The sequence below is a fragment of the Stenotrophomonas sp. genome (assembly GCF_032056425.1).
Lineage (GTDB): Bacteria > Pseudomonadota > Gammaproteobacteria > Xanthomonadales > Xanthomonadaceae > Stenotrophomonas.
On the sequence record NZ_DAMBCN010000028.1, the window covers coordinates 1 to 56,110 of the forward strand.

The 56,110-nt window shown below is 68.0% G+C and carries 51 protein-coding genes, 2 pseudogenes and 2 riboswitches (1 of these 55 cut by a window edge); of the genes and pseudogenes, 28 read left to right on the plus strand and 25 right to left on the minus strand.

Translation table 11 applies throughout. The annotated features are described in order from the left end of the window. Nucleotides 1-145: 145 nt before the first annotated feature. From RTY46_RS16405 to RTY46_RS16420, 4 genes are all read right to left on the minus strand, one after another. Complete coding sequence (locus RTY46_RS16405) at nt 146-703, minus strand: TlpA disulfide reductase family protein (RefSeq protein ID WP_312709718.1); 558 nt, start codon at nt 701-703, stop codon at nt 146-148. Then, entirely contained in the window at nt 700-3,066 is a 2,367-nt protein-coding gene (locus RTY46_RS16410) for a protein-disulfide reductase DsbD domain-containing protein (RefSeq protein WP_312709719.1), read from the minus strand. The genes RTY46_RS16405 and RTY46_RS16410 overlap by 4 nt, the downstream gene beginning before the upstream one ends. After that, a complete protein-coding gene (gene cutA, locus RTY46_RS16415) occupies nt 3,063-3,401 on the minus strand; it encodes a divalent-cation tolerance protein CutA (protein WP_312709720.1) in 339 nt (112 codons plus the stop codon). Before cutA ends, RTY46_RS16410 begins: the two co-directional genes overlap by 4 nt. A gap of 74 nt (nt 3,402-3,475) precedes the next feature. Further along, nucleotides 3,476-5,278, minus strand: coding sequence for an endonuclease (locus RTY46_RS16420; protein ID WP_312709721.1), 1,803 nt, complete (start codon nt 5,276-5,278; stop codon nt 3,476-3,478). A 321-nt stretch (nt 5,279-5,599) separates the two neighbouring features. On the opposite strand from RTY46_RS16420, the gene RTY46_RS16425 reads away from it, so the two are divergent. Further along, a complete protein-coding gene (locus RTY46_RS16425) occupies nt 5,600-5,887 on the plus strand; it encodes a co-chaperone GroES (protein ID WP_108770161.1) in 288 nt (95 codons plus the stop codon). A gap of 81 nt (nt 5,888-5,968) precedes the next feature. Further along, on the plus strand, nt 5,969-7,618 hold the full coding sequence (gene groL, locus RTY46_RS16430) for a chaperonin GroEL (protein ID WP_006473018.1): 1,650 nt from the start codon (nt 5,969-5,971) through the stop codon (nt 7,616-7,618). 118 nt (nt 7,619-7,736) lie between these two features. Here the strand turns inward: groL and RTY46_RS16435 are convergent, their stop codons facing one another. From RTY46_RS16435 to RTY46_RS16445, 3 genes and pseudogenes are all read right to left on the minus strand, one after another. Then, on the minus strand, nt 7,737-8,003 hold the full coding sequence (locus RTY46_RS16435; protein ID WP_312709722.1) for a hypothetical protein: 267 nt from the start codon (nt 8,001-8,003) through the stop codon (nt 7,737-7,739). A 181-nt stretch (nt 8,004-8,184) separates the two neighbouring features. Continuing rightward, nucleotides 8,185-8,364: pseudogene (locus tag RTY46_RS16440) on the minus strand (hypothetical protein); the annotation flags it as partial. Between the two features lie 12 nt (nt 8,365-8,376). Further along, entirely contained in the window at nt 8,377-9,294 is a 918-nt protein-coding gene (locus RTY46_RS16445; RefSeq protein ID WP_312709723.1) for an aspartyl protease family protein, read from the minus strand. A 103-nt stretch (nt 9,295-9,397) separates the two neighbouring features. Here RTY46_RS16445 and RTY46_RS16450 point away from each other — a divergent pair, with 103 nt between their 5' ends. The 11 genes from RTY46_RS16450 to RTY46_RS16500 all read left to right on the plus strand — a co-directional run bounded on the left by RTY46_RS16450 (nt 9,398) and on the right by RTY46_RS16500 (nt 16,763). Beyond that, complete coding sequence (locus RTY46_RS16450; protein ID WP_312709725.1) at nt 9,398-10,105, plus strand: response regulator transcription factor; 708 nt, start codon at nt 9,398-9,400, stop codon at nt 10,103-10,105. 47 nt (nt 10,106-10,152) lie between these two features. Then, on the plus strand, nt 10,153-11,445 hold the full coding sequence (locus tag RTY46_RS16455) for a HAMP domain-containing sensor histidine kinase (RefSeq protein ID WP_312709726.1): 1,293 nt from the start codon (nt 10,153-10,155) through the stop codon (nt 11,443-11,445). Between the two features lie 94 nt (nt 11,446-11,539). Beyond that, nucleotides 11,540-12,040 carry a MarR family transcriptional regulator gene (locus tag RTY46_RS16460; protein ID WP_312709727.1) on the plus strand — a complete coding sequence of 167 codons (501 nt, stop codon included), beginning with the start codon at nt 11,540-11,542 and terminating at the stop codon, nt 12,038-12,040. Continuing rightward, nucleotides 12,037-12,774 (plus strand): DNA alkylation repair protein, encoded by a 738-nt coding sequence (locus tag RTY46_RS16465; RefSeq protein WP_312709728.1) that lies wholly within the window; start codon nt 12,037-12,039, stop codon nt 12,772-12,774. The genes RTY46_RS16460 and RTY46_RS16465 overlap by 4 nt, the downstream gene beginning before the upstream one ends. 91 nt (nt 12,775-12,865) lie before the next feature. Then, nucleotides 12,866-13,204 carry a DUF6616 family protein gene (locus tag RTY46_RS16470; protein ID WP_312709730.1) on the plus strand — a complete coding sequence of 113 codons (339 nt, stop codon included), beginning with the start codon at nt 12,866-12,868 and terminating at the stop codon, nt 13,202-13,204. A gap of 106 nt (nt 13,205-13,310) precedes the next feature. Continuing rightward, on the plus strand, nt 13,311-13,571 hold the full coding sequence (locus RTY46_RS16475) for a hypothetical protein (protein WP_312709731.1): 261 nt from the start codon (nt 13,311-13,313) through the stop codon (nt 13,569-13,571). Between the two features lie 35 nt (nt 13,572-13,606). Next, nucleotides 13,607-13,819 (plus strand): hypothetical protein, encoded by a 213-nt coding sequence (locus RTY46_RS16480; protein WP_312709732.1) that lies wholly within the window; start codon nt 13,607-13,609, stop codon nt 13,817-13,819. Between the two features lie 12 nt (nt 13,820-13,831). Next, complete coding sequence (locus tag RTY46_RS16485) at nt 13,832-14,905, plus strand: 3-deoxy-7-phosphoheptulonate synthase (protein WP_312709733.1); 1,074 nt, start codon at nt 13,832-13,834, stop codon at nt 14,903-14,905. Between the two features lie 480 nt (nt 14,906-15,385). After that, the gene (locus tag RTY46_RS16490) at nt 15,386-15,823 is read left to right on the plus strand and encodes a hypothetical protein (RefSeq protein ID WP_312709735.1); all 438 of its coding nucleotides are present in this window, start codon (nt 15,386-15,388) and stop codon (nt 15,821-15,823) included. A gap of 28 nt (nt 15,824-15,851) precedes the next feature. Continuing rightward, the gene (locus tag RTY46_RS16495) at nt 15,852-16,388 is read left to right on the plus strand and encodes a type II TA system antitoxin MqsA family protein (RefSeq protein ID WP_312709737.1); all 537 of its coding nucleotides are present in this window, start codon (nt 15,852-15,854) and stop codon (nt 16,386-16,388) included. A gap of 63 nt (nt 16,389-16,451) precedes the next feature. Further along, the gene (locus RTY46_RS16500; RefSeq protein WP_312709738.1) at nt 16,452-16,763 is read left to right on the plus strand and encodes a DUF5076 domain-containing protein; all 312 of its coding nucleotides are present in this window, start codon (nt 16,452-16,454) and stop codon (nt 16,761-16,763) included. Nucleotides 16,764-16,841: 78 nt separating this feature from the next. Here the strand turns inward: RTY46_RS16500 and RTY46_RS16505 are convergent, their stop codons facing one another. The 4 genes from RTY46_RS16505 to RTY46_RS16520 form a co-directional block, all read right to left on the minus strand. Then, complete coding sequence (locus RTY46_RS16505; protein WP_312709740.1) at nt 16,842-19,907, minus strand: efflux RND transporter permease subunit; 3,066 nt, start codon at nt 19,905-19,907, stop codon at nt 16,842-16,844. Next, nucleotides 19,904-23,053 (minus strand): multidrug efflux RND transporter permease subunit, encoded by a 3,150-nt coding sequence (locus tag RTY46_RS16510; RefSeq protein ID WP_312709741.1) that lies wholly within the window; start codon nt 23,051-23,053, stop codon nt 19,904-19,906. The genes RTY46_RS16505 and RTY46_RS16510 overlap by 4 nt, the downstream gene beginning before the upstream one ends. Further along, a complete protein-coding gene (locus RTY46_RS16515) occupies nt 23,050-24,237 on the minus strand; it encodes an MdtA/MuxA family multidrug efflux RND transporter periplasmic adaptor subunit (protein WP_312709743.1) in 1,188 nt (395 codons plus the stop codon). Before RTY46_RS16515 ends, RTY46_RS16510 begins: the two co-directional genes overlap by 4 nt. A 412-nt stretch (nt 24,238-24,649) precedes the next feature. Beyond that, on the minus strand, nt 24,650-25,267 hold the full coding sequence (locus RTY46_RS16520; RefSeq protein WP_312709745.1) for a trimeric intracellular cation channel family protein: 618 nt from the start codon (nt 25,265-25,267) through the stop codon (nt 24,650-24,652). An 84-nt stretch (nt 25,268-25,351) separates the two neighbouring features. Beyond that, a riboswitch (glycine riboswitch) is annotated at nt 25,352-25,455 on the minus strand. A 13-nt stretch (nt 25,456-25,468) separates the two neighbouring features. Beyond that, a riboswitch (glycine riboswitch) is annotated at nt 25,469-25,558 on the minus strand. Nucleotides 25,559-25,599: 41 nt separating this feature from the next. Here RTY46_RS16520 and RTY46_RS16525 point away from each other — a divergent pair. Further along, nucleotides 25,600-25,866, plus strand: a complete 267-nt coding sequence (locus RTY46_RS16525; protein WP_199933438.1) for a GIY-YIG nuclease family protein — start codon at nt 25,600-25,602, stop codon at nt 25,864-25,866. A 64-nt stretch (nt 25,867-25,930) separates the two neighbouring features. Then, nucleotides 25,931-26,143: pseudogene (locus RTY46_RS16530) on the plus strand (nuclear transport factor 2 family protein); the annotation flags it as partial. 66 nt (nt 26,144-26,209) lie between these two features. On the opposite strand, the gene RTY46_RS16535 reads toward RTY46_RS16530, so the two are convergent. Both RTY46_RS16535 and RTY46_RS16540 read right to left on the minus strand, forming a co-directional pair. Next, complete coding sequence (locus RTY46_RS16535; RefSeq protein WP_312709747.1) at nt 26,210-26,995, minus strand: hypothetical protein; 786 nt, start codon at nt 26,993-26,995, stop codon at nt 26,210-26,212. Between the two features lie 68 nt (nt 26,996-27,063). Next, a complete protein-coding gene (locus RTY46_RS16540) occupies nt 27,064-28,344 on the minus strand; it encodes an NAD(P)/FAD-dependent oxidoreductase (protein WP_312709748.1) in 1,281 nt (426 codons plus the stop codon). A 111-nt stretch (nt 28,345-28,455) separates the two neighbouring features. Here RTY46_RS16540 and RTY46_RS16545 point away from each other — a divergent pair, with 111 nt between their 5' ends. Further along, the gene (locus RTY46_RS16545) at nt 28,456-29,235 is read left to right on the plus strand and encodes an NYN domain-containing protein (RefSeq protein WP_312709749.1); all 780 of its coding nucleotides are present in this window, start codon (nt 28,456-28,458) and stop codon (nt 29,233-29,235) included. An 80-nt stretch (nt 29,236-29,315) separates the two neighbouring features. Beyond that, complete coding sequence (locus RTY46_RS16550) at nt 29,316-29,936, plus strand: glutathione S-transferase (RefSeq protein WP_312709750.1); 621 nt, start codon at nt 29,316-29,318, stop codon at nt 29,934-29,936. Nucleotides 29,937-30,038: 102 nt separating this feature from the next. Here RTY46_RS16550 and RTY46_RS16555 read toward each other — a convergent pair whose 3' ends face one another. Then, a complete protein-coding gene (locus RTY46_RS16555) occupies nt 30,039-32,216 on the minus strand; it encodes a primosomal protein N' (RefSeq protein WP_312709786.1) in 2,178 nt (725 codons plus the stop codon). Between the two features lie 413 nt (nt 32,217-32,629). Here RTY46_RS16555 and RTY46_RS16560 point away from each other — a divergent pair, with 413 nt between their 5' ends. The 4 genes from RTY46_RS16560 (at nt 32,630) to sppA (ending at nt 37,825) form a co-directional block, all read left to right on the plus strand. After that, complete coding sequence (locus tag RTY46_RS16560) at nt 32,630-33,631, plus strand: hypothetical protein (protein WP_312709751.1); 1,002 nt, start codon at nt 32,630-32,632, stop codon at nt 33,629-33,631. Beyond that, nucleotides 33,624-34,193: a DUF3106 domain-containing protein gene (locus RTY46_RS16565; RefSeq protein WP_312709752.1), complete on the plus strand. Its 570-nt coding sequence runs from the start codon at nt 33,624-33,626 to the stop codon at nt 34,191-34,193. Before RTY46_RS16560 ends, RTY46_RS16565 begins: the two co-directional genes overlap by 8 nt. A 228-nt stretch (nt 34,194-34,421) precedes the next feature. Next, entirely contained in the window at nt 34,422-35,786 is a 1,365-nt protein-coding gene (locus RTY46_RS16570) for an MATE family efflux transporter (RefSeq protein WP_312709753.1), read from the plus strand. Nucleotides 35,787-35,902: 116 nt separating this feature from the next. After that, nucleotides 35,903-37,825, plus strand: a complete 1,923-nt coding sequence (gene sppA / locus RTY46_RS16575) for a signal peptide peptidase SppA (RefSeq protein WP_312709755.1) — start codon at nt 35,903-35,905, stop codon at nt 37,823-37,825. Nucleotides 37,826-37,925: 100 nt separating this feature from the next. Here sppA and RTY46_RS16580 read toward each other — a convergent pair whose 3' ends face one another. After that, on the minus strand, nt 37,926-38,132 hold the full coding sequence (locus RTY46_RS16580) for a hypothetical protein (RefSeq protein WP_312709756.1): 207 nt from the start codon (nt 38,130-38,132) through the stop codon (nt 37,926-37,928). Nucleotides 38,133-38,241: 109 nt separating this feature from the next. Between RTY46_RS16580 and RTY46_RS16585 the strand changes: the two genes are divergently transcribed. After that, a complete protein-coding gene (locus RTY46_RS16585) occupies nt 38,242-39,018 on the plus strand; it encodes an SDR family oxidoreductase (protein ID WP_312709757.1) in 777 nt (258 codons plus the stop codon). 70 nt (nt 39,019-39,088) lie between these two features. Here RTY46_RS16585 and RTY46_RS16590 read toward each other — a convergent pair whose 3' ends face one another. From RTY46_RS16590 to RTY46_RS16630, 9 genes are all read right to left on the minus strand, one after another. Next, nucleotides 39,089-39,820 carry a hypothetical protein gene (locus RTY46_RS16590; RefSeq protein WP_312709759.1) on the minus strand — a complete coding sequence of 244 codons (732 nt, stop codon included), beginning with the start codon at nt 39,818-39,820 and terminating at the stop codon, nt 39,089-39,091. A 105-nt stretch (nt 39,821-39,925) separates the two neighbouring features. After that, nucleotides 39,926-40,621: a DUF4124 domain-containing protein gene (locus RTY46_RS16595; RefSeq protein WP_312709760.1), complete on the minus strand. Its 696-nt coding sequence runs from the start codon at nt 40,619-40,621 to the stop codon at nt 39,926-39,928. A 43-nt stretch (nt 40,622-40,664) separates the two neighbouring features. Then, nucleotides 40,665-41,225, minus strand: coding sequence for a Sua5/YciO/YrdC/YwlC family protein (locus tag RTY46_RS16600; protein WP_312709762.1), 561 nt, complete (start codon nt 41,223-41,225; stop codon nt 40,665-40,667). A gap of 154 nt (nt 41,226-41,379) precedes the next feature. Beyond that, nucleotides 41,380-43,839 carry a DNA topoisomerase I gene (locus RTY46_RS16605; protein ID WP_312709763.1) on the minus strand — a complete coding sequence of 820 codons (2,460 nt, stop codon included), beginning with the start codon at nt 43,837-43,839 and terminating at the stop codon, nt 41,380-41,382. A gap of 215 nt (nt 43,840-44,054) precedes the next feature. Further along, entirely contained in the window at nt 44,055-44,984 is a 930-nt protein-coding gene (locus RTY46_RS16610; protein WP_312709764.1) for an RDD family protein, read from the minus strand. 47 nt (nt 44,985-45,031) lie between these two features. Then, complete coding sequence (locus RTY46_RS16615; RefSeq protein WP_312709765.1) at nt 45,032-45,784, minus strand: GYF domain-containing protein; 753 nt, start codon at nt 45,782-45,784, stop codon at nt 45,032-45,034. A gap of 40 nt (nt 45,785-45,824) precedes the next feature. Then, nucleotides 45,825-46,298, minus strand: a complete 474-nt coding sequence (locus RTY46_RS16620; RefSeq protein ID WP_312709766.1) for a DUF494 family protein — start codon at nt 46,296-46,298, stop codon at nt 45,825-45,827. 43 nt (nt 46,299-46,341) lie between these two features. Beyond that, nucleotides 46,342-47,463, minus strand: coding sequence for a DNA-processing protein DprA (dprA, locus tag RTY46_RS16625; protein ID WP_312709767.1), 1,122 nt, complete (start codon nt 47,461-47,463; stop codon nt 46,342-46,344). 89 nt (nt 47,464-47,552) lie between these two features. Beyond that, nucleotides 47,553-48,680 carry a LysM peptidoglycan-binding domain-containing protein gene (locus tag RTY46_RS16630; protein WP_312709769.1) on the minus strand — a complete coding sequence of 376 codons (1,128 nt, stop codon included), beginning with the start codon at nt 48,678-48,680 and terminating at the stop codon, nt 47,553-47,555. A gap of 129 nt (nt 48,681-48,809) precedes the next feature. Between RTY46_RS16630 and def the strand changes: the two genes are divergently transcribed. The 5 genes from def to RTY46_RS16655 all read left to right on the plus strand — a co-directional run bounded on the left by def (nt 48,810) and on the right by RTY46_RS16655 (nt 54,845). Beyond that, complete coding sequence (def, locus tag RTY46_RS16635) at nt 48,810-49,322, plus strand: peptide deformylase (RefSeq protein ID WP_312709771.1); 513 nt, start codon at nt 48,810-48,812, stop codon at nt 49,320-49,322. Nucleotides 49,323-49,443: 121 nt separating this feature from the next. Beyond that, nucleotides 49,444-50,367, plus strand: coding sequence for a methionyl-tRNA formyltransferase (fmt, locus tag RTY46_RS16640; RefSeq protein ID WP_312709772.1), 924 nt, complete (start codon nt 49,444-49,446; stop codon nt 50,365-50,367). 3 nt (nt 50,368-50,370) lie between these two features. Next, complete coding sequence (rsmB, locus tag RTY46_RS16645) at nt 50,371-51,702, plus strand: 16S rRNA (cytosine(967)-C(5))-methyltransferase RsmB (RefSeq protein WP_312709774.1); 1,332 nt, start codon at nt 50,371-50,373, stop codon at nt 51,700-51,702. A 22-nt stretch (nt 51,703-51,724) separates the two neighbouring features. Continuing rightward, a complete protein-coding gene (locus tag RTY46_RS16650; RefSeq protein ID WP_312709776.1) occupies nt 51,725-53,437 on the plus strand; it encodes a glycosyltransferase family 39 protein in 1,713 nt (570 codons plus the stop codon). 232 nt (nt 53,438-53,669) lie between these two features. Next, nucleotides 53,670-54,845: an O-antigen ligase gene (locus RTY46_RS16655; RefSeq protein WP_312709788.1), complete on the plus strand. Its 1,176-nt coding sequence runs from the start codon at nt 53,670-53,672 to the stop codon at nt 54,843-54,845. A gap of 21 nt (nt 54,846-54,866) precedes the next feature. Here the strand turns inward: RTY46_RS16655 and RTY46_RS16660 are convergent, their stop codons facing one another. Further along, the gene (locus RTY46_RS16660; protein ID WP_312709778.1) at nt 54,867-55,673 is read right to left on the minus strand and encodes a glycosyltransferase family 2 protein; all 807 of its coding nucleotides are present in this window, start codon (nt 55,671-55,673) and stop codon (nt 54,867-54,869) included. On the opposite strand from RTY46_RS16660, the gene RTY46_RS16665 reads away from it, so the two are divergent. After that, nucleotides 55,672-56,110, plus strand: partial view of a CDP-glycerol glycerophosphotransferase family protein gene (locus RTY46_RS16665; RefSeq protein ID WP_312709779.1) — the 5' portion only. 620 nt of this gene lie beyond the right edge of the window; the window shows 439 of its 1,059 coding nt (coding positions 1-439); the start codon lies at nt 55,672-55,674; the stop codon falls past the right edge of the window. The genes RTY46_RS16660 and RTY46_RS16665 overlap by 2 nt on opposite strands.

Consider the following 56,110-nt stretch of genomic DNA (forward strand, 5'->3'; position numbering starts at 1 on the left):
AGCCTACAGGGACGTACTTGCGGCGTGTCCTGCCCACCCACACCGCCCCGCCATCTCAGGGAATGCAGCTTTTGACGTTGGCGTTGACGTTGACGTTGACGTTGACGTTGCTTGAGCAGGTGCAGGGCGCAGCCCTGCAGAAAACCTACTCCACCCAGCCTGCAATCTCGCCGTGCGCGAACGGCCCCAGCTTGGCCTTGACCATGCGCCCGTCCGCATCGAACAACACGCTGTAGGGCAGCAGGCCCTGCGCGTTGCCCAGCTGCACGCTGGCATCACGCGGACCCGGGGTGTCCAGCACGATGGGGTAGTGCACCGGAACCCGTTGCAGGAACTCGGCCACGCCCTCGGGAGTATCCAGCGCCAGCCCCAGCACCTGTACGCCGGCATCCCCTTGTGCCTGGGCGAAGCGCTGCAGTTCGGGCATCTCTTGCACGCAGGGGCCACACCAGCTGGCCCAGACATTCACCAGCAGGGGGCGCCCGGCGAAGCGCTGGCGGATGTCCAGCGGCTGCCCCGACGGGTCGGGCAGAACCAGGGCGGGCAATGCATCGCCGGGGCGCAATGTGGGCGCGCTTGCCGAAGCAGCATCGGAAGGCGCGCGTGGCGCCACCGGTGCCGGCGTCAGCCGGTGCCCGGCCCACAGGCCCAAGCCGGCGGCCAGCACCGCTGTCCACAGCAGTGCGGGCCGCTGCCACTTCATCGGGCAGTACGCAGCAGGGCTTCTTCCACCACCGCCTGGGTCAGCAGCGTGGGCAGCACGCTGGGCGGCGCGCCGGGGCCGTACACCACGTACAGCGGCACGCCCACGGCCTTGTGCTCTTCCAGGAAGTCAGTGATCTGCGGATCGACGTTGGTGTAGTCACCGCGCATGTACACCGCATTGGTACGGCGGAGCAGGTCCTTGAATTCCGGACGCGACAGCACCGCACGTTCGTTGGCCTTGCAGCTCACGCACCAGTCGGCGGTCATGTTGACGAACACCACGCGGTTGTCGGCGCGCAGGCGGTCCAGCAGCTGCGGCGAATACTCCACCACGTTGTCGGTGCTGGCCTGGGCCGCGCGCGCCGGCAGGGCCAGCTGGGTCACGCCCCAGACCGGCACCAGCGCGGTCAGCACCAGCAGCACGCCCAGCAGGATGCCGCCGCGCTTGCTGCGCCAGCGGCTGGTTTCGAACAGCCACAGGCCGCCCGTCAGGACCAGCAGGCCGCCCAGTGCCAAGGCCATGCCATCCACGCCGCGCTGCTTGCCCAGCACCCACAGCAGCCACAGCGCGGCGGCGTACATGGGGAAGGCCAGCACGTGCTTCAGCGTTTCCATCCATGGGCCGGGCTTGGGCAGTCGCCGCGCCAGCGCCGGCACGAAGCCGATCAGCAGGAACGGCAGGGCCAGGCCCAGGCCCAGGAACAGGAACACCAGCATGGCCGACACCGGCGGGGCCACGAACGCGTAGGCCACCGCCGGGCCGAAGAACGGTCCCACGCAGGCGCTGCCGACCACGCAGGCGAGCACGCCGGTGAAGAAGTCACCGGCAGGTCCGCTGCGGCTGGCCAGTGACTGGCCGAAGTTGCCCACGCCGCCGCCCATGGTGAACACACCGGACAGGCTGAGGCCCACGGCAAACATCACGTAGGCCAGCACCGCCACCACCGCCGGGTGCTGCAGCTGGAAGCCAATACCCACGGCGTTGCCCAGCATGCGCAGGCCGACCATCGAAGCGCCAATGACCGCGAAGGCAACCAGCACGCCCAGCGTGTACCACAGCGCGTGGCTGCGGGCGCGTTCGGCACTTTCACCGCTCTGCGCCAGGCTCAGCACCTTCAGCGACAGGATCGGCAGCACGCATGGCATCAGGTTCAGTACCAGGCCGCCGCCCAGGGCCAGCAGCAGCACCCACAGCAGCGAACTGTCGGTCTTCGGCACGGTGCCCGGCGGCTTGGTACGCAGTGCGTTGTCCGGGCGCGCATCGGCGGCGAAGGGGGTTGCGGTGTCTGCGGTGCCGGCCTGCGGATCGTTCGGCACGGTGGGCAGCAGGCGGCGCGGCGCGCCATCACCGGCTTCCCGCGATGCATCGGCCGCCGAGCCCGGCAGCGGCTGGATCACTTCGCTGCGCGCGGCGGTGGCCGACGCACTGGCGTTGACCTTGCCGGCGGGAATGGCCAGCTTCACCCGGCGGGTCATCGGCGGGTAGCAGATGCCGTCGGTCTGGCAGCCCTGGAAGGTGACCACCAAAGTGCCGTCCACCGCGTCGGCACGGCTGCGGCGCAGCGGCAGCGGCACTTCCACCTGGTTGAAGTACACCGAGACATCGCCGAAGTGCTCATCGCGGTGCGACTGCGCCTTCGGCCAGCGCGGGGTGTCGGCCAGCACGCCGCTGCTGCCCTCCAGCTTCAGCGAGGTGCGGTCGCGGTACAGGTAGTAGCCCGGCGCCGGGCTGAAGCGCAGCAGCAGGGTGTTGCCGTCGCTGGCGATGGCGTCGAAGGCGAAGGCCTGTTCCGACGGCAGCGGCAGGGCCTGGGCATTGCTGGCGCCGGGCAACGTCAGCCCACGTGACGTGCCGGCCCCGGCCAGCGGGTTGTTGAACGCCGGGGTGTTGCCGTTGCGCAGGGCGGGCGCGGCCGCACTGTCGCCGCCGGGCAGGGCGACCTGCACCACGCGCTTCTGCGGTGGGTAGCACACGCCGGCGTCGGCGCAGCCCTGGTAGCGCACTTCCAGGCTGATCGTGCCTGCGCCATCGGTGGGGGCGCCGGGCAGGGTGGCCACCAAGCGCTGGCGGTAGGTTTCCACCTCACCGAAGAAATCGTCGTGGTGCTTGTCACCGGCCGGCATCTGCAGCGCGCCGGCATTGAAGGCAGTGTCGGCCTTCACGCTGGTGCGGTGGCGATACAGGTAATAGCCGGGGGCGATCTTGAACTGCAGTTGGATCTGGCCACGTTCGGGCGCACTGGCGGTCAGCGCGAACGCCTGGTCCACCGGCAGCAGGTCCTTTTCGTCCAAGGCGAAGGCCGGCAGGGAAAGCCACAACAGGGCGCACAGGGCGGCGCCACGCGCAAACAGAGTCTTCAAACGGTGTCCTCCCGGGTCTGCGCCCGGATCCAGTCCAGATACGCCGGCAGGCCGGCCCGGCTTTCGACCGCAATGCATTCCGGGAGTTCATACGGATGCAGGGCGACGATCCGGGCGATGGCCGCATCGACCCGGCTGGCCGTGGTCTTCACCAGCAGTTGCAGTTCGGCATCGGTGGTGACCTGGCCTTGCCAGCGGTAGGTCGAACGCGCGCCGCCCAGGCGGGTCACGCAGGCAGCCAGCTGTTCGCCCACCAGTGCGTGGGCGATGCGGTCGGCACTGTCCGCGTCGGGACAGGTGGTGAACAGCAGCAGGACGGGATCGGCGATCGACATGACCGCCGAGTATAGGGCCCCTGTCCGGCCGGGTCAGGGCCGGACAGGGGAATTGCAACTTTCTTTAGCTTTGCTTAGTTCGCCAGCTGGCAGGTGGCCGGCTTGGCCGAGGTGAACAGCGCCGGGGTGGCCCATTCCGGGTGGTCGATGAACGGGTTGCGGTTGCCCTGGAACGAGTAGATCACGTCATTTCGGGCGCGCTCGGCGTCGCTCGGCGGATCGGCCAGGTGCCAGTCGATCAGGGTGGACAGCAGGCCCATGTAGGCCGGCGAGCTGCTGGTCTTGACGATCTTGCTGCGGTCGTCGGTCAGCTCCAGGTCCGGTTCGGATTGGCCGGTGGCCGCATCCTTGCCGCCCTCATAGCGGATCGCCATGTACATCACCGCGCGCGCCATGTCGCCCTTGCGCTGGCCCCAGACCTCGAAGGTGCCGGTGTTGCCGTCCGGGGTGCGCACCCAGTTGGAATTACCCGGGTAGCCGCCGCTGCCGCCGCCCTGGCCGTTGTTGGCCTCGGTGGCGCGTTCGCCGCAATTGGCATCGCACTTGCCGAACGGCTTGTTGCCGCGGTCGGCGTTCCACTGGGCGTCGGTCAGGTACAGCATGTGGGTGTCGGTGTACGGCGCGTACGGCAGGCCCTTGTCGCCGGTGGTGCTGGCAAAGCCCAGCGAGTTCGGCCAGGTGTGCTCGCGGTTGTAGGTCAGGCCGCTGCCCGTGCCCGCACGGCTGCTCACCTTGGTGTAGCTGTGGTTGCGGTAGGCGTCGAGGATCTTGCCGCTGTTGTTCGGGTCTTCGTCGGCGATTTCCAGGATGGTCCAGGTGCTGGTGCCCGAGCCGCTGTACGGGTACGCGGTGTGGCCCTTGATGGTTTCATGCAGCGAGCAGCGCAGCTGGCTGGGGCTGCTGGTGTTCACCTTGGAATAGTAGCCTTCCGGGGTGCCGGGATTGCCGGGGTTGCCCGGGTCCGGGTTGCCGGTGGTGCTGGCCACGGTGAAGGCGATGCGGCTGTCGGCGGCCGGGTGTGCGCCCTGGCTGTCGGTGATGCGCGAGGCGCGGATGTCGAAGCGGCAGGCCTCACCGGCCACCAGGGCGGTGTTGGTCGACAGCTTCACGGTCTTGCCGCTGCCCGGGTAGGTCAGCGGCACGCTGCCGGAGGTCCCGCAGCTCAGGGCGAAGGCGCCGCTGGCCAGGTTCACCGTCTCGCTGAAGACCACTTCCAGATCGGCCGCGGCCGGGAAGGTGCTGCTGCCCTGCGCCGGGATGGTGGTGCTGACCGACGGCGGGGTGTTCGGGCCCGGGGTGCCGCCACCGCCGGTGAAGGTCTGGTTGGTGTTGCAGCGGCCGAAGGTCTGGCCGGCCGATTCGGCCCAGGTGAAGTGGGCGTACTGGCTGCCGCTGCCGGTCAGCTGCAGCGAGGTGCCCGGGGCGGTGCTGTTGGTTTCGGCTACCGGAATGTTCTGGCTGGTCATCCCGGCCGCCGGGCCACCGGCCGCGGTGATCGTGCCCTCGTAGCTGAGGAACTGGACCACCTTGCCGCTGGCGTCGACCAGGGCAATGCCGTCGTTGGGGCCGTTCTGGATGCCGTTGGTGGGGTAGGTGACCACCGCGAGGGTGGCGCTGCCGCAGCTGGCGGCGGTGCCGGCCGGCACCGGGTTGTTGGCGTACACCGCCGCGGCTGACGGGTTGCTGCCGTTGTACAGGTACAGGCGGTAACCGGACAGATCCTCACCGGCGGTGGCGACCACTTCAATGGCCTCGCCCACGTCACCGGCCGGGGTGCTGTCGTCGTAGTGCAGTTCGTTGATGAAGACCTCGGCCTGGGCCGGCGCGGCGACCAGCGCCAGCAGGCAGGCGGCGGCGAGCGGGGACAGCAATCGCATCGACTACTCCTTGTGATTGGGAATGCCGGGCGAGCCTAAGGCCGAACGCGTGACACTTTGTCGTAACTGAACGTCAGATATCTGACACTGCGACGTGGGTCACCAAAAATGCGTGAACCTGCGGGCGCAGCCGTCTGCCCGCCGCCGCAGCGCACCGTCGAAAATTTTTCCATGGCGGGGCTTGAAAGGCCCGGGGGCAGCTCCATCTCTGTCCTGCTCCCGACCTGTCGGGTTTTTTCGCGAGCAATGCTGGCAGTCGCCTGGGGTGAGTGCTAACATCGCCGGACTTTTTTAGACCAATCAACAACTTAAGAGGTCCCTATGAACATCAAGCCGCTGCACGACCGCGTTGTGGTCAAGCCGATCGAAGCTGACGAAATCTCCGCCGGTGGCATCGTCATTCCGGATTCGGCCAAGGAAAAGTCGACCAAGGGTGAAGTCGTCGCCGTCGGCCCGGGCAAGGCCTTGGACAACGGCACCGTGCGCGCTCCGTCGCTGAAGGTTGGCGACAAGGTCATCTACGGCCAGTACGCCGGCAGCTCGTACAAGAGCGAAGGCGTCGAGTACAAGGTCCTGCGCGAAGACGACGTGCTCGCCATCATCGGCTGAGCCTCGGCGCGACCTGCTTTCCTGTAAGACATCCCTTTTCGTCGCCGGGCCCGGCCCGGCGCAAACATCGAGGTAATCGCAATGGCTGCCAAGGATATTCGTTTCGGTGAAGACGCCCGTTCGCGCATGGTGCGCGGCGTCAACGTTCTCGCCAATGCCGTCAAGGCCACCCTGGGCCCGAAGGGCCGCAACGTCGTGCTGGAAAAGAGCTTCGGCGCGCCGACCATCACCAAGGACGGCGTCTCCGTCGCCAAGGAAATCGAACTGGCTGACAAGTTCGAGAACATGGGCGCGCAGATGGTGAAGGAAGTGGCTTCCCGCACCAACGACGACGCTGGCGACGGCACCACCACCGCCACCGTGCTGGCCCAGGCCCTGATCCGCGAAGGCGCCAAGGCTGTGGCCGCCGGCATGAACCCGATGGACCTCAAGCGCGGTATCGACAAGGCCGTCGTGGCCGCCGTCGCCGAGCTGAAGAACATCTCCAAGCCGACCGCCGACGACAAGGCGATTGCCCAGGTCGGTACCATCTCGGCCAACTCGGACGAGTCGATCGGCCAGATCATCGCTGATGCGATGAAGGAAGTCGGCAAGGAAGGCGTGATCACCGTTGAAGAAGGCTCGGGCCTGGACAACGAGCTGGACGTGGTCAAGGGCATGCAGTTCGACCGCGGCTACCTGTCCCCGTACTTCATCAACAACCAGCAGTCGCAGACCGCTGACCTGGATGACCCGTTCATCCTGCTGCACGACAAGAAGATCTCCAACGTCCGTGACCTGCTGCCGGTGCTGGAAGGCGTCGCCAAGGCCGGCAAGCCGCTGCTGATCGTGGCCGAAGAAGTCGAAGGCGAAGCGCTGGCGACCCTGGTGGTCAACACCATCCGTGGCATCGTCAAGGTCGTGGCCGTCAAGGCTCCGGGCTTCGGCGACCGTCGCAAGGCGATGCTGGAAGACATGGCCGTGCTGACCGGCGGCACCGTGATCTCCGAAGAAGTTGGCCTGTCGCTGGAAAAGGCCACCATCAAGGACCTGGGCCGCGCCAAGAAGGTGCAGGTTTCCAAGGAAAACACCACCATCATCGATGGCGTGGGTGACAAGGCTGCCGTCGACGCACGCGTCGGCCAGATCAAGACCCAGATCCAGGACACCTCTTCCGATTACGACCGCGAGAAGCTGCAGGAACGCGTGGCCAAGCTGGCCGGCGGCGTTGCCGTGATCAAGGTCGGCGCTTCGACCGAAATCGAAATGAAGGAAAAGAAGGACCGCGTCGACGACGCCCTGCACGCGACCCGTGCAGCCGTTGAAGAAGGCGTGGTCCCGGGCGGCGGCGTTGCCCTGGTCCGTGCGGTTACCTCGCTGGCAGGCCTGAAGGGCGCCAACGAAGACCAGAACCACGGCATCCAGATCGCCCTGCGTGCGATGGAAGCCCCGCTGCGCGAAATCGTGGCCAACGCCGGTGAAGAACCGTCGGTCATCATCAACAAGGTCAAGGAAGGCACCGGCAGCTTCGGCTACAACGCCGCCACCGGCGAGTTCGGTGACATGCTGCAGTTCGGCATCCTGGACCCGACCAAGGTGACCCGTTCGGCGCTGCAGAACGCTGCCTCGATCGCTGGCCTGATGATCACCACCGAAGCCATGGTTGCCGAAGCTCCGAAGAAGGACGAGCCGGCCATGGGTGGCGCCGGTGGCATGGGCGGCATGGGTGGCATGGGCGGCATGGACTTCTAAGTCCCCGCGTTCCCGATGTAATGAAAAACCCCGCCGAAAGGCGGGGTTTTTTTCTGGGCGCGGAGCGCGATGCCTTGGGGGTAGATCCACGCCATGCGTGGATGAACCGCCCGCGGCCTCAACCGCGCAACGCGCGCCGATCCAACCAGACCTTGGCGATGAAAAACGTCGGAACACCGCCATACAGCACGCCCTTCACCCAGGGCAGCCCCGACTGGCAGGCAATCAATCCGCCTGCGGCCATGCCGACCAGGCCGATGGCGGCCGCCCTGCGCTGGCGCTGCAGCTGCTGCATCTCCTCCTGCTGGCGCGCGGCGATCTCGTCACGCCGGTGGTCGGGCTGCATCACGGCGCTGGCAATGGCATCGGCTTGCGAAGGGGTCATGCGGGATCCAAAGAGACGAGGACTGGTTTTTATACTGCGCCGCCCGCCACGGTCGCGTAAATCCCGCGCCGCCTGGGTCCGGCGCCCGGTAGATCCACGCCATGCGTGGATGAAACCTACTACGCAACCAGGTAGCGCCGGGCCATGCCCGGCGGCTCCCCAGTCTTCCGCCAGTGCCTGATTACTGCGGTCGCACCCGCTCGGCCGCGTGCGTACCCCGTTCCAGGCAAGCCATCATCAGACCTTCCATCACGCGCGGGCCGACATCATGCTCCGGGCCTCCGTTCTGGCCGCTGCGCTCGGTGGTCAGCATCAACTCGTGCACGATGCGCAGCCCGGCCAGGGCGCAGTCGCCATCGGCCGCACCCCGCGCCTATCGCTGCAGGCAGATGCGCTCGGCCCCTGCACTGATGTCCACTTGGCCGCCCTGCATGACATCCGCCCCCAGGATCACAGCCGGGCGCTGCTCCAGCCCGATCGCCCGGAACACCGGCAGCTCGCTAATGCGGACCTCCACCGCCGGGTGCTGCCAACCGACGCTGGCCAGTGCGGGCAGGGTGTGCAGCCACGTCGGTGTCGGCCTGCCACCCAGCCCCTCGCTGCCCTTGCCGCGCGCCCGCACGCGCGCATCGCTGCCATCGGTGCGCAGGCCCAGCGCACGCGACGCTGCATTGTTGAGAATGGTCTGCGCCGCACCGGTATCGACCACACCGATGGCCTCCACGCCCTCGCTACCCAAGCGCAGGTTGACGAAGCCGAAGCCCTTCAGCACGCCGGCGCGATCGGGCAGGGCGTTGCCCTGGCAATACGGCGCCGTGGTTGGCAGCGTCTGCGCGGGCCACAGCATCAGGCGCCCATGGGCGAAATCCCAGCGGGTATCGAAACGCGCCGTGATGTCCTGGCCGATGATGCCGTGCAACGGTGCGCCCCCTGCCGACGACAGGCTGGCCAGGTCGGCCTGCAGTGCCGCCACCTGCAGCTGCAGGCTGCCCAGCGCCATCGCCACGCTGCGCGTGCTGCGCAACGCCAACCCGCCCGCGCTGGCACCCTGCGCGTCGTGATTGCGTGCGTTCGGGTCCTGCAGCTGGAAGCGCCGCACCACGTCCGTATCCAGCAGCGTCGCGCTGGCCGCGCTGTCCACCACCAGCTGCAAGGGCTCATTGCCTCCCCCCAGCGTGCCCAGCACGGTGGGGTGGCTGGCTCGCATCGTCATCGGCAGACTGTGCAGGGCAGCGGGTTCGGCTGCTGCGGGCAGTGACATGAACAGCAGGGGCAACAGGGCCAGACGCATCGGGATACTCCTCGGGAAAGAGTGGCCATTTGGCCGCAGGCGCGTATCGCCGTTTTGTCTCTGTTGATACCGGAACGATACACAGCGCCGTCATACTGCCAGCATGAATGCTACCGCCACCCTTTACGTCGTGGATGACGATGCCAGCATCCGCGACGCCATCGCCGATCACCTGCTGATGCACGGTTATCGCGTGCGCGTGGCCGCCGATGCAGCTGCCCTGGACGTGCTGCTGCAGGCGGAACGTCCCGACGCCATCATCCTGGATTGGATGATGCCCGGCGAGGATGGCCTGTCGGTGTGCCGCCGCCTGCAGTCACGCGCCATTCCCATCCTGATGCTGTCGGCCATGGGCGGCGCACCGGACCGTGTGATCGGTCTGGAAATGGGCGCGGATGATTATTTGTCCAAGCCCTTCGACCCGCGCGAGCTGCTGGCCCGCGTACGTGCGCTGCTGCGCCGGCAGGACAAGCTGCGCGCACAGGCGCCGCTTGAACTGCGGTTCGATGGTTGGCGTCTGCTGCCCGAGCAGCGTCGGCTGCTGGCCCCTGACGGCAGCGAGGTCGCGCTCAGTCGCGGTGAGTTCGTATTGCTGCAGGCGCTGGCCGAGCGTCCCGGCCGCGTATTGGACCGCGAACGGTTGATGCAGCTCACTCGCGGCGACGACAGTGACAGCGTGGACCGTGCCGTGGACCTGGCCATCAGCCGCCTGCGCCGCAAGCTCGCCCACGCCGCCAGCGGCGGCGATGGCCTGGTGCAGACCCTGCGGGGTGAGGGCTATCGCTTCGGCGCAGCGGTGCAACGCCTGTGAGCACGCGCTGGGGCACCCAACGTTGGAGCACCGCCCGTTGGATCGCAATGCTGGCAGTCAGCAGCGTGCTGCTCGCCACGGCCGTCAGCATGGCGGTGGTGGGCTGGCTGCCGCGCCCGGCGGCACCGCAGATGCGGCTGGACCAGGCCATGCAGGTGCTGCGCGGCGAGCGCGCGGCTGACAGCGTGGGGCTACGTGTGGACGTGCGTGCACGGGCTCCTGAAGGAACCGGCCCTGCGCACTTGCTGCACGTCGCCGCGGAAGGATTGCAGCGGCCAGGGCAGCACGTACGGCTGGTGTGGCCGGGCAACGGCAAGCCGCCGGACATTCATGTCATCGCTGCCGGTGCGGAGCAGGACAGTGGCGGCGATACGGCAGCACTGGACGCCGCGCAGCAGGTGTTGGCCAGCCTGCCGTGGCCCCCGTTTGAGCTGGCCGTGCAGCAGGCCGATGGGCGCTGGCGCGTGGTCAGCAGTGCCCACAGCGATCTGGCGGCCTGGCGAAGGCAGGTGCTGCTGGCCTTGCTGGGCGGCATGGTGCTGCTGGCGCCCATAGCCGCGTGGGCAGCCGCGCGACTCGGCCGTCCGCTTCGGCGTCTGGCCGATGCCAGCGCCCATCTCGACCTGCACGCACCGACCCCGCTGCCCGACGACGGCCCACGCGAAGTGCAGATGCTTGCCGTGGCCCTGGATGCAGGCCGCACCCGCCTGCGCGAGCAGGCGCAGCAGATGACACGCATGCTGGCGGCAGTCGCACACGATCTGCGTACGCCGCTCACCGGCCTGCGCCTTCGCGCCGAATTTGCTCCGCCCGCGCAGGCCGCACGCATGGTCGCTGATATCGAGCGCATGAATGCAATGATCGAGCAGGTGCTGGATTACGCCCGTGGCGAACTGCAGCCTCCGCAGCTGCAGACGATGGACCTGATCCCACTGCTGGAAGACTGCGCGCAGGCCGCGCGCCTGCGCGGCATCGAGGTTGCTGCTGAACTACCCGTCACCCTGCCTTTGCAGGCCGATGCCCTGCTGCTGCGTCGCGCGCTGGACAATCTGATCGACAACGCCTGCCGCTACGCCGGAGCGGTGGAACTGAGCGCGGCACGGGTGGATGCGCTGCTGCAGGTGGACATCATGGACCGTGGCCCTGGCATTCCCGCCGATGATCGCGAACGCCTGTTGCAGCCTTTCCAGCGCAGCGAAACCTCGCGCAGCCGCACAACCGGCGGCACCGGCCTCGGCCTCGCCGTGGCCGCCAATGCCGCCCGCAGCCACGGTGGCCAACTGCAGCTGCTGCAGCGCGAAGGTGGCGGCCTGATCGCCCGCCTGCAGCTGCGCCAGTAGATCCACGCCATGCGTGGATGAATTTTCCCACTCCACTTGCAACAAACATTCATGCCTTAATATGATAAGGCGCCTAATTATTGCATGAATCGAAGTGCTGGAAGCCAAACACACCGCCCTCATCGACGAAGCCGCCAGTCGCGGCCACGCCAACCTGGCGCAGCTGCGCCTGTGCTTCCAGCTGCTTTCGCTCTCCACCGCCATCGACCGCGACTGCGCCACCCGCCTCGCACCGCATGGCCTCAGCGAAGGCCGCTTCATCGTGCTGTTCCTGCTGCATGGCGCCGGCGGCACGCTGCCCCCGCACGAACTGGCCGAGCGCGCAGGCGTCACCCGCGCCACGATCAGTGGCCTGCTGGACGGGCTGCAGCGCGAGGGCCTGCTGCAGCGCAGGCACGATGCCGAAGACGGCCGCCGCCTGCAGATCGTGCTGACCGCACGCGGCAAGCGCCTGGCCGAGGAACTGTTCAGCCAGCACACGCACTGGATCGTTGGACTGTTCAACGGCCTGGATGCCAGCGAACAGGCGCAGCTCTCGCAGCTGCTGGCCAAGGTCTGGCAGCACACCGACAGCGGTCGGGACGCGACGCCGTGAGTCAGGCCATCAGCGCGGCGCGGCAGCACGAACTCGGCACCGGTCTGGTCGCCAGCACGCATCTGGCCGAGTGCCTTGCGGTGGACTTCGCCACGTTGCTGCAGACAGTTGCGGCGCTGCCAGACGCCGCCGTGCAGCGCATGCGCGATGCCGCCAGCAAGGGCATCACCCAGCGCATGGCGCTGGCGTCAACACTGTTGCGCAAAGCGGGGCAGGGCGATGTCACTTACTGGCAGTCACATCCCTCCGACACCGTGCGCGGTTGGGCGTGCTACCTCATCGGCACTGATGCCACGTTGGACCTCAGCGAGAAGCTGCAGGCGATGCAGCCATTGGCTGATGATCCGCACTTCGGCGTGCGCGAATGGGCCTGGCTGGCGGTACGAGGCGACCTCGTAGCCGCGCCGCTGCGGGCGCTGACGCTGCTGCTGCCGTGGACAAGCGCAGCCTCGCCGTACCTGCGCCGCTTCGCCTGCGAAGCACTGCGCCCGCGCGGCGTCTGGGCCACCCATATCGCGCTCTTCAAACAACAGCCGCAGCATGCACTACCGCTGCTGGAAGCACTGGCCAACGACCCCGAACGCTACGTGCAGGACTCGGTGGGCAACTGGCTCAACGATGCCAGCAAGACGCAACCCGGGTGGGTGCGCGACCTCTGCGCGCGCTGGCAACACGAACACAGCAGCGCAGCAAACGCGTACATCCGCAAGCGCGCCCAACGCTCGCTCCGGTAGCGCCGGCCGATAACCGGCAACGCCACCACGCCGGTAGCGTCGGGCCATGCCCGGCGGATGCTACAAGCCCATCAATCCAAGGAAGGCCCGAATGCCCCACATCCTCATCGAGCACTACACCGCCACTCCCGCCTGGGCCGCACTCCCGCTGGAGCAACGCAACGCCTTCTTCGCCCGCATCAGCGCCGGCATGCAGCAGTTCGACGCGGCGCGCATCACGCCGCTGGCCATGGGCCGCATCGCGCGCGATGTACCGCATGGCCGCGCCGAACAGTTTTACGCAGTCTGGCAGTGCGCCAGCCGCGCCGACGCCGATGCACTGGTCTCCGGCATCAGCGCCACAGGCTGGCATGAGTACTTCACCACCACCAACACGGTAGGCGCCGTGGATGCCATGCCGCAGCACCTGCAGGACCTGGCTGCGATCTGATCCGGCCACCCATGCTGTTGCCATGACGCAATGGCGGCACATGCGCCTGTCACCAATACGCGGTAAACATGACGGCTGCCCATGTCCACCCGCAGGGAAGTCGATCATGCAGAGCAAGCTCCAGGTCACGCTGTACGGAACCCTCGGCGACACCCCGGCATTGCAGGTGCCGGGGCTGGAAGGGCCATCGGTGGCCATCCTGGAATCGACCCTGCGCCGGCTGGTGTCCGATCTCTACACCGCACGCTCCCTGCTCAATCCGGAACAACTGGATGAAGCCCGGCAGGAACTGGACCGCGTGGTGGAGCGCTGGGTGGATATCCACGAAGGCCTGCTGCTGGATGTGGAAGTGCACGGCAAGCGCTGAGGCGAGCCCCGCCTGAACCGCTCCCGCAGTTGCCGATGAAACATTTTGCACTGCGCAAAAGCTGTGCTATCAATACACCTCATGAACGCAGTCCACGCCAACTTTTATTGGTATTACTTTCCGAAGCCCACGGCGGAGGAAGGACTGCGCTCACCCTGAAGAAGCCTTCAGACGCATTCCCGAAAGCCGCCAGCGAACCTGGCGGCTTTTTTCTTGTCGCCACGCTGCGGACCCCCCACGTTCCGTAGAGAGCCCCCGCCATGCCTCCGCACACCGACGACCTGCGTATCCGCACCATCGAACCGCTTACACCGCCTGCCCAGCTGCTGGCGATGCTGCCCTGCGACGATGAAGCCTCCGACACCGTCAGCGCCTCGCGCGCGGCCCTGCACCAGATCCTGCACGGCCGTGACGACCGCTTGGCCGTGGTGGTAGGCCCATGCTCGATCCACGATCCGCACGCCGCCATCGAGTACGCCCAGCGCCTGAAGCCCCTGCGCGATGCGCTGGCCGGCGAACTGGAAATCGTCATGCGCGTGTACTTCGAAAAGCCACGCACCACGGTGGGCTGGAAGGGCCTGATCAACGACCCGGACCTGGATGGCAGCTTCAAGATCGACAAGGGCCTGCGCATCGCCCGCGGCCTGCTGCGCGACATCAACAAGCTGGGCCTGCCGGCCGGCGTCGAATTCCTCGATGTGATCTCGCCGCAGTACATCGCCGATCTGGTCGCCTGGGGCGCCATCGGCGCACGCACCACCGAAAGCCAGGTGCACCGCGAACTGGCGTCGGGGCTGTCCTGCCCGGTGGGCTTCAAGAACGGCACCGATGGCAACGTGAAGATCGCAGCCGATGCAGTGGGCGCGGCCTCCAACCCGCATCACTTCCTGTCGGTCACCAAGCAGGGCGGCACCGCTATCGTGTCGACCACCGGCAACCCCGATTGCCATGTGATCCTGCGTGGCGGCAAGCAGCCGAACTACGACGCGGCCAGCGTGGGCGAGGCCTGCCAGGCGCTGGCCAAGGCCAAGCTGCCGACCCGTCTGATGATCGATGCCAGCCACGCCAACAGCCTCAAGAACCCCGAAAACCAGCCGAAAGTGATCGAGGACATCGCCACCCAGCTGGAAGACGGCGAACAGCGCATCGTCGGGGTGATGGTGGAAAGCCATCTGGTCGGCGGCCGCCAGGAACTGGTCGAAGGCCAGCCGCTGGTCTACGGCCAGAGCATCACCGATGGCTGCATTGATTGGGACACCACCGTTGACGTGCTGGAGCGCCTGGCCGCTGCCGTGCGCGCCCGCCGTGAAGTAAAGGTGTCCGAAGCCGCCTGAGTGCGGCACGTGTGTGGATGGCGGCCAGCGCCTGCGGGGGTGCGGCCGCGATCAGGGTCGGTCGGAGTTGGAGACCGGCCCGTCCGCACCGGCGATGCGCCTGGCGCTGCGTAAGTGCGACAGCGCCAGGTACATCGCCGGGGTGGTGATAACCGTAGATCCACGCCATGCGTGGATGAACCGCCCGCCTGCCAATGACGGCTACGACCCGTTGGCGGCCACGCCAGCGCCGACAGCGCGCTCCCGGCTATCGATGATCCTGCGTCTGACAGGCCTCCATCGAAACCGTACTTCACTGATTCAACTGAAGAAACTGCAGGCTGCAGACGGCCCTCGCCCGTGCCCGGCGCTCTCTGCCGCAAACGGCAATTCCCCTTGTCCTGCCTACGCCTCACGGTTGTCCATCCGGAAGCCGCCGACCCAAGGCGGCGGGAGCGGAAGACCGGTCATGGACTTGACGAAAATTATCACGGTGATAAATTGAACCCGGTGCTGTGGAGGGTTGACCCAACACAGTTGCAGCGGCTCCAGGATTCCGGGACGTCGCGCCGGGCGATCAGTGTCCGCGGCTCACCCTTGATTGATCTGTTGGTATTGCAGCAGTGCGTCCGCACAGGCGCGTTGCAGCCTGACGACGTCTGGGTAGCTACCCACAAAGCACAACGGGATCTGGAGAACCTGCGCTGGACATTGGGTGATCTGCTGGACTGCCTGTTGTGCCTGCAGGCGGAGGACTACAAGGGATCAGAGTGGTGCAAGGATCAGCGGGGCACCTGGCATCCATGTGATTCCTACGCCGTCCGCTACGACGATGTGCGGAAGCGTCGGCTCCACCATTCGGACATCAACTACTACCTCAAATTTTCCATTGGCAAGGACGGAAGTCTGCGAATCGTTCTTCTCAGCTGCCACTTGTAGCGCGCCATACGTCTGACCGGAGCACGCCATGAACAAAGCCAACCCTCGGATGTGTCCCGCCTGCCAGCAGGCGCAACTGGTCGCATCCACGCGCGAACGTCACTTCACTCCGCGCGGAAATCCTGTGGTCGTCGAGCTGCTGGCGATGGAGTGTCCTGCATGCGGCGCAACGGCAACCAGCGCCGCACAGCAGATCGAGAACCTCAAGCGGCTTGCCGCGCGGCGTGAGCACTACGGCGGCCTGTTGCTCGGCGAAGACGTCCTGGCATTCCGCCGCCGCTATGGCTTGACCCAGCGCGCAGCGGCCATGCTGTTCGGAAAAGGCGCGATCGCATTCTCCCGCTACGAGAACGAGACGACCTATCCGGACGATGCCACCACGATGCTGCTGTCATTGGCCATCGAGAAGCCCGAAGTCGTTCGCTGGCTTGCCGAGCGTACCGGCACGGTGGTGCCGTTGCTGGACCCGCCGCGGGAATCTGCACCCAAGCCTGCGCGGCGTGTGGCGCGAAGCCGTCGTGCCGCACCAGGCACGTCAGGTAATCCACTCCGCTCCACGCGGTGAACGGATCCACGCCATGCGTGGATATGGGCGACAATCCGGAATCCTGTCGCTTCGGCTGCCGCCATGAATGAACTGCTCATCCCTGACGCTGCACAACGCGACGAATCGTCCGTCGAGATGATCCGCGTGTGGATCGCCGAACGCGGGCTGCATGCTTCGTTGAAGGTGGGGCTGTATGAGGATCGTCCCGACATCCAGGAAGAACGTGCCTGGGGCCGGGTCCTCGCCGATGTTGCCCAGCACGTGGCCGACGCGCTGGTGACCAGCCAGGGCATGGACCGGGACGTTGCCATCGCGGCCATCAAAGCGGCATTCAATGAAGAGCTGCAGGCGCCATCCAGCGGCCGGTCCGGCGGGTTCGTCGTGCGCCACTGACGGATACGGGGATAGCGCCCTTCTGTAGAGTCGAGCCTTGCTCGACTTATGCAAAAAGCAGTCGAGCATGGCTCGACTCTACATGGCTCTTTTCGCGCGGACCCTCGCCAACGCCAGATACATCGCCGGCGTCGTGTACAGCGTCAGCCACTGGCTGACCAGCAACCCGCCCACAATCGCGATGCCCAGCGGCTGCCGCAGCTCCCAGCCCTCGCCATTGGCCAGCATCAGCGGCAGCGTGCCCAGCAGCGCCGCCAGCGAGGTCATCAGGATCGGCCGCAGGCGAAGCCGTGCTGCGTCCATCACCGCGTCGTGCGCACTCAGTCCACGCCGCTCGCCGGCCAGTGCGAAGTCCACCAGCAGGATCGTGTTCTTCATCACCACGCCCACCAGCAGGAACAACCCCAGCAGCGCAATCAGGTTCAGTTCGTTGCCGAACAGCCACAGGGCCAGCAGCGCGCCGATGCCGGCCGAGGGCAGGGTGGACAGGATCACCAGCGGCTGCAGGAAGCTCTCGTACAGGATGCCCAGCACCAGGTAGACCGCCAGCGTCGCGCCCAGCACCAGCCACAGCTGCCGCGCGCGCAGGCTGTCCAGGCCACCGGCTTCGCCGGACAGCTTGGCCTCCACCGTACGCGGCAGCATCAGTTTGGCCATCGCGGCGTTGATGGCCTGCGTGGCCTGCTCCAGGCCGACGCCCGGCGCCAGCGAGAACTGGATCCAGATCGAGGCGAACTGTTCGCTGTGGTAGATGCGGTCCGGCGCCATGCCATAGCGCCAGCTGGCGATGGTCGACAGCGGAATGCGCTGGCCGCTGCCGTCCACTACCTGCAGGCGCGCAAGCGTGCCTGGGTCCTGGGTGTGCTTCGGGTCCAGCTCCATCACCACGCGGTACTGGTTGAGGCTGTCGTACAGGGTGGCGACCTGGCGCTGGCTGAAGGAGTTGTTGAGCATGTTGGCCACGGTCTTCAGGTCCACGCCATGGCGCGCGGCGGCCTCGCGGTCGATGTCCAGCACCACCTGGCGCATGCCGGCCTCGCCCTGCGCTTCCACGTCCACCAGCTCGGGCAGGGCACGCAGTGCGGCACCGACCTTCGGGGCCCACTCGCGCAGCGGTGCCATGTCTGCCGACAGCAGCTGGAACTCGTACTGGCCGCTGCTGCCGCCGCCTTCCAGGCGGATGTCCTGGTCGACCCACAGGTACAGGTTGCCGCCGGGCAGCTTGGGCAGGCGCGCGCGCAGGCGATCGATCACCTCCTGGCTGGACACCTTGCGCTCGGCCAGCGGCTTCATCTTGATCATGATGAAGGCGTTGTTGACCCCGTTGCTGCCGCCGATATAGCCGATGATGTCCTCGATGGCCGGGTCGGACAGCAGCAATTTGCGGTAGGTATCGATCTTCGGCTGCATGGCCTGGAACGAGAGGCCATCGTCGCCACGGGCGAAGCCGCGCAGCTGTGCCGTGTCCTGCTTGGGCACCACGCCCTTGGGCACCTGCTGGAACAGCCAGGCGTTGAGCGCGATGACCGCCACGAAGGCCAGCAGCGGCCAGCGCAGCCGGCGCAGGCTGGCCTGCAGCGTGCGCAGGTAGGCGGCACGCACGCGCTCGAACAGTGCGTTGCTGCCACGCTGCCAGCGCGAGCTGTGCTGCGCATCGTCCACGAACAGGCGCGCGCACAGCATCGGCACCAGGCTCAGGGCCACCACCACCGACACGCCCATCGCCGCCACCAGGGTCAGCGAGAACTCGCGGAACAGGCGTTCGACGAAGTCATCCAGGAACAGGATGGAGACGAACACCACCGCCAGTGCGAGGTTCATCGAGATCAGCGTGGCGCCCACTTCCGAAGCGCCGCGCACCGCCGCCTGCCAGCGGTCGGCGCCCAGTTCGCGGTGGCGCGCGATGTTTTCCAGCACCACGATGGCATCGTCCACCACCAGCACTGCGGCCACGATCAGTGCCATCAGGGAAAGCGTGTTGAGCGAAAAACCCATCAACGCAATCAGCGCCAGGGTGCCGAACAGCACCACGGGAATGGCTACGCTGGGCACCAGCGCGGCACGCCAGTGGCCCAGGAAGGTCAGCACCACCAGCACCACCAGCACGATGGCCAGTACCAGCGTCAGCTCAGCCTCATGCAGGGTGGCGCGGATCACCGGCGAGCGGTCCATCACCAGGCGCATGTCCACGTGGGTGGGCAGCAGTGCATGCAGTTGCGGCAGCTGCGCCTGGATGGCATCGACGGTGGCGATGATGTTGGCGCCGGGCTGGCGGCTGACGATCAGCAGCACGGCCGGGCGCTCGTTGTGGAAGCCGCTGGCATAGCGGTCTTCCACCCCATCGGCGACGACAGCCACATCACCCAGCCGCAGCGTGCGGTCATCGCTGACCTTCAACGCCAGTGCCTGGTACTGTGCGGCCTGGCGCAGCTGCAAGGGGGCTTCCAGCTGCCACTGCTGGCGGTCATCGCCCACCGCGCCGAGCGGGCGCACCGCATTGGCGCGGGCGATGGCCTGGGCCACGTCTTCCAGCGCCAGGCCGGCATGGTTCAGTGCGTTCGGGTCCAGCGATACGCGCACGGCGGGCAATGCGCTGCCACCCACCTGTACTTCGCCCACGCCCGGCACCTGGGACAGCTTCTGCGCCAGCACGGTGGAGGCCAGATCGTACAGCTGGCCCGGCGGCAACGTGTCCGATGTCAGTGCCAGGGCCAGGATCGGCGCCTGCGAGGGATTCACCTTGCGGTACTGCGGCATGCCCGGCATGCCACTGGGCAGCTGCCCGCGCGCCAGGTTGATGGCCGCCTGCACTTCGCGCGCGGCTTCGTCGATATCGCGGCCGAGCACGAACTTCAGCTCCACCGAGGTCTGCCCCTGAGTGCTGGCCGAATCGATGCGCGAGATGCCGGGCAGGCTGCCGAGCGCGCGTTCCAGCGGCGTGGCCACGGTAGCGGCCATTGATTCGGGCGAGGCACCGGGCAGGCTGGCGCTCACTTCAATGGCGGGGTAGTCCACCTGCGGCAGCGGTGCCACCGGCAGCAGGCGCAGGGCCAGCAGGCCGGCCAGCACCAGCGCCACGGCCAGCAGGATCGTGGCCACCGGTCGTTGCACGCAGGCCTGGGCCAGGCGCGCGATGGGGCTCATGCGCGTGCCTCTGCAGCCCCGACCGCGGCGGCCGCGCGACCGCGCTGCAGACGGTCGAAGGCCAGGTAGATCACCGGCGTGGTGAACAGGGTCAGCACCTCGCTGACCAGCAGGCCGCCCACCATCACCCAGCCCAGCGGCTGCCGCAGTTCAGCACCCGAGCCACTGGCCAGCATCAGCGGTACCGCACCGAACAGGGCGGCCAGGGTGGTCATCAGGATCGGGCGGAAGCGCAGCAGCGCGGCCTGGTGGATTGCCTCGCGCGGGGTCATGCCTCGCGTGCGCTGCGCATCCAGTGCGAAGTCGATCATCATGATCGCGTTCTTCTTCACCAGGCCGATCAGCAGCACGATGCCGATCACCGCGATCAGGTCCAGGCTGCGCCCGCTCACCCACAGCGCGGCCAACGCACCGACGGTGGCCGAGGGCAGGGTGGACAGGATGGTGATCGGGTGCACGAAGCTCTCGTAGAGCACGCCCAGCACGATGTACATCACCACCACGGCGGCCAGGATCAGCCACAGCGTGGACGACAGGGAACTGCTGAACGCTGCGGCCGCACCCTGCAGGCGCAGTTCGATGCTGGCCGGCAGCGCGATGGCCGTGCGCGCGGCCTGCACCGCGGCAACGCCTTCGCCCAGCGATGCACCGGGTGCCAGGTTGAACGACAGCGTCGCCGCCGGGAACTGGCCCACATGGTTGCGCAGCAGGGCGGCCGGCCCCAGCTCCACCCGCGCCACCGCGCCCAGCGGCACGGTCTGACCCGCGCTGTTGCGCACACGCAGGCCGCTGATGGCCTCGGGCCCGGGCTGCCGCGCCGGATCGGCTTCAAGCACCACGCGGTACTGGCTGGCCTGGGTGAAGATGGTGGAGATCTGCCGCTGCCCGTAGGCGTCGTACAGTGCATCGGCCACCGCTTCCACGCTCACGCCCAGGCGCGCAGCGGCATCGCGGTCGATGTTCACCCGCGCCTGCCGGCCCTGCATCTGCAGATCGCTGGCCACGTCGCGCAGCGCCGGCTGTTGGCGCAGCGCCTGCAGCAGCCGCGGTGTCCAGGTTTCCAGCGTCTGCTGTTCAGGAGTGGTCAGGGTGAACTGATACTGCGTGCGGCTGATGCGGTCTTCGATGCCCAGTTCCTGCACCGGTTGCAGGTACAGGGTGATGCCGGGAATCTTCGCCACGCGCTGCTGCAGGCGGGCCATCACCACGTCCGCTGGTTCGCGGTCGCCGTGCGGCTTCAGTTCGATCAGCAGGCGGCCGGTGTTGAGCGTGGCATTGTTGCCATCCACGCCGATGTAGGACGACAGGCTGGCCACCGCTGGATCAGCTTCAATGGCCGCTGCCAGTGCCTGCTGGCGCTCGCGCATGGCCTGGAACGAGATCGCCTGCGGCGCTTCGCTGATGCCTTGCACCAGGCCGGCATCCTGCACCGGGAAGAAGCCCTTGGGCACCGCGAAGTACAGGGCCACGGTCAGCGCCAGCGTGGCTAGGGTGGCCAGCAGCATCAGTGGCTGGCGTTGCAGCACCCAGTGCAGCTGGCGGTCGTACACCGCGATGATGCGGTCGAACACATCGCGCTTCGGCGGGGATGGGGTCAGATCCCCTTGGGGCTCTGACCCCACAGACCCGACCGGGGTCAGATCCCCGTGGGGCTCTGACCCCTTCGCATGTGGTTTCAGGAACCTCGTGCACAGCATCGGCGTCAGCGTCAGCGAGACCAGCAGTGAAATGCCGATCGCCACCGCCAGCGTCACCGCGAACTCATGGAACAGCGCGCCCACCAGGTCGGCCATGAACAACAGCGGGATCAGCACCGCGATCAGCGAAACGGTCAGCGTCACCAGGGTGAAGCCGATCTCGGCCGCGCCCTTCAGTGCCGCTTCCTGCGGGCTTTCGCCTTCTTCCAGATGGCGGGAAATGTTTTCCAGCATCACGATGGCATCGTCCACCACGAAGCCGGTGGCGATGGTCAGCGCCATCAGGGTGAGGTTGTTGAGCGAATAGCCGGCCAGCAGCATCACCGCAAACGTGCCGATCAGCGACAGCGGCACCGCCACGCTGGGAATGAGCGTGGCCGAAGCGTTGCGCAGGAACACCCAGGTCACCAGCACCACCAAACCGATGGCCAGCACCAGTTCCTTCTGCACGCCACGTACCGAGGCGCGGATCGATTCGGTGCGGTCGCTCAGCACGGTCATCTGCACGCCGGCGGGCAAGGTGGCCTGCAGCTGCGGCAGCATCGTGCGCACCTGTTCGACCACGGCAATCACATTGGCGCCGGGCTGGCGCTGCAGGTTCACCAGTACCGCGGGCTTGGTACCACTCCATGCCGCCAGCTGCCGGTTCTCGGCGCCATCGGTGATGGTGGCCACGTCGCCCAGGCGCAGCGGCGCACCCTCGCGCCAGGCCAGCACCAGTGCACGGTACTCGTCCGCGCTGCGCATCTGGTCGTTGGCGTCCAGCATCACCGCACGGATCGGACCGTCGAAGCTGCCCTTGGGCAGGTTCACGTTCGCGGCAGCAATGGCCGTGCGGATGTGGTCCATTCCCAGGTTGTTGGCGGCCAGCGCAGCCGGGTTCACCTGGATGCGTACCGCCGGCCGCTGGCCCCCGGCCAGACTGACCAGCCCTACGCCGGGCAGCTGGGCCAGGCGCTGGGCGATGCGGGTATCCACCAGATCGTGCACCTGCGGCAGCGACAGGCCCTGCGAAGTCACCGCCAGGGTGATGATGGGCGTGTCGGCCGGGTTCACCTTGCGGTACACCGGCGGCACCGGCAGGTCGTCCGGCAGGAAACTGCCGGCGGCGTTGATGGCGGCCTGTACATCCTGCTCGGCCACGCCCAGCGACACGTCCAGGCCGAACTGCAGGGTGATGACCGAGGCCCCGCCGGAGCTGGTGGATGACAGCTGCTTCAGCCCGGGAATCTGCCCCAGCTGGCGTTCCAGCGGCGCGGTAATGGTGCGCGTGGTCAGTTCCGGGCTGGCACCCGGGTACAGCGTGGTGATCTGGATGATCGGATAATCCACCTGCGGCAGCGCGGCCACCGGCAGCAGCCGGTAAGCCAGCACGCCGGACAGCAGCAGCGCCACCATCAGCAGCGTGGTGGCCACCGGGCGCAGGATGAAGGGGCGCGACAGGTTCATGCGCCGGCCTTGGCCGCCTTCGCCTGCGCAGCGGGTTCGGCCACGATCTCCACGGCGGTGCCATCTTCCAGGCCATCAATGCCTTCGATCACCACCTGGTCGCCGGCCTGTAGTCCCGAACGCACCGCCACGCGACCATCATCGGCCGGGCCCAGCACCACGTTGCGGCGTTGCGCCTTGTTGTCCTTGTCCACGATGTGCACGTAGTTGCCCTGGCTGCCGAACTGCACGGCGGCATCGGGAATCAGCAGCGCCGGGTGCTCGCCCAGCTGCAGGCGCACGTTGACGAACTGGTTGGGGAACAGTCCCTGGTCCGCGTTGTCGAACTGCGCGCGCAGCTTCAACGTGCCGGTGGCGGTGTCGATGCGGTTGTCCACGCTGGACAGCGCACCGTGCGCCAGCTGCGTGCGTTCTTCGCGGTCCCAGGCTTCCACCGCCAGTGCCGGCTGCGCCTGTACTGCATCCAGCAGCGCGGGCAGTTCCGGTTCCGGAACGGTGAACAGCACGCTGATCGGCGCGGTCTGGGCCAGGGTGACCAGGCCTTCGGTGTCACTGGCCTGCACCAGGTTGCCCACGTCCAGGCGGCGCAGGCCCACGCGGCCGCTTACCGGCGCCACGATGCGGGTGTACTGCAGCTGCAGGCGCGCTTCGTCCACGGCGGCCTGGTCGCTGATGCGACGGCCCTGCAGCTGGCGCACCTTGCTCTGCTGGTCGCTCAGTTCCTGCGCCGACACGAAGTGCTGGCGTTGCAGTTCGCGGTAACGCTGCAACTGGCGCTCGGCGTTTTCCAGCTCCGCCAGATTCTGCTGCTGGGTGCCCTGTGCCTGCGCCAGCTTCACTTCATACGGCCGCGGGTCGATCTGCGCCAGCAGATCGCCAGCCTTCACCTGCTGGCCTTCCTGGAAGTGCAGGCGCATCAGCTCGCCGTCCACCCGGCTGCGCACCACCACGCTGTGCAGCGGGGTGACCGTGCCCACCGCTTTCAGGCGCAGTACCAGTGGCTCGGCGCTTGCCCGGGCCACGCGCACCGGTACCGTCTTGCCCGGGCTGCTGGCGGCCGCGCTTGCATCGGCCCGTGGCCAGGCCCACCAGGCCAGCGCGGCGGCGGCCACGAGCACGGCGGCGATCAGCCACGCGCGACGGAAACGGGGCGGGGTGCTACGGGGCGAATCGACAGCGGACATGGGGCATCCTGCGCCCTGCGCACGCGCAGGGACATGTACGCCCGCTCACGCATCGTGCGCGGCGGGCAGCGGGGGAGGGGAGTTGTCTGGCGGGGCCGCAGCGCGGCGTGGCTGGATGCCATCGCGCGTGCGACGGGGTGCCCATGGTAGCCAATCAGCCTGCCGATTGCCGCATGACCAAGGTCATGCCGTGGCTGTGGACGGCGTGGATGCGTGCGGCTGACGATGCTGCTTGGCGGGGCCTGGATTCGTGCGGTGTGCGATGGTGCTTGGCGGGGCCTGGATTCGTAGAGTCGAGCTTGCTCGACTGCTTTTTCCTGGAGCAGTCGAGCAAGCTCGACTCTACGAAGCACAGCACCGCAGTCGAGCATGGCTCGACTCTACAATGCATGGCCATCGAGCTACGCGCCGTTCAATGCACTTCGTCGTGGTACACGAACTTGGGCATTTCCCAGCGGTAATGGATCGCCAGCAGGCGCAGCGCAAAGCCGCCCGCCAGGCAGCACAGGATCGCGGTGGCGTCGGCCACGCCCCAGTGCAGCAACAGCAGATACACCGCACCGGTCAGCAGCGAGATGATCGCGTACAGCTCTTTCTGGAAGATCAGCGGCACTTCGTTGCAGAGGATGTCGCGCAGCACGCCCCCGAAGGCGCCGGTCAGCATGCCGGCAATCAGCACGATCGGCATCGCGTGGCCGGCCTCGCGCGCGATCGCGCAGCCAATCAGGGTGAAGGCGATCAGGCCCAGGCCATCGAGCACCAGGAAGGTGCGGCGGAAGTGGTGCATCCAGCGCGCCACCCAGGTGGCGATCAGCGCCGCACACACGGTGAAGGCCAGATACTCGGGGTGCTTCACCCAGCCCAGCGGGTAATGGCCCAGCAGGATGTCCCGCAGCGAACCGCCGCCCAGTGCCGTTACGCAGGCAATCATGACCACGCCGAACAGATCCATGCGGCGGCGGCCTGCAGACAGGGCGCCGGTCATGGCTTCGGCGGAAATGGCGATCAGGTAGATGATGGACAGCAGCATGGGTCAGGCTCCGGGCGCGGTGGGGCCGGCCATGCGCGTATACCGCCACTGCCTGCGCAATGACGGAATGACGATGACCGGTGCCGCTCCCGCTGTCCTTTTGCCTGAGAGTTCAGCGGGGTGAACCGCGTGCCCCTTCGGCGGATCGCGGCGGGCGTACCCGGCGACCTCTCTCCAGCTCGGCGTGTCGAATGCATGGTTGGTAGGGTTCCAGCCCACCGGCCTGAGCGATCATGGGAGCCTGCGCCTTCGGCGGGCGCCAGCGCGGCGCCTCTCTCCTGCATTCGGGCCGCAGTATATCCGCTGCAGTGCAGCACGGCATAATCGGCGGCATGGCCCCGTCCCCCCGCCCGTGGTTCCTGTACCTGCTTGAATGCCGCGACGGCAGCTACTACGCCGGCATCAGCACCGATGTGGCGGCCCGTTTTGCGGCCCATCAGGCCGGCAAGGGCGCACGCTACACCCGTGCCCGCCCGCCCCTGCAGATCCTGGCCGTGCGCGAGTACCCCGACCGTGCGGCCGCCTCCCGTGCCGAATGGCAGCTCAAGCAGCAACCGCGCGAGCGCAAACTGGCGTGGCTGCAGGCCGCGATCCAGTAGATCCACGCCATGCGTGGATGGGATACGCCAGCCATGCCACCATCGCCCCACGCCCAGCGCTGGAAAGGACGAACTGGTCGCGCTGACGAAGCAGGGCGCGCTGAAAACCCCGAAAGCGCAATGGGACCGCCGCTGCACGGTGCTCGACGTGACCGGCAACGCGGCCTCGGTGCGGTTGGAAACCCCGTGGTTCGTCGACTACTTCCACATGGGCCGGTTCAACCAGCGCTGGGTCATCGTCAACGCGCTGTGGTACCCCAAGCCGAAGAAGGAATGACCGCGATGCGCGCTGCGGGGAAGGCGTGGCGCTCCATCATCCGGCCTGTGCCCTGCGGTGCCGTGCTCATGGGCTGTGTTTCTTGTCGTCGGCGGTGCGTCCGCATCTCTGCAGCGTGTCGCGCACGGATGCGATGAGCGCAACGTACTCATCCGCCGCAACCGGTGACATCCCGTCGGTGATCTCGTCATCGCTGCGCCCGGCGTCCTCGGCATAGGGCGACAGTGCCGCCCGGCAGGCATCGTTGTTTCCTGCCTCGTGCTGGGCCGCGGCGATGGCCAGCCGGATATCGCCGATCGTGGTCAACGAGAGCGTGGCCGCGCAGGACGCCTGCAGGGCGTCAAGCCTGCTGGCGGTGCCAGCGGAAGACGGCCCGGTCGTTTCAGCGGCCTTGCGCAGCGCGGCGGCAACGTTGTCTGTGCTGCAAGCGTCGGTCACAGCCAGGTAGTGGCCCCTGAATCCGCCGTTGCTGCCGCAGTAGGCGGCGCAGGCATCGACCGTGCGCGTCCCCACCTCGATGCCCTGGGGCGTAGGGCGCAGCGTGAGCAGGCATTGCGCCGCGCCGGGTGCGGGATCCACCTTGACGGACTGCAGATCGTCGCCCAGCGTGCCCGCCAGGCTGCATCCAGCACCGGAGGATTCGGTCTCCAGATGGAACTGCAGCGCGGTACTGCCAGGCCGCGCCTGTAATTGCAGTTGCCCCCACCCTCGTTCTGTCGCGTACGTACCGGCAGACAGGCGCTGAGAGGCGGCTGGCGCGGGGGCGGAGGCTTCCGCCTGCGAGTGCCCTGCCGGACAGCCGCAGAGCAGGGCGGCTGCGGCCAGGGCGGGCAAACATTTCAGCAGGTCCATCCGGCTTCCTTTCCTCAGCGACCCGCCTACGCTAGCAGTTGGCAGGTGAGGGCCGCAGGGACCCAGGCCTAGCGTCTGGGCCGCCGGTCTTCCTGGTCATCACCGAAGATGATGCGCGCGCTGCGCTGGTAGCTCCAGTACGCCACGGCCCAGTTCAGCAGCACCACGATGCGGTTGCGGAAGCCGATCAGGAAGAACACGTGCGCGGCCAGCCAGAACCACCAGGCCAGGATGCCCGACAGCTGCAGCTTGCCCAGGTGCACGATCGCGGCCATGCGGCCGATCGTGGCCAGGTTGCCGTAGTCGGCGTATTTGAACGCCCCGGGTTCGGTCTTGCCGTGCAGGCGCGCGCGGATGGTTTCGGCCACGTGCTTGCCCATCTGCTTGGCGGCCGGAGCAACGCCGGGCACGGGGCGGCCATCGGCCTGGCTGACCGCGGCCAGATCGCCAGCCACGAACAGCTCGGGGTGGCCGGGCAGGGTCAAATCCGGTTGCACCTGCACCCGTCCGGCGCGATCCAGCGGCACGTCCAGGGTTTTTGCCAGCGGCGAGGCGGCCACGCCCGCGGCCCACACCACGGTGCGCGCGGGCACGAACTGGTCGCCCAGCTTGAAGCCTTGGCTGTCGATATCACTGACCGGGGTGCCGGTCAGCACTTCCACGCCCAGCTTTTCCAGCTGCCGGCGCGCCTTCAGTGAAAGCACTTCGGGGAACGAGGACAGCACGCGTGGGCCCGCTTCCACCAGCCGCACTTTGGCGCTGGCCGGATCGATATGGCGGAACTCATTGCGCAGGGTGTGGCGGGCGATCTCGGCCAGCGTACCGGCCAGTTCCACACCGGTGGGGCCACCGCCGACCACTGCAAAGCTCAGCCAGGCGGCCTTCTTCTCCGGGTCCGGCTCGGCTTCGGCGCGCTCGAAGGCCAGCAGCAGCTTGCGGCGCAGGGCGATCGCATCGTCCAGCGTCTTCAGGCCCGGCGCATCGGCGGCCCACTGGTCGTTGCCGAAGTAGGCGTGGGTGGCGCCGGTGGCCAGCAGCAGGCTGTCATAGCCCAGCATGCTGCCGTCGGCCAGAGTGATTTGGCGAGCCTGTTTTTCGATGCCCACCACTTCGCCCAGGCGCACTTCCACATTGCGCTGGTGGCCCAGGATATGCCGCAGCGGCGCGGCGATATCGGGTGCGGACAGGCCGGCAGTGGCGACCTGGTACAGCAGGGGTTGGAACAGATGGTGGTTGCGGCGGTCGACCAGGGTGATCCTGATCCGTTCGCGTGCCAGGGCACGGGTGGCCCAGAGGCCCGCGAAACCGCCGCCGATGATGACCAGGTGGGGGACTGGTTCGCGGCTCATCGACGTACTCCGGAGGGGATGGATGTCGCCCGGCATCATCGCACGTCACATGCCCGCCCAACGGGATCGGCGATACTCGGTTCAGGCCGCAGCCCCTTCGCCGAGGAACCCATGTCCGAACCGGAAAAGCGCATTGCCCTGCTGATCGATGCCGACAACGCGCCGGCATCGAAGATTGACGAAGTGCTGGCCGAAGTGGCCCGGCATGGCGTGGCCAACGTGCGCCGTGCCTATGGCAACTGGAAAAGCCCGCGTTTGAAGGGCTGGGAGGCGGTGCTGCACGAGTACGCCATCCGCCCCATCCAGCAGTTCGCCTACAGTAAGGGCAAGAATGCATCGGACATGGCCATGGTGATCGACGCCATGGACCTGCTGTACGCACGGAACCTGGATGGCTTCGCCATCGTGTCCAGCGATGCCGACTTCACGCCCATGGTCATGCGCCTGCTGACCGACGGGGTGAAGGTGTATGGCTTCGGCGAAAAGAAGACGCCCGAGCCCTTCGTCAACGCCTGTTCCAAGTTCACCTACCTGGAAGCGCTGGGCCAGGCCCACGCCAGCGTGCCCGATGCCGACACGCCCGAAGTGGAGCGGACTGCCAGCGAACAGGCGGCCAGCGACGAAGCGCGGCCGCGCAAGAGCGGCGCGGAAATGCGCAGCGATACCCGCCTGGTAAAGATGTTGCGCCGTGCGGTGTCGTCGGCCGAAGGTGAGGATGGCTGGTCGCACCTGGGGCCGGTGGGCAGCCAGATCGGCAACCAGGCCTCGTTCGACCCGCGCAACTACGGCTATGGAAAGCTCAGCGACCTGTTGGCGGCGATCGGTCTGTTCGAGCTGAAGAAGGACGGAAAATCGTCCTACGTGCGCGCGTTGCCGAAGAAGAACCGGTAGCGCAGCACAGCGCGTTTGATCGGCGTATCGTAGCGGCTCCGCGCCAGCGTGGCGCACTGCTGCAGGCAAGGAACAAACGCATGTTGAAGATCTGGGGCCGCCGCAATTCCAGCAACGTCCGCAAGGTGCTGTGGTGTGCCGAGGAAATCGGGCTGCCGTACGAATCGATCGAGGTGGGCGGCAGCCACGGCGGCACGCAGTCGGCCGAGTACGTGGCGATGAACCCGAACAGCCTGGTGCCGGTGATCGAGGACCACGGCCTGCCGCTGTGGGAATCGAACACCATCGTGCGCTACCTGAGCGCGCGCTACGCGCTGGGTACGTTGTACGCCGAAGATGCGATGGAACGTGCGCAGGCCGAGAAGTGGATGGACTGGAGCACCTCGCGGATGGCGCCGCTGTACTCCGAACTGATCTGGGGCATCATGCGCACCGCCCCGGCCGACCGCGATGAAGCCCGCATCAGTGCGGCCATCGTGCGTGCCGGCGAGTACCTGGCCCTGGCCGACGCCACGCTCGCCACGCAGCCCTGGCTGTCGGGCGACCGCTTCGCGATGGGCGACATTCCGTTGGGCTCGCTGGTGTATGCCTGGTATGAGCTGCCGATCCAGCGCCCGGACCTGCCGCATGTGGCCGACTGGTACGCGCGCCTGCGCGAACGCCCGGCCTACCAGCGCGGCGTGATGTCGCCGTTGACGTAAGCGCACGTTGCCTGGGGTCGGATCCCACCCGACGGGGGGGCTCCGACTCCACACCGTCGGCCACCACGGTAGCGCCGGGCCATGCCCGGCGGAGGCCACCCCTCAATACAGATCCGTCGGGTCCACATCCAGCGACCAGCGCACCTTGCGTGCTTCCGGCAGCGCGTACAGCTGCGGCACCAGCTGCGCCAGCACCCCATGCAGCGGCGGCCGCTGCAGCGCGGACAGCAGCAGCTGCGTGCGCTGGTAACCGGCGCGACGCGGCATCGGCGCCGGCATCGGCCCATAGGCCTCCACCAGGTTCTGTTCGCCCAGCAACTGCCGCGCCGCCAGCAGGAAGGCGTTGGCATGCTCGACCTGCTGCGCTTCGGCACGCATCAGTGCCAGATGCGCGAAGGGTGGGAAGCCGGCGGCCTGGCGCTGGTTCAGTTCGGCCTGTGCAAACGGGTGATACCCACCGCTGACGAGCGTTTCCAGCAGCGGGTGGCCCGGGTGATGGGTCTGCAGCCAGACTTCGCCGGGATCACGCGCGCGGCCGGCGCGGCCGGCCACCTGGATCAACTGCTGGGCCAGCTTCTCGCTGGCACGGAAATCGGCCGAGAACAGCCCTTCGTCGATACCCACCACCACCACCAGGGTCAGCTTGGGCAGGTCGTGGCCCTTGGCCAGGATCTGCGTGCCGACCAGGATGCCGGGCTGGTCGCCCAGCTTCGCCAGCTGCTGTTCCAGCGCATCGCGGCGCGAGGTGGTGCCGCGGTCGATGCGTACCACCGGGTAGTCGGCAAAGGCACTGACCAGATGTTCTTCCAGTCGCTCGGTGCCGATGCCCTGCGGTTGCAGGGCCAGGCTGGCGCAGGCCGGGCAGGCCAGCGGTGCGGGCTGGCGGGCGCCACAGTGGTGGCACTGCAGGCGACGGCCGCCGCCATGCACGGTCATCGGCGCATCGCAGCGCTGGCACGGTGCGGTCCAGCCGCAGTCGTGGCACAGCAGAACCGGCGCGTAGCCGCGGCGGTTCTTGAACACCAGCACCTGCTGGCCGCGCTGCAGGTGTTCGCCAATGCCGGCCAGCACTTCGTCGCTCAGCCCATCGCGCAGCGGCCGCTTGCGCACGTCCAGAATGCGCACCCGCGGTGGCCGCGCATCGCCGGCGCGCTGTTTCAGGCGCAGGTGCGTGTAGCGGCTGCCATAGGCGTTGTGCAGGGTTTCCAGCGAGGGCGTGGCGCTGCCCAGCAGCACCGGAATGCCCAATGCCTTGGCCCGCACCAGGGCGAAGTCGCGCGCGTGGTAGCGGATGCCGTCCTGCTGCTTGTAGCTGCCGTCATGTTCTTCATCCACGATCAGCAGGCCGGCCTGCGGCAGCGGGGTGAACACCGCCGAACGCGTGCCGACGATCACCCGTGCTTCGCCGCGCGACGCAGCGGCCCACACGCGTGCGCGCTCGTTGTCATTCAGCCCCGAATGCAGCGCGTGCACCGGAATGCCCAAGCGCCCGCGGAAGCGCGCCAGGGTCTGCGGGGTCAGGCCGATTTCCGGCACCAGCACCAGCGCCTGCCGGCCCTGTGCCAGGCAATGGATGATGGCCTGCAGGTAGACCTCGGTCTTGCCGCTGCCGGTTACCCCATCCAGCAGGAACGGCTGGAAGCCGTCAGCTGCAGTGATTGCGGCCACGGCTTCGGCCTGGTCGGTGTTCAAGGTCGGGCCGGGCAACGGCTGCGCATGGCGGGGTGCCACCGCCAGTGCCACCCGTTCGGCCAGGCCGCGCTTGGCCAGGCTGCGGGCGGCCGTGCGCCAGTCGGGCATGCGGGCGGCCAGCACGTCTTCGTCCACCACGGCGTCGGCCAGATGTTCGGCCAGTTGTCGGGGGCGGCTGCCGGCGCGCAGTGTCCCGCGCTGGGTCTGACCGTCTTCCGTCAGCTGCCAGCCCCAGTGGTGGGTGTCAGGCAGGGGCTCGCCATGCCGCAGGGGGCCGGGCAGGGCGGTGCTGACCACCTCGCCCAGCGGCGCGTGGGTGTAGCGCGCCAGCCACTGCAGGCTCTGCCACAGCTCGCCCTGCAGCAGCGTCTGCGGGTCCAGCCAGGCCAGCCCCTGGCGCAGCCCCTGGGCATCCTCTACCTGGCCCTGGCCGGCCACCAGACCCACCAGCTCACGGTTGCCGAAGGGCACCTTCAGTCGGCAGCCCACCACATCAGTCGGCGCCTGGCCGTCCGGGGCCAGGTAGTCGAACAGGCGGGGCAGGGGAACAGGCAGAGCGACCTGCAGGGTCGGAATCGGTGCGGGCATCGGTGCAGTGTAGCGGCCCATGCGCCCGCGCATGGCCAGCCACTGACCGGGGCCGACGCGTTGCGTGATTCATAAATGTCACCTAAATGTAGGCGGCTATTAGAGATTCAGTCTTATCCACATCTTCTGTGGATAAGTTTGTGCGTTACCGGCCGGCGATGCGTCGGGAAGCTGATGGCGACAGCCTCACGCTTGCGTTGGTCAAAAAATAGCCACAATAAAAATGCAAGCAAAATCAGTAGTTTGCGTGTGAAACAATGCTGAAACACGGTGAATCAGCCCATCCATCCCGCACCTGCCAAGTCAGGTCTTGATGCTGTGCACAACCTGCAGCACGAAGTGCCCACGGGCGCAAGCCCTGCCGGTGGCCAAGGGCCTGCCGCTATCATGCCGGCAGACCTTTGGAGTGACCGATGACGGCTGTGCCCGCCCCTGTTTCCTCGACCGCGGCCGGCGCGCTGTCGGCGTTCCTGCGTGGCGTCGAGCGCCGCGCGCTGGTGGTTGCCGAGCTGCAGTGCGGTGACCCCGCCCGTGCCGAACAGACCCTGGTAGCGGTCATGCGTGCCTTCGCCGCGGTGGCCAGCGACCTGCCCATGGCACAGTGGCCCACCCGTTTCTGGACCCTGCTGGGCCAGCGCCAGGCCCTGCGTGAGCCGTCCGCCGGGCAGTGGCCGCCGTCGTTGGCCGCGCTGGGGGGCATGGATCCGCTGCCACGCCTGGCCCTGCTGCTGCGGGTGGGCGGCAGCCTGGACGAGCACATTGCCACGCGGGTACTGGATACCGATGAGAACGGCTACCAGCAGTTGCTGGCTGCGGCCTGCCCGCGCGACGCACAGGGCCAGCCCGATGCCGTCGCCTGGCGCGGGCTGGCCGAACAGGTGCAGCTGCGTATCCGTGATCTGCCGGCCAAGCGCCTGCAGCAGTTGCAGCAGCCGGCCGCGTCGGCCAGCAACCCGCAGGGCCCCACCAGCAGCTGGCGCGCGCCCGAACGCGATGAACGCACGCCCGCGGCCGGCAAGCGCCGCCGCCCGAACACGCGCCCGCGCTGGCGCGGCCCGTTGATCCTGCTGGTGACCGTCGCCGTGCTGTTGGCTGCGGCGCTGGGCTGGCGCCACTGGCAGGGCCAGCACACTGCCAGCGACGCGCCACTGCCGGAGGGTGTGGTGGCCGAAGCGGGCCCGGTAACAGTGGAATCCCTGCCGCCTACCGACGTGCCGGCAGCGGCCGCGGTCGACAGCCACGCAACCGATGACGCCGCCATGCTGGCTGACCGCGACTATCCGCTGGTGGCCGATGCCGATCTGTACGCGTGGAGCGCCGCCGGCGGCCCGCTGCCGGTGGATGAATCCGAACCCAAACCGACCCACCCCGAACCGGTGGGTGCCGCGCTGGAAACCTCTGCCGCCGATGAATAAGTTCCTGTTGGCCAGTGGGCTGCTGGTCCTGCCACTGTGCGCCGCCGCCGCGCCCAATACCCTGACCCTGACCCTGCCCGCGCCCACGGCCGAGCCGGCACGCGCGGTCGATGGTGCTTCCCCGGCCGGCTTTGCCAGCCTGGACGTGGCCACCCAGCGCCAGCGCCGGGCCGACTACGCGGCCTGGCGTGCGCTGCCGGAAGGCGAGCGCGAGCGCATCCGTGTGGCCGCTTCGCGCTTTGCCGCGTTGCCGGCGGCCCAGCAGCAGCACCTGCGTGAGCAGTTCCAGGCGCAGGACCAGGCGTTCCGGGAAGGCTGGCGACTGGGGCCCGAGCTGGGCCAACAGTTCCCCAAGCTGCACGGGCTGTTCGGCTTCGTGCCACCGCAGCAGCGTGAAGCGGCGTTGGCGGTGCTGCGCGCGCTTACCCCGGCGCAATTGTCGCAATTGACCCTGGTGGCCCAGCGCACACCGCCGCAGGAACGCGATGCGGTGCGCAGCGCCTTCCTGGCCCTGCCGGCGGCCGAGCGTGACAGCTGGCTGAAGCGCCAGGCCGGGCAGTAGCGCCGGGGGATCCGCCCCGGAATCGGCGGGGATCTGATGGGGAATGGGCGGGGTAGAGTCGACCGCTGGTCGACTACCGCGCGCAGCGCGGCTCGAATGAAGAGCGGTCGACCAACGCTCGACGCTACCGGGGCGAGCGGTGCAGGGCCATTTGGCCGTAAGATGGCGGCCCGCAACCCGGTGCCTGTGCCCTTCGCGCGCAACCGTAGTTGGCGTTCTGTACTTCCCATGTCTACTGCAACCTCCACGCCGCGCTTCAGCAAGGAAGTCGGCGCGACCGGTCTGCTTGCCCTGCCGTTGGTGCTGGGCCATGTCTCCACCGGCCTGATCTCCTTCGTCGACAACGTCATTGCCGGCCACCACGCCACCGCCACGCTGGCGGCGGTCACCATCGGCACCGCGCTGCTGTGGCTGCCCATGCTCATTCCGATCGGCACCCTGATCTCGCTCACCGCTTCGGTGTCGCAGCTGCATGGCGCCGGCCGCGAGCGTGAGATCGGCCCGCTGTTCCGCCAGGCGCTGTGGCTGGCGCTGGGCCTGGGCCTGATCATGTTCGCCTTCCTGACCCTGGTGCCGCCGCTGCTGCCGGCCTTCGGCATCGCGCCGGACATCGTGCCGGGGGCCACCGCCTTCCTGCACGCGGTGCGCTGGGGCGGGCCGGCGCTCACTCTGTATTTCTGCATGCGCTATCTCAGCGAGGGCATGCACTGGACCCTGCCGACCATGCTGCTCGGCTTCGGTGGCCTGCTGGTGCTCGCACCGATGGGCTACGTGCTGGCCAACGGCAAACTGGGCTTCCCGGAAATGGGCGCTGAAGGGCTGGGCATCGCCTCGGCGGTGATGATGTGGCTGCAGGCCATCGCCTTTGCCACCTACCTGTGGTTCACCAAGCGCTTCGCCCACCTGCAGCTGTTCTCGCACTTCGAAGGCCCGCGCCCGGCGGCAATCTGGGACCTGCTGCGCACCGGCCTGCCGATCGGCATCACCGTGCTGATGGAAGGCGGGCTGTTCATCGTCACGGCGCTGCTGATCGGTCGGCTGGGGGCCAATGAAGCGGCCGCGCACCAGATCGCGATCAATGTGGCGCAGCTGTGCTTCATGATCCCGATGGGCGTGGCGGAGGCGACCACCGTGCGCGTGGGCCATGCGGTCGGCCGCGGCGATGGCTTCGGCGTGCGCCGTGCCGCCTGGGCCGGCTACGCCATCATCATGGGCACGCAGACGCTGTCGGCGGCGGTGCTGCTGTTCGGCCACGATGCCATCGTCGGTGTCTACACCAACGATCTGGCGGTGGCCGGGCTGGCCTCAACGCTGTTGCTGTACGCCGCCACGTTCCAGTTCCCCGATGGCATCCAGGTACTGTCGGCCGGCGCACTGCGCGGGCTGAAGGACACCCGCGTGCCGATGTTCATCGCCATGTTCGCGTACTGGGGCCTGGGCATGCCGCTCGGCGCCGGGCTGGGCCTGGGGCTGGGCATGGGGCCGCAGGGCATGTGGATCGGCCTGATCGTCGGCCTGACCGCCGCAGCCATCCTGATGGGCTGGCGCCTGCGCCGCAGCAGCCTGCGCGTGGGCCAGTCGGCCCTGTCCTGATCCCGCGCGTCCGTCACGGCCGACCGTGACGGGCGATCCCCTGACTTGTGTCCGGTGCCAGCTCACACGGCACCGGCTATGCTGGTACCACGGCAAGAAGCCATCCGGAGTGCTCCATGAACCAACCCGTGCCCCCGCTGCCCCCGGCACGTCGCAACCCCGTCGCCAGTTTCTTCATCGGGCTGTGGGACGTGATGAATTTCACCCGCCGGCTGATCCTGAACCTGGTGTTCTTCGGCCTGCTGCTGGTGTTTGTGGTGATGTTCATCGTCGCCGCGGGCATGGGTGCCGGTGCCAGCAAGACCCTGCAGGACCGCACCACCCTGGTGATCGCGCCTGAAGGCCGCCTGGTCGAGCAGTTCAGCGCCGATCCGGTCAGCCGCGCGCTGGCCAAGGCGGTGGGCGACAACAGCGCCGAAGAAGTGCAGCTGCGCGATCTGATGCGCGCCATCGAAGCGGCCAAGGGCGACAAGAAGATCGAACGCGTGGTGCTGGAACTGGACAAGCTGCAGCCGTCCGGCTTCGCCTCGCTGCGTGAAGTGGCCGCCGCGCTGCAGGACTTGCGCGCGTCGGGCAAGCAGGTGGTGGCCTTCAGCCAGAGCATGGGGCAGTCGCAGTACCTGCTGGCCGCGCAGGCCGACGAGGTCTACCTGGACCCGATGGGCTCGGTGGTGCTGGAAGGCCTGGGCCGCTACCGCCAGTACTTCCGCACCGGCCTGCAGGACAAGCTGGGCGTGGACGTGCACCTGTTCAAGGTGGGCGAGTACAAGTCGGCTGCCGAACCCTATGTGCTGGATGCGGCGTCGCCGGCATCCAAGGAAGCCGATCTGTTCTGGATGAACGATGTCTGGCAGCGCTACCTGGGCGATATCGCCAAGGCACGCCGCCTGGACCCGGCACAGCTGGCCGCCGGCATCGATACCCTGCCCGAAGGCGTGGCCGCCGCCGGTGGCGATCTGGCCAAGTTCGCCCTGCAGCAGAAGCTGGTGACCGCGCTGAAGACCCGCGAAGAATTCGAGGATCTGATGATCGACCGCGGCGTGGCCGATGAAGACGCCGACGGTGGCTTCCGCAACATCGATTTCGGGAGCTATCTCAACCAGCTCGATGCGCGTCGCAGCCCGGTGGACAGCCGTCCGCAGGTGGCAGTGGTGGTGGCGTCGGGTGAGATCAGCGGCGGTGACCTGCCGGCCGGCCGTATCGGCGGCGAGTCGACCTCGGCCCTGCTGCGTGCCGCGCGTGACGACGAGCACGTGAAGGCCGTGGTGCTGCGCGTGGATTCGCCCGGCGGTGAAGTGTTCGCCTCCGAGCAGATCCGCCGCGAAGTGGTGGCACTGCAGGCCGCCGGCAAGCCGGTGGTGGTGTCCATGGGCGATCTGGCCGCGTCCGGCGGCTACTGGATCAGCATGAATGCCGACCGCATCTATGCCGACCCGTCCACCATCACCGGGTCGATCGGCATCTTCGGCATGATCCCGAACTTCAGCCGTGCGCTGGACAAGATCGGCGTGCATACCGACGGCGTGGGCACCACACGCTTTGCCGGCGCGTTCGATGTCACCCGCGAAATGGACCCGGCCGTCGGCCAGGTCATCCAGTCGGTCATCAACAAGGGCTATGCCGATTTCACTGGCCGTGTGGCCGAAGCGCGCAAGAAGCCGGTGGAAGCCATCGATGAAGTGGCCCGGGGTCGCGTCTGGAGCGGTGCCCAGGCCAAGGAACGCGGTCTGGTCGATGCATTCGGTGGCCTGAAGGATGCCGTGGCCGATGCCGCCGGCCGCGCCAAGCTCGGCAATGCCGACAAGTACCGCGTGCGCTACATCGAAAAGGCCGCCACGCCGTTCGCGCAGTTCGTCAGCGGATTCGCTGGCAGCCGCGCCGGTGCCTGGATGCTGTCCGATTCGGGCATGGCCCGCCTGATGCTGGCCCGCACGATGCCGGAAGTGGATACGCAGCTGCGCTTCGTCGAAAACGCCGCCCGCGAAAAGGGCAACGGCGCCCCGGTGAAGGCGCTGGCCTACTGCTTCTGCGGTTTCTGACCGGCAATCGCGCGCTACGAAAACGCCCGGCTTCGGCCGGGCGTTTTTGCTTGTGCGGGGTCGGATCCCTTTGCATCGCAAAGGGCTCCGACCCCAGGCGTCATTGCGTTGCTTCAGCCTCGGCCTTGCGCTCGCGCTCGGCACCGGCGTCGACGGTCTTCTGCACGTCCTTGGCGCGGTCCAGCGGCTGGTTGATGGCCTTGGCCAGCGCCTGCGGTTCCGGTGGTTTTTCCGGGTTCGGTGGGGCAGGGCGCTGGCACCCGGCCAGCAGCGCGGCCGACAGACACAGTGGAATCAACAGACGCATCGCGGCTCTCCGGGGTGGGCGATGGCGCAGTGTCGCACCGTCGGCAGCCGCGCGCTGTGACGCGTATCCTTTGCGCATCGAAATACAGCGGCTGCGGCCCGGAGGACACATGACCCAGCAACGATGGCGCCTGGACGGGCAGACCGCACTGATCACCGGCGCCAGCGCCGGTATCGGCCTGGCCATCGCCCATGAACTGGCCGGTTTCGGCGCCGACCTGATGATCGTGGGGCGCGATATCGACATGCTGGAAACCGCCCGCGACGAACTGCTGGATGTGCACCCGCAGATGCAGGTGCATGCGCTGGCCGCTGACGTGTCCGATGATGAGGACCGCCGGCAGATCCTGGACTGGGTGGAAGACCACAGCGATGGCCTGCACATCCTGGTGAACAATGCCGGCGGAAATGTCACCAAGGCGGCTACCGAGTATTCCGAGGATGAGTGGCGGCAGATTTTCGAGACCAACCTGTTCTCGGCCTTCGAGCTGTCGCGCTATGCGCATCCGCTGCTGGCCCGGCATGCGGCGTCGTCCATCGTCAACGTGGGCAGTGTGTCCGGCCTGACCCATGTGCGCAGTGGCGTGGTGTACGGCATGACCAAGGCGGCCATGCACCAGATGACCCGCAACCTGGCGGTGGAGTGGGCGGAGGACGGCATCCGGGTGAACGCGGTGGCCCCGTGGTACATCCGCACACGCCGCACCTCCGGGCCGCTGTCCGATCCGGATTACTACGACGAAGTGATCGCGCGCACGCCCATGGGCCGCATTGGTGAACCGGAAGAAGTGGCGGCGGCAGTGGGCTTCCTGTGCCTGCCGGCGTCGAGCTATGTCACCGGCGAATGCATCGCCGTGGACGGCGGCTTCCTGCGCTACGGGTTCTGATCGCTTCGCCGAGGTCAGATCCCTTTCCAGAGGAAAGGGCTCTGACCCCCTTGGCAACCCCCTCGGCAGCTCACTCAGGCACGGCGCAATCACTGGCCGCCAGCACCGCCTGCAGCCGCTCGCGTTCGCCGCGTGCAGCATCGCGGTTGTCCGGCGTGGCGAAGCGTTCGCGACCGCGTGCGTTGCGGAAGCGCTGCTGCCAACTGCCGCAGCGTTGGGCCTGGCTGACTTCGCTGCAGCGGTCGGTCACCACTTCGCAGCTGGCTGCATTGGCCGGCGTCACGCCGCCCAGGCCTTGCACCTGCAGCAGTTCGCATCGGCCGGGTGCGGCCTCGTACTCGTGCAGGTAACCGCCCCCCTGGGCGTCGATGCACTGGAAGATGGGCGGTAGCGGCGGCTTCGGTGGTGCACTGCCGTCTGCCTGCGGGTGCGCGTCGTCGCGGGGCAGCTGCGCGCTGTCCAGGATCAGGTTGTCGTCGGCGCGCTCGACCATGCGCGCTTCGCTGATGATGCGTTCTTCGCCGGCCTGTGCCGGTACCGCCGCGGGTGTGGCGGTGGTGGCAGGCTCGGCCGCAGGCGGTGCGCTGGGCAGCGCCGCCGAAGGCGGGGGCTCGGCTGGCGGTGTGGGCGCCGCAGGTGCGGATCCAGGAAGACGCACGATCTCCTGCCGCAGGCCCTGCGCGCAGGGCACGCGCTGCACGGTTGGAACGTCGCTGCTGCCGATGCAGCGATAGATCACCTCTGCCTCGGCCGCAGCTGCGGTGGGCAGCAGGCACAGGGCCAGCCAGAACAGTTTCTTCATGCGAGCAGCGTACAGCGACTGCCCACCAAGGTGGGCAGCTACCAAAGCAGACTCCCCCGGTAGTGGCCAACCTTGGTTGGCCGCATGGCAACGGCGCGGGGCGTTTCAGCCGCCGCAATCGCGGCCCAGCCGCGCGTCAATGCCGCGCTGTTCGGTGGTGATGGCCGTGCGTTCGCTCTGCAGCGCGCTGTTGTAACGGCGGTCCAGCTCCCAGCGCCGATCACGCAGGCGTGAACAGACCTCCTGCGCTGGCAACGGCGTGCAGGTATCGCGCACCAGCACGTTGCCGGCCGGCAGGCTGAAGCCGACCGGTGGCGGGCGCCGGTCGGGCACGGTGCCGCCGATCGGCGGGCCGATGCTGTTGCCGGCGGCGGGGCGCGGCCCCGGGGGCGGGCTGTAGCCGGGGCCGGGCCGGCCGCGCGGATACCAGACGTTGCCCCACACCGTCACCCAGCGCGGGTTCCCTTCGTTGCTGTCGCTGGTATAGCGGCTGCCATCCTCGGCCACGCATTCGTACATCGGCTGCGGCGGCTGCACGTAAACATGGCGGACTTCACGCTCACGCAGGGTGGGGGTATCGGTACGCTCCTGCGGCGTGGCCTCGGTGCTGACCACGCGCGCGGGCGGGTCCTTGGGGCGCTGCATGTCGCGCACTTCCTGACGGCCGCTGCTGCACGGCTTGTCCTGCAGGGCGACCGCGCCGTTGCTGCCCACGCAGCGATAGACGCGCACGTCGTCGGCCGCCAGCGCGCTCAGCGGCAGCAGCAGGGCCAGACACAGGGCGGGTTGCAGCAGGTACATGCGCGCAGCGTGCGCCAAGCCGGGCGCCGCTGCAATCATCGGCTCAGGACCGCAGCACATTGCCACTGAGTGCGTCCCGGATCGGGGTGGGCTGGGCCAGCCCGCCGGTCTCGCCGTCCAGCACGCCGTCCAGCAGGCGCAGCAGGCGCGGGTCCAGCTCCTGGCGGGTACGCGCGGGCGGTTCGCCGGCCAGATTGGCGCTGGTGGACACCAGCGGGCCACCCCAGGCCTGGCACAGCGCGGCCACCAGCGGGTGCGCACTGATGCGCACGGCAATGCCACTGTGTTCACCGGTGATCCACGGCTGGGCACGCGCCCCGGCCGGCAGGATCCACGTGTTGGCGCCGGGCCAGCTGGCCAGCACTGCGCGCTGCCGTGCGTCGGGCAGGGCGTCCAGCCGCACCCAGCCCTGCAGCTGGGCAAGGTCGGCGGCGACCAGGATCATGCCTTTCTCGATCGGGCGCTGCTTCAGGCGCAGCACCATGTGCACCGCCGCCTCGTGCGAAGGATCGCAACCCAGCCCCCAGACTGCTTCGGTCGGGTAGGCGATCACGCCGCCCGCGCGCAGCGTGGCTACAGCAGTATCGAGGGTGAGTTCTTTCATGGGGAAGGCCAGCCCGATGTGGGGATTCATTATCCCCCCGCAGCGTGCAGACGGGGTGGAACCTGCCACCTCAGGTGGGTGCGGACCGGTGGTCCGCACATCCAGCTACATCATCCACGCATGGCGTGGCAGAGCATCCACGCATGGCGTGGATCTACTTTGCGGCTTTTTTCACTGCTTTCTTGGTGGCTTTCTTGGCCGCCTTCTTCGCCGGGGCCTTCTTGGCAGCGGCCTTCTTCGGTGCGGCTTCCTTCTTCACCGCCGCCTTCTTGGCCGGGGCCTTCTTCGCGGCCGCCTTCTTGGCGCCGAAGCCCTTGCGCACGGGCTTGCCGGTTTCTTCCATCAGCTGCTGCACCTCGGCCAGGGTCAGCGATGCCGGCTCGCGATCCTTGGGGATCTTGCCGTTCATCTTGCCGTCGCTGATATACGGGCCGAAGCGGCCGTTCAGCACCTGGATGTCGCTGCCCTCGAACTCCTTGATGATCCGGTTGCGCGCGATCTCTTCCTTCTCTTCGATCAGGAACACGGCGCGGGCCAGGTCGATGGTGTACGGGTCGTCTTCCTTCTTCAGCGAGGCATAGGTGCTGCCACGCTTGGCGAACGGTCCGAAGCGGCCGATGCCGACGCTGACCGGTTCGCCGTTGTCCTCGCCCAGCGCGCGCGGCATCAGGAACAGTTCCAGCGCGTCTTCCAGGGAAATGGTGTGCATCGACTGGCCGGGGCGCAGCGAGGCGAACTTGGGCTTTTCCTCGGCATCTTCGGCGGTGCTGCCGATGGCGGCGTAGGGCCCGAAACGGCCCAGGCGCACGCTGACCGGCTTGCCGGTCTTGGGGTCGGTACCGAGCTCGCGCGCGCCACTGGCTTCGGCGCGGTCGACCGATTCCTTCTTGTCTTCCACCAGTTCCTTGAACGGCTCCCAGAAGCGGGCCATCAGCGGGATCCACTCTTCTTCGCCGCGCGAGACGGCGTCGAGCTCGTCCTCAAGCTTTGCGGTGAAGTCGTAGTCCACGTACTGGGTGAAGTGGCTGGACAGGAACTTGGACACCGCACGGCCGACGTCGGACGGGCGGAAGCTGCGACCTTCCATTTCCACGTACTTGCGGAACAGCAGGGTCTGGATGATCGAGGCGTAGGTCGAGGGACGGCCGATGCCATACTCTTCCAGCGCCTTCACCAGTGCCGCTTCGGTGTAGCGCGGCGGCGGCTGGGTGAAGTGCTGTTCGGCCAGGATGCGTTCCAGCGGAATGCGGTCGCCCGGCTTCATCGCCGGCAGCTTGCGGCCTTCGTCCTCGTCCTCGGCGCTCTTGTTGTCCTTGCCTTCTTCGTACACGGCCAGGAAGCCGGGCACCACCACGGTGGTGCCGCTGGCGCGGAACACGTGTTCGCTGCCGGCGGACAGATCGACACTGACGGTGTTGAGCGTGGCCGGAATCATCTGGCAGGCCACTGCACGCTTCCAGATCAGCTCGTACAGCCTGCGCTCGTCGTCGGTCAGGAAGCGCGACACCTGCGCAGGCGTGCGCAGGGCCGAGGTCGGGCGCACCGCTTCGTGCGCTTCCTGGGCGTTCTTCGACTTGGTCTGGTAGGTGTTGGGCTGGTCGGGCAGCGAGGCGATGCCGTAATCACGGGCAATCACGTCGCGGATTTCGGCCAGCGCATCCTGCGACAGGTTCACCGAGTCGGTACGCATATAGGAAATGAGGCCGACGGTGCCTTCGTCGCCGATCGCCACGCCTTCATACAGCTTCTGCGCCACCTGCATGGTCTTGCGGGTGGTGAAGCCCAGCTTGCGCGAGGCTTCCTGCTGCAGGGTGGAGGTGGTGAACGGCGGGGCCGGGCGGCGCTTGCGCTCCTTGCTGGCCACGTCGGTCACGTGCAGCGAGCCCTGCGCGGCCTGCTGGATGCGCAGGCGGGCGGCCTCGGCGGTATCGCCGTCGGTCACGGTGAACTGTTCGAACTTCTGCCCGTCCAGCTTGATCAGCTTGGCGTTGAAGTGCTGCGACGGGTGCGCGCATTCGGCGCCGATGGACCAGTATTCGCGGGCGATGAAGGCTTCGATCTCCTCCTCGCGCTCGACGATCATGCGCAGCGCCGGGCTCTGCACGCGGCCGGCGGACAGGCCACGCTGCACCTTGCGCCACAGCACTGGCGACAGGTTGAAGCCGACCAGGTAATCCAGCGCGCGGCGCGCCTGCTGCGCGTCCACCAGGTCACTGGCGATGGCGCGCGGCTGGTTGATCGCTTCCTTGATGGCGCGCGGGGTGATCTCGGTGAACACCACGCGCTGCATCGGCTTGTCCTTGACCAGCCCGCGTTCCTTCAGGATCTCGGCGATGTGCCAGCTGATCGCCTCACCCTCGCGATCCGGGTCGGTCGCCAGCAGGATGTCATCGGCGCCCTTGGCGGCCTTGGCGATGGCATCGACATGCTTCTCGTTCTTGTCGATCACGTCGTAGTGCATGGCAAACCCGTTGTCCGGGTCGACCGCGCCTTCCTTCGGGATCAGGTCGCGCACATGCCCATACGAGGCCAGGACGGTGTAATCCTTGCCGAGGTATTTGTTGATCGTCTTGGCCTTGGCCGGCGATTCGACGATGAGCAGGTGCTTGGGCATGTCGGGAAAGGTCTGTGGGCGGACCGGGGGAAGGGGCCGCTAGGGTGGAGCAAACGGCCGCATTAGTGAAGCGGCCACGGGAAATTCCATAAACTGAACGCCCGGTAGTGTGCCGGGCGTTCAGGTTTCCTTATTAGAGGAATCATGTCCGGGCGGCCGGTGTCAAGCAGCGCGGCGTGATGACCGCTGCCGGAAGGCCGCCCGGGCAGGGCCGGTCAGCCGGCCATCTTGGCGATCATGCCAATGGCGAAAATCATCAACGCGAAGCCCGCCAGCATCAGCACGCCGCCGATCACCAGCACCACGATGGTCACCGTGCCCAGCTCGTGGCGCTGCATCTGCGGCTGATCGGTGAAGGCCCAGCGGTCCACCACCACGGTGTCGCAGATCAGGTCGTGCAGGGCCTGCTTGCGGTCGGTGAAGGCGGCCATCAGATAGCCGATCAGCAGGGTCAGGCTGCTGAGGATGGTGGCGAAATAGCGGCCGATACTGCGGCCCAGTGTCAGGCGCTCGCCGTTGCCACGCACCACTTTGATGCCGATGGCCATCTTGCCCAGGGTGGCGCCGCCGCGCGAGGCGTGGAAAAAGCCGTAGTACAGCAGGGCGATGACCAGGCCGGACAAGCCACTGATGATCTGCGCGGTCACTTCGGCGGCGGTGCCGGCGGTGCCGGTCGCACCCAGGCCTGCGCCAATGCCCACGCCCAGGATGGCGCCGATGATCCAGCTGGGAATCAGCAGCACGAAGTAATCGATCAGGTAGGCAGCGAAGCGCTTCCAGAAGCCGGCATAGACCACTTCGCCGCCCTGTACGGCCTGGCTGTAGGCGCCGCTGGACGTGCCAGGAGCGGCATAGGGCGAACTGCTGATCGCGCCGGTGCCGGGCAGCGCCGCGGTGCCGTTGTCGATGGCGGCGTAGTCGCGGCGCAGGTCGAAGCCGCCACTGGCGCTGGACGCACTGGCATCGGCCAGGGTCTGCAGGCCCAGCTCATCCACCACCTGGCGCAGGGCGGCCCATTGGCCCATGCCTTCGCGCCAGACCAGCGTGTCCAGGGTCAGCTGGCCGCGCTGGAAGCGCTGGCGGATCTCGGCCACCGGCAGCGGCCCCTGCCGCTGCTGTCCTTCTGCGTAGTACCACTCGGTCATTGCATGTCCCCTGTTGGGTCGTCCTTGGTTGTGAAGGCCTGTGCCGCTCAGCCGCGGCAAGCGACGGGCAGGTACTTGTCGTCGCTTTCCCCGCTGCATTCCCAGCGGCCGCTGTCGCGGTCGTATTCCTGCCACAGCAGGTCGCCATCGAGGGTCTTGCCCGGTACCGACAGCGTGGCTTCAATGCCGCAGTGGCCGTTGTTGAAGCGGCCGATATGCACGGCCGACAACCCGTGCGCGGCGAAATCCCCGGCGCCCGGGAAGCCGGCATCGTTGGCGCCTGGGCAGCGGCCCTCGTCGTCGGCGAAGTGCTGCACCTGGTCCTTCAGCGGCTGCAGCGCGGTGATCGCACCAGCCACCTTGGCCTTGAGCGTGTAGTCGTTGTAGGCCGGCAGCGCGATCGCGGCCAGGATGGCGCAGATGGGAATCAGGATCAGCAGCAGCCCACCGCCGATGATGGCGGTGATGGCGCACCCGGAAAGCCCCTTCTTCGGGACCGGTGCGGCGGCGGCCGGGGCCGCCGCATACGGCGTGGCCGGCGGCAGGGTGGGCGGCAGCGGAACCTCCGGCGGCGCCGGCGGAGGAGGCGGAGGTGGTTCGACGGATGCAGGTGCATCCATCGCCGGCACGATCAGCCCCAGCTCATCAACCACGCTGCGCAGCGGCTGCCATTGCGGCAAGCCGTCACGCCACACCAGGGTGTCCAGGTTGATCTGGTTGCTGCGGAACAGCGCGATCAACTGTTCCGCAGGCAACGGGCCTTGCTGGCGATTGCCTTCTGCATGGAACCACTCACTCACGGGGGACGCTCCTGAATGCGCACGGCCCCCAAGTGTACGGTCAGTGCAGGGGTTCTGGCTCGTCCACGAACATCTGGGTTTCCATCCAGGCGTAGGCCGCCTCGGCGCCGGGCTGGTTGAACAGCACCATCAGCACCACCCATTTCAGGTCATCCAGGTCCAGTTCGTCCTGGTCCAGGGCCATGGCACGGTCCAGCACCAGCTCGCGCTGGTCGGCATCCAGGATGCCGTGCTGCTCCAGATACAGCAGGAAACCGCGGCATTCCACGTCCAGCTTGTCCAGCTCGGGGCCGTGGTAGATGCGCACGGGGCCATCGACCCGGGCCTGCGAAACGCTGGGCCGCTGGGCGGCCAACGCGTCGAGCCAGTCGAACGCCTTGTTGATCTCGGTGGGGCTGAAACCGGCCTGTATCAGGCCATTCTGCAGCGAGTCGCGATCACGGATCAGGTCAGCATCTTCGCTGAAATAGTGTTCAAACAGGTACAGCAGTACGTCCAGGATGCTCTCTTTCATTGCCCCTCGGCCTGCGTCGGGCGACGCTGTGGAGGTGAAGAAACTAGGGAGTTCGACAGTAGCGGCCGTGTACGCACACCACGATTCCCGCCAGTTCCATGGCCAGCAGCATGGAGGACACCTCCGGCGCCGTCAATCCACAGCGCGTGATCAATGAATCCATACTGATTGGGTCGTGGTCCAGTGCGCGCCACAAGGTCTGGTAGTTGCGGTCACCGGCCCAGTGGGCCGGCAGAGCCGTCGAGACTGCCTGTTCAGTGGGGGCCGCCAGCCGGCTTTGCAAGCCCGGCAGGTGCTGGCGCAGGGCCGGGGCCAGCAGTTCCAGTACCTCTTCGGGGCGCTCGACCAGGGCGGCGCCATCGCGGATCAACCGGTGGCAGCCGGCCGCGCGCGGGTTCAGCACCGAACCCGGCACCGCGCAGACCTCGCGCCCAGCCTCGGCCGCCAGCCGCGCGGTGATCAGCGCGCCCGAGCGCTGCGCGGCCTCCACGACCACGGTGGCCAGCGCCAGCCCTGCCACCAGCCGGTTGCGCGCCGGGAACTGGCCGGGGCGGGCCGGCGTGCCCGGTGGGTACTCGCTCAGCACCGCACCTTCGGCGGCGATGCGCGCCTGCAACCGAGCATTGCCGGGTGGATAGGCGCGGTCCGGCCCGGTGGCGATCACCGCTACGGTACAGCCGGCCGCCTCTAGGGCGGCGGTATGGGCGGCCGCGTCGATGCCGGCCGCCAGCCCGCTGCCGACGGCCAGCCCGGCATCGGCGAAGCAGGTGGCAAACCGTGCGGCCAGCGCCCGGCCGCCGGGCGTGGGCGAGCGGCTGCCGACCACGGCCACCGATGGTCGCCAGGCCAGGCTGGGATCGCCGGCCACGAACAGGGCCAGTGGCGGGTGGGGCAGGTCCTGCAACAGCGGCGGCAGGGCCGGGTCGGTGCAGGCCAGCAGGTGGCGGCCCGGCGCGTCCAGCCACTGCCGGGCGGTGGTCAGCGCGCGGGCATCCGGGCAATGCAGTGCCGCGCATTGCGCAGGCGTGCAGCCGTGCGCGCGCCAGCCAGCCACGCCCAGGGCCAGCGCCGCTTGTGCGGTGCCGGCACCGTGCAGCAGGGCGCGGCGCGGTGCCAGCGGCCCTTCGGCCAGCACCAGGGTCAACAAGGCGAGGGTTTCGTCCATCCGCCGACTATCGGCCACACACGGCAACGGCGCCCTAGGGCGCCGTCGCATGTGCGTGTCAGGGGATGCCGGGCGTGCCCGGCCCGCCCCTACTTCGCGTCAGGGTGCAGCGCGCTGTAGCCCACCTTCACCGGCTTCACGCCCTGCATCACCAGGGCATAACTGACGTTGTCGAAGGTGCGGAACACCATGGCATGGGCGGCGTACTCGTCCGGCAGGGTGACCCGGCCGGCGCCGGTGCTGTGCGAATCGTCCATGCGCGACGAGTTCGGGTACTTCATGCGATGGGCCACATGGCTGCCCTGGCGCCACAGCGAGAACACCGTGCCGTTGTCCACGCCCTGTGCCTTGCCGGCAGAAATGGCGATGACATCGCGCGGGCCGCCGGCATCGAACATGTCGGTGACCGCCAGTACGCGCACGTCCACGCCTTCCACGCTGGCCGCCGGCACGTGCGGGAAGAACTGCAGGTCGTACGGCTGCGCTGCCACCGGCACCAGGCGGTCGCCGGCACGCACTTCGCGGCCGTTGGCGTTGTTGTCCAGTACCAGGGTGGAGGCTTCGGTCTTTTCGCCGGATACCTGGGTGATGGTGCCCAGGCCGACCTGCGCCAGTTCATAGCCCAGCACGCCGCGGCGGTGGTTGGGCGCGTTGAAGGCTTTCCACAGGTTGCCGCTGCCCGGGGTCACGTCGCCATTGGCGTTCAGGTCCTCGGTGGGCTTTGGCTGGGCATAGCGCACGGTCGGGCGGACCACGGCCCAGCGCTGGCCCGGCTGGGCGTCGGCCAGGCGCACATAGGCGGTCTGGCCACCGGTGGCGCGCAGGCGGTTGTCTTCCAGACCGACCACGTAGGGCAGGCCGTCGATGCTGTCCACCACGCTCAGCTGCTTCAGGAACGGCTCGACCTGGGCCAGTGGCACGCCGGTCACGGGGGCTTCCTGGCGCGGGCCGGGCGTGGCCGTCACGCGGTCCAGATAGGCCAGGCTGAGCACGTCACCCGGGTAGATCAGGTGCGGATTGGCGATCTGCGGATTGGCTTGCCAGATTTCGGGCCACAGCCAGGGTTTCTGCAGGAATTTCCCTGCAATGTCCCACAGCGTGTCCCCTTTGCGGACCACATAGGTGTCCGGGTGCCCGCCATTCACTTCAACGGCGGTAGCATAGGCAGCCACGGTCAGCATCGCCGCGGCGAGGACCGTACGAAAACGAAGCAACATAGGTGCGAAGCCCTGATTCCCCAACAGGTTGGCGCACTATAGTCCAGAAACCGGGGCGCAAGGCAAGCGTTGCAGATAGAATCTGCGACGTATGCCGGCGTTGCCCCGGCCCCCTACCCGGAAACTGCCATGGCTCTGCTCCCCATTCTTGAGTTCCCCGACCCGCGCCTGCGCACCAAGGCGGCCCTGATCGAGGCCACCGAGGTCACTACGCCGGCCTTCCAGGAACTGATCGACAACATGTTCCAGACCATGTACGAAGCCCCTGGCATCGGCCTGGCCGCCAGCCAGGTGGACGTGCACAAGCGCTTCATGGTCATCGACGTGAGCGAAGAGAAGAACGAACCGCGGGTGTTCATCAACCCGGAAATCGTCGCCAAGGATGGGGGCCAGGTGTACCAGGAAGGCTGCCTGTCGGTGCCGGGCATCTTCGCCGACGTCACCCGTGCCGACACCATCACCGTGAAGTTCCTGGACCGCCAGGGCCAGCCGCAGGAGCTGACCACCGACGGCCTGCTGGCGGTCTGCGTGCAGCACGAGATGGATCACCTGGACGGCAAGCTGTTCATCGACTATCTGTCGCCGCTGAAGCGCGAGATGGTGCGCAAGAAGCTGGCCAAGCAACGCAAGCACGTGGCGTGATCGCCACGCCGGGCCGGCCCCTGCGCCGGTCCGCGCCTGCGCCCAGCGCGCGGGCTGCACGGCGCCTGACCATGGCGCCGTTCTTTTTTCTGCATGAAATCATCCTGCAAGTGGGGTCGCCATGAGGATTGTCTTTGCCGGTACGCCGGAATTCGCGGTGTCGTCGCTGCGCGCCGCTGCCCGCCACCATGAAGTGGTGGCGGTCTACACCCAGCCGGACCGCCCGGCCGGCCGCGGCCGTGGCCTGGCACCGTCGCCGGTGAAGCTGGAAGCCGTGGCCCGAGGCATTCCCGTCCACCAGCCGGAAACCCTGAAGGATGCAGCGGCCCAGCAGCAGCTGCGCGATCTGCAGCCGGACCTGATGGTCGTGGTGGCCTATGGCCTGATCCTGCCCAAGGCGGTGCTGACCATTCCGACCCACGGCTGCTGGAACGTGCATGCCTCGCTGCTGCCGCGCTGGCGTGGCGCCGCGCCGATCCAGCGCGCCATCCAGGCCGGCGATGCCAGCACCGGCGTGTGCCTTATGCAGATGGAAGCGGGCCTGGACACCGGCCCGGTGCTGCTGCACCAGGAACTGCCGATTGCCGCCACCGATACCGGCGGCCAACTGCATGACAAGCTGGCCGAACTGGGCGCGCAGGTGCTGTCCGACGGGCTGGGCCTGCTGCGTGCGGGCATCAAGCCGGTGGCGCGGCCGCAGCCGGAACAGGGCGTGACCTACGCCCACAAGCTGGACAAGGCCGAGGCGAAGCTGGACTGGGCGCAGCCGGCCGACGTGCTGGCGCGTACCGTGCGCGCCTTCAATCCTTGGCCGATCGCCGAGGCCACACTGGCGGGCGAGCGCGTGCGCATCCATGGCGCGGTGGCGCTGGATCTGGCCCATGGCCAGCCCCCCGGCACGGTGCTGGTGGCCGGCCGCGAGGGCATCGACATCGCTTGCGGCCAGGGCGCGTTGCGCCTGCGCGTGCTGCAGCGCGAGGGCGGCAAGGCGATCACCGCCGCCGATTACCTCAACGCGCGCCGCGATCTGCGCGCAGGGGGGTAAGCGGTGGGCAAGCAGAACGATTTTTCGGTGGCCAAGGCCGCTCCGGGCGCGGCCACCCGCATGCTGGCCGCGCGCGTGCTGGCCCAGGTATTCACCCGCGGCCGTTCGCTGAAGGCCGAGCTGGCATGGGCGCTGCCCAAGCTGGCCGACACCCGCGACCGCGCCCTGCTGGAAGCCCTGTGCTTTGCCGTGCTGCGCCGGCGCAGTACCTACGACGCCGCCCTGCAGGGCTGGATGCAGAAGCCGCTGTCGGCGCGTGATGCCGACCTGCGCACGCTGCTGATGGTGGGTTTTGCCCAGCTGGATGTGCTGGAATTGCCGTCCCATGCCGCGCTGTCGGCCACGGTGGATGCCGCGCGCGCGCTGGGCCGCGAGCGCCAGGCCGGGCTGGTCAATGCCATCCTGCGCCGCGCCCAGCGTGAAGGGTTCCCGCCGCAGCCCGCCCGCGATGCCTTCCCGGAATGGTTGGCGCAGGCCGTCGAACGCGATTGGCCGGCCCAGGCTGGCGCCATCTTCGAGGCCAGCCTGCAACCGGCGCCGTTGTGGCTGCGTGCGAACCGGCAGCAGGGCGGGCGTGACAAGGCGCTGGCGGCGCTGGCCGAGGCCGGCATTGCCGCCGAGCCCAGCCTGGTCTGTGCCGATGCCCTGCGCCTGTCGGTACCGGTGCCGGTGAACCAGTTGCCGGGGTTTGCCGACGGCGCGCTGTCGGTGCAGGACCTTTCGGCGCAATGCGCTGCCGACGCGCTGGCGCCGCCGCCGGGCGCACGCGTGCTCGATGCCTGTGCGGCGCCGGGCGGCAAGTCGGCCCACCTGCTGGAACGCGACCCCAGCCTGCGCCTGCTGGCGCTGGACATTGACGCCCGACGCCTGGCGCGCGCGCGCGATACCTACGCCCGCACCGGGGTGGGCGAGGGCGCACAGACCCAGGTGGCCGACGCCAGCGACACGGCGGCCTGGTGGGACGGCGTCCCGTTCGACGCCATCCTGCTGGATGCCCCGTGCTCGGCCACCGGTGTGATCCGCCGCCAGCCGGACGTGATGTTCCACCGCCGGGCCGAGGACATCGAGGCGCTGGTAGGGGTGCAGGCCCGCCTGCTGGAAGCCTGCTGGTCGATGCTGCGCCCCGGTGGCGTGCTGCTGTACGCCACCTGCTCGATCCTGCGGGCCGAGAATGTGGACCAGGTGCGGGCCTTCCTGAAGTGGCATCCGGACGCGCAGGCTGCGCCGCTGGGTGACGCTTTCGGGCTGGATTGTGAGGGCATCGCCCGCCAGCGCCTGCCCGGCAGCGATGATGCTGACGGATTTTTCTACGCGCGTCTGCTAAAAACAGCCTGACCTCTTCAATCGCCGAGTTCCCATGCTGAAAACCCGCGCATCACGCGAGACGTGGCTGTTCGTAGTGATGGCCCTGCTGGTGCTGGGCGCCGGCCTGGGCCTGCGTGACCCGTGGCCCTCGGACGAACCCCGCTTTGCCCTGGTGGCCAAGCAGATGGTGGAGAGCGGCGACTGGCTGTTCCCGCACCGGGGCCTGGAGCTGTATTCAGACAAGCCGCCCATGCTGATGTGGTGGCAGGCCACGCTCTACAGCGTGATCGGCAACTGGCGGGTCGCCTTCCTGCTGCCCTCGCTGATTGCCGCGCTGGGCACGCTGTGGTGCGTGGTGGACCTGGGCCGCCGCCTGTGGACCCGGCGCGTGGGCCTTTACGCGGGCTGGGCGCTGCTGTTCGCGCTGCAGTTCACCTTCCAGTCGAAGAAGGCGCAGATCGACCCGCTGGTGGTGCTGTTCATCACCTTGGCCAATTACGGTCTGCTGCGCCACCTGCTGCTGGGCCCGGCGTGGCGCTGGTGGTGGCTGGGCTGGTTCTTCGCCGGCATCGGGGTGATCACCAAGGGCGTGGGCGTGATCGCCCTGCTGATGATCGTGCCGGCCGCCATCGCCTCGGCGCTGCACTGGCCGCGGGTGCGCCTGCACGTGCGTGATGTGCGGTTCTGGCTGGCGCCGCTGGCGTTCCTGCTGGCGGTGGCGCTGTGGCTGCTGCCGATGGTGCTGACCGCGCTGGCGACGAAGTCGGGCGAGTACCACGCGTACATGAACGACATCCTGTTCCGGCAGACGGCCAAGCGCTATGCGCAGTCCTGGGACCACCACCAACCATGGTGGTATTTCCTGGGCACCATGCCGTCGATGTGGATTCCGGCGTTCCTGGTTGTGCCGTGGGCCATTCCGGCGTGGCGCCGGCGCCTGCAGCGGCGTGATGCACGCTATCTGCTGCTGCTGGGCTGGTGGGCGCTGATCGTGCTGTTCTTCTCCATTCCCAATGGCAAGCGCGACGTCTACATCCTGCCGTCGCTGCCGATGTTCTGCCTGGCGCTGGCACCGCTGCTGCCGGGCCTGCTGCGCCGGCGCGATGTGCAGTGGCTGCTGGGGGCGTTCACCCTGCTGCTGGCCGTGGTCACCCTGGGCGGTGGCCTGGCCGCGCTGCTGGGCCAGCCCAGCTTCGAGGTGCGCCTGCAGCAGGCGCGCGGCATGGCGCCGGGGGTCATGAACCAGTTGGCCTGGGCCGCACTGGCCATGGGCGGCTGGGCGGTGGCCAGCCTGCTGGTGTTCGGCCGCCGCCGCTGGCACGTGGCGCTGGTGTCCACGCTCACGGTGGTCTGGGTGCTGTACAGCCTGGTGGGCTATCCGCTGTTGAACGATTCCAGCTCGGCGCGGGGCCTGATGCAGGCCGCCGGCAAGCGCATCGGTCCGCAGGCCGAACTGGGGCTGGTGGCGTGGAAGGAACAGAACCTGCTGATGGCCGACCGCCCGGCGGCGACGTTTGGCTTCAAGGTGCACTGGGATGAACAGCTGGTGGCCGGCGTGCGCTGGCAGCAGTTGGCGCCGGAGCGGCGTTGGCTGCTGGTGCTGGAAGACGCCCTGTTGCCCTGCATCGACCGCGGCCAGGCCGAACTGGCCGGTATCGCCAACCGCCGCCGTTGGTGGTTGGTGCCGGCCACGGCCGTGCAGGGTCGCTGCGTGGCCAATGCCGCCGAGCGGGAACGTGAACGACAACAGCAGGATGATGAGTAAGTGTTCGCAGTCTGGTTTGTCCAGACTGCCCACGGGGCCGGAAACACAGTAAAAGGTAAGGGCGGGAGTGGCCTGGCCACTCTTCGGTAATTTCAGCAGGAACGCAGTGATCGCTCTGAACGTGGCAGCTTCACCGGACAACCAGGACGCGCGGGCCGGCACCGTGCTGGCCGCCCCCACCGTGGGACGCCACGGCGTGGCCCATTGGCTGGCCCAGATCGGCCTGTTCTGCATGCCGGCGCTGGTGTTGACCATGCCCAGCAACCTGCTGGGCTATGCCGTGCTGCTGCTCATCAGCACCTTGCTGGCCCCGGAACTGCTGTGGCGGGCCCGGCGCATGGAGCGTTCCACGCTGAAGCAGCTGACCGTGCTGATGCTGGCCGTGGTGGTGCTGGGCGTGTGCTCGATCCTGCTGTTCCAGCAGGGCCTGCGCGACGTCGACAACCGCTCGCGCTTCCTGGTCATCCCGTGGCTGGTGCTGTGGGTCTGCGCCCTGAGGCCGGATATGCGCTGGCTGTGGCGCGGGGCACTGGCGGGGCTGCTGGGTACGTTCGTGCTGGCGCTGGTGCAGGTGCTGCAGGGCGCGCCACGTGCCGAACTGTCCACCAATGCGATCGTGCTGGCCGACATCGTGGCCATGCTGATGGTGCTGCTGGTGTTCTGCCGCCCGTCCCGGCGCTGGTCGCTGGTGATCGTGGGCATGGCGGCCGGCTGCGGCACCATTGTGCTGACCGGCAGCCGCGGCGTGTTCGCCGCCCTGCTGGCATTGCTGGTGGTGCTGGCGCTCAGCCTGCGCTGGCGCACCGGTGCGGCACGCCTGTCGGTGCTGGGGGTGATGCTGGCGCTGGGGGCCACGCTGATGCTGTCGGTGCCCGAACTGCGCCATCAGCTGCGCCTGACCGAGCTGCACAGCGATGTGCAGCGCCTGGAGCAGGGCGATGCCGATTCTTCGGCCGGTGCCCGCGTCGAACGCCTGCAGGTGGCCTGGGAGGCGTTCAAGGACCATCCGTTCACCGGGGTGGGCATCGGCCAGTTCGATACGGCCATGCAGCGTTTGCCGGTGTGCCGTGCCGACCCGGCCGAACTGCGCTGCCACCTGGGCCATGCCCACAACGATCTGGCCGAATGGAGCGCGACCCAGGGGCTGCCGGGCCTGTTGCTGCTGCTGGCGGTGTACGGCGTGCCGCTGTGGGTGTTCGTGCGCCTGCACCGGCGCAGTGGCCGCGCCACGTTCCGCGGGCCGGCGGCGGCCGGCATCATGATCGTGGTCGCCTACGTGCTGTGCGGCCTGACCCAGTCGATGTTCGCCCACCAGATGACGGCCAGCTTCTACGTGACCATCGTCGGCCTGCTGGCCGGTCTTTCCATGGTGGAAGGCGCGCGCCACCGGGCGGCCATTGGACGGTAGCGCCGGGCCACGCCCGGCGTGTCAATCGGCCGGTGGGTCGGCCACGGCTTGGCCGTTGCCCAGCATCCACAGCATGATGGTCTTCTGCCGCACGTAATTGGCGCGCACATAGGCGTAGACCAGGCCATGCCAGCCATCGCGGAAGCCGCCGCGGAACACGAAGCCGCGCCAGAACCGCCAGGCCGGTGCCAGCACCAGCTTGCCCAGGGTGGCGCGCTTGCCACGCGCGAACTCATGCTCGGCCATCATCCGCGCGTACTTCTCGGTCTTGGCCAGCTGCTGCTGCAAGGACCGGTACGGGTAGTGGATGAGATCGCCGCGCAGGGTGCCGACGCTGCCGTCCACGCTGGCCGCTTCATGGATCTCGCGCTTGCCGCGCCAACCGCCGTGGCGCCGGTCGAACAGGCGCAGCACGCGGTCGGGGTAGGCATTGCCATGGCGCAGGAACTTGCCGAAATACTCGGACAGGCGCGCGAAGCGGTAGCCGGTGTGGCCGCTGAAGCCGCCGTCGCGGGCGGCCTCGATGGCCGCGCGCAGTTCCGGGCTGATCCGCTCGTCGGCGTCCAGGCACAGCACCCAATCGTGCTGCGCCTGCGCCACGCAGAACGCCTTCTGGCTGCGGAAGCCGTCGAACGGCCGCTGCAGCACGCGGGCCCCGGCGGCCTCGGCGATGGCCACGGTGGCATCGGTCGAATAGGAGTCCACCACCACGATCTCATCACAGAAGGCCAGCGAGGCCAGGCAGTCGCCGATGCGCCCGGCCTCGTTGAACGCGATAATGCACGCTGAGATGCGAGGCCGTTCGATGGGAGCGGTCGTGGAGGACATGATGGCCGGGTACCTGTTGTTTGCGACGGAGCGCTATGCGCTGCCTATTCTCGCCCCGTTGGCGCAGGCGTTGCACGCCTCGGGCCAGCAGGTCAGTGCCTGGTTCGAAGGCGGCGCCGCGGGCAGCCAGCTTCCCGGGGTGCCCACGGTGGGTCTGAAGCAGGCCCTGGCACTGCGCCCGCGCGCGGTGTTCAGCGCGGCAAACTGGGTGCCGACCTTCCTGTCCGGGGCCAAGGTGCAGCTGTTCCATGGCTTCAACGTGGAAAAGCGCGACAGTGCGCGCGGCCACTTCCGGGTGCGCGGCATGTTCGATCTGTACTGCACCCAGGGCCCGGCCACCACCGCACCGTTCCGGCAGATTGCCGACCAGCAGGGCCATTTCGCGGTGGCCGAGACCGGCTGGCCGAAGCTGGATCCGCTGTTCCGCGACGATGGCG

What these genes read in the sequence shown, in the direction of transcription:
- RTY46_RS16405 (WP_312709718.1), bottom strand. Translation starts at nt 703, where the DNA reads ATGAAGTGGCAGCGGCCCGCACTGCTGTGGACAGCGGTGCTGGCCGCC.
- cutA (WP_312709720.1), bottom strand. Translation starts at nt 3,401, where the DNA reads ATGTCGATCGCCGATCCCGTCCTGCTGCTGTTCACCACCTGTCCCGAC.
- RTY46_RS16420 (WP_312709721.1), bottom strand. Translation starts at nt 5,278, where the DNA reads ATGCGATTGCTGTCCCCGCTCGCCGCCGCCTGCCTGCTGGCGCTGGTC.
- RTY46_RS16425 (WP_108770161.1), top strand. Translation starts at nt 5,600, where the DNA reads ATGAACATCAAGCCGCTGCACGACCGCGTTGTGGTCAAGCCGATCGAA.
- groL (WP_006473018.1), top strand. Translation starts at nt 5,969, where the DNA reads ATGGCTGCCAAGGATATTCGTTTCGGTGAAGACGCCCGTTCGCGCATG.
- RTY46_RS16435 (WP_312709722.1), bottom strand. Translation starts at nt 8,003, where the DNA reads ATGACCCCTTCGCAAGCCGATGCCATTGCCAGCGCCGTGATGCAGCCC.
- RTY46_RS16445 (WP_312709723.1), bottom strand. Translation starts at nt 9,294, where the DNA reads ATGCGTCTGGCCCTGTTGCCCCTGCTGTTCATGTCACTGCCCGCAGCA.
- RTY46_RS16450 (WP_312709725.1), top strand. Translation starts at nt 9,398, where the DNA reads ATGAATGCTACCGCCACCCTTTACGTCGTGGATGACGATGCCAGCATC.
- RTY46_RS16455 (WP_312709726.1), top strand. Translation starts at nt 10,153, where the DNA reads ATGCTGGCAGTCAGCAGCGTGCTGCTCGCCACGGCCGTCAGCATGGCG.
- RTY46_RS16470 (WP_312709730.1), top strand. Translation starts at nt 12,866, where the DNA reads ATGCCCCACATCCTCATCGAGCACTACACCGCCACTCCCGCCTGGGCC.
- RTY46_RS16475 (WP_312709731.1), top strand. Translation starts at nt 13,311, where the DNA reads ATGCAGAGCAAGCTCCAGGTCACGCTGTACGGAACCCTCGGCGACACC.
- RTY46_RS16480 (WP_312709732.1), top strand. Translation starts at nt 13,607, where the DNA reads ATGAAACATTTTGCACTGCGCAAAAGCTGTGCTATCAATACACCTCAT.
- RTY46_RS16485 (WP_312709733.1), top strand. Translation starts at nt 13,832, where the DNA reads ATGCCTCCGCACACCGACGACCTGCGTATCCGCACCATCGAACCGCTT.
- RTY46_RS16495 (WP_312709737.1), top strand. Translation starts at nt 15,852, where the DNA reads ATGAACAAAGCCAACCCTCGGATGTGTCCCGCCTGCCAGCAGGCGCAA.
- RTY46_RS16500 (WP_312709738.1), top strand. Translation starts at nt 16,452, where the DNA reads ATGAATGAACTGCTCATCCCTGACGCTGCACAACGCGACGAATCGTCC.
- RTY46_RS16505 (WP_312709740.1), bottom strand. Translation starts at nt 19,907, where the DNA reads ATGAGCCCCATCGCGCGCCTGGCCCAGGCCTGCGTGCAACGACCGGTG.
- RTY46_RS16510 (WP_312709741.1), bottom strand. Translation starts at nt 23,053, where the DNA reads ATGAACCTGTCGCGCCCCTTCATCCTGCGCCCGGTGGCCACCACGCTG.
- RTY46_RS16515 (WP_312709743.1), bottom strand. Translation starts at nt 24,237, where the DNA reads ATGTCCGCTGTCGATTCGCCCCGTAGCACCCCGCCCCGTTTCCGTCGC.
- RTY46_RS16520 (WP_312709745.1), bottom strand. Translation starts at nt 25,267, where the DNA reads ATGCTGCTGTCCATCATCTACCTGATCGCCATTTCCGCCGAAGCCATG.
- RTY46_RS16525 (WP_199933438.1), top strand. Translation starts at nt 25,600, where the DNA reads ATGGCCCCGTCCCCCCGCCCGTGGTTCCTGTACCTGCTTGAATGCCGC.
- RTY46_RS16535 (WP_312709747.1), bottom strand. Translation starts at nt 26,995, where the DNA reads ATGGACCTGCTGAAATGTTTGCCCGCCCTGGCCGCAGCCGCCCTGCTC.
- RTY46_RS16540 (WP_312709748.1), bottom strand. Translation starts at nt 28,344, where the DNA reads ATGAGCCGCGAACCAGTCCCCCACCTGGTCATCATCGGCGGCGGTTTC.
- RTY46_RS16545 (WP_312709749.1), top strand. Translation starts at nt 28,456, where the DNA reads ATGTCCGAACCGGAAAAGCGCATTGCCCTGCTGATCGATGCCGACAAC.
- RTY46_RS16550 (WP_312709750.1), top strand. Translation starts at nt 29,316, where the DNA reads ATGTTGAAGATCTGGGGCCGCCGCAATTCCAGCAACGTCCGCAAGGTG.
- RTY46_RS16555 (WP_312709786.1), bottom strand. Translation starts at nt 32,216, where the DNA reads ATGCCCGCACCGATTCCGACCCTGCAGGTCGCTCTGCCTGTTCCCCTG.
- RTY46_RS16560 (WP_312709751.1), top strand. Translation starts at nt 32,630, where the DNA reads ATGACGGCTGTGCCCGCCCCTGTTTCCTCGACCGCGGCCGGCGCGCTG.
- RTY46_RS16565 (WP_312709752.1), top strand. Translation starts at nt 33,624, where the DNA reads ATGAATAAGTTCCTGTTGGCCAGTGGGCTGCTGGTCCTGCCACTGTGC.
- RTY46_RS16570 (WP_312709753.1), top strand. Translation starts at nt 34,422, where the DNA reads ATGTCTACTGCAACCTCCACGCCGCGCTTCAGCAAGGAAGTCGGCGCG.
- sppA (WP_312709755.1), top strand. Translation starts at nt 35,903, where the DNA reads ATGAACCAACCCGTGCCCCCGCTGCCCCCGGCACGTCGCAACCCCGTC.
- RTY46_RS16580 (WP_312709756.1), bottom strand. Translation starts at nt 38,132, where the DNA reads ATGCGTCTGTTGATTCCACTGTGTCTGTCGGCCGCGCTGCTGGCCGGG.
- RTY46_RS16585 (WP_312709757.1), top strand. Translation starts at nt 38,242, where the DNA reads ATGACCCAGCAACGATGGCGCCTGGACGGGCAGACCGCACTGATCACC.
- RTY46_RS16590 (WP_312709759.1), bottom strand. Translation starts at nt 39,820, where the DNA reads ATGAAGAAACTGTTCTGGCTGGCCCTGTGCCTGCTGCCCACCGCAGCT.
- RTY46_RS16595 (WP_312709760.1), bottom strand. Translation starts at nt 40,621, where the DNA reads ATGTACCTGCTGCAACCCGCCCTGTGTCTGGCCCTGCTGCTGCCGCTG.
- RTY46_RS16600 (WP_312709762.1), bottom strand. Translation starts at nt 41,225, where the DNA reads ATGAAAGAACTCACCCTCGATACTGCTGTAGCCACGCTGCGCGCGGGC.
- RTY46_RS16605 (WP_312709763.1), bottom strand. Translation starts at nt 43,839, where the DNA reads ATGCCCAAGCACCTGCTCATCGTCGAATCGCCGGCCAAGGCCAAGACG.
- RTY46_RS16610 (WP_312709764.1), bottom strand. Translation starts at nt 44,984, where the DNA reads ATGACCGAGTGGTACTACGCAGAAGGACAGCAGCGGCAGGGGCCGCTG.
- RTY46_RS16620 (WP_312709766.1), bottom strand. Translation starts at nt 46,298, where the DNA reads ATGAAAGAGAGCATCCTGGACGTACTGCTGTACCTGTTTGAACACTAT.
- dprA (WP_312709767.1), bottom strand. Translation starts at nt 47,463, where the DNA reads ATGGACGAAACCCTCGCCTTGTTGACCCTGGTGCTGGCCGAAGGGCCG.
- RTY46_RS16630 (WP_312709769.1), bottom strand. Translation starts at nt 48,680, where the DNA reads ATGTTGCTTCGTTTTCGTACGGTCCTCGCCGCGGCGATGCTGACCGTG.
- def (WP_312709771.1), top strand. Translation starts at nt 48,810, where the DNA reads ATGGCTCTGCTCCCCATTCTTGAGTTCCCCGACCCGCGCCTGCGCACC.
- fmt (WP_312709772.1), top strand. Translation starts at nt 49,444, where the DNA reads ATGAGGATTGTCTTTGCCGGTACGCCGGAATTCGCGGTGTCGTCGCTG.
- RTY46_RS16650 (WP_312709776.1), top strand. Translation starts at nt 51,725, where the DNA reads ATGCTGAAAACCCGCGCATCACGCGAGACGTGGCTGTTCGTAGTGATG.
- RTY46_RS16655 (WP_312709788.1), top strand. Translation starts at nt 53,670, where the DNA reads ATGCCGGCGCTGGTGTTGACCATGCCCAGCAACCTGCTGGGCTATGCC.
- RTY46_RS16660 (WP_312709778.1), bottom strand. Translation starts at nt 55,673, where the DNA reads ATGTCCTCCACGACCGCTCCCATCGAACGGCCTCGCATCTCAGCGTGC.